The organism is Serratia sp. CY74737, from assembly GCF_052166775.1.
Classification (GTDB): domain Bacteria; phylum Pseudomonadota; class Gammaproteobacteria; order Enterobacterales; family Enterobacteriaceae; genus Serratia; species Serratia ureilytica.
The window spans coordinates 1-57,147 of record NZ_JBJNOF010000019.1 but is presented as its reverse complement, the minus strand read 5'-3'; the positions used below and the strand labels follow the sequence as shown (position 1 = coordinate 57,147).

Genomic DNA, 57,147 nt, shown 5'->3' with positions numbered 1-57,147 from the left:
GCCCTGGACGATTACAAAAACCGCATCGCTGCCTACCTGCCGGCCTATGAGCACGAGCAGCAGATCAGCCGACAGCTCGGTGAACGCGCGCATGAGATCGGCACGCTGGTGAACGCCTTTATGCAGGACGAACTGGCGCAGACGCGCAGCAACATCAACCTGGCGCAGCTGCAGATGGGCATCACTACCCTGATCGCGATTATCGCCGGAGTGCTTATCGCCTGGCGCATCACGCTGCAGATCACCCGTCCGCTGCAAAGCACGCTGGCGATGGCGGAACGCATCGCCGGCGGCGATCTGCGCCAGGCGCAGACCAGCACCCGCCGCGATGAGTTGGGGCAGTTGCTGAACGCGGTGGCGGCGATGAGCCAAAATCTGCGCACCATGATTGAGAAGATCCAGATGGGGGTCAGCCAGGTCTCCACCGCTTCCGCGGAAATCGCCGCTGGCAACACCGATCTCTCTTCCCGCACCGAGCAGCAGGCGGCGGCGGTCGAGGAAACCGCCGCCAGCATGGAACAGCTGACCGCCACAGTGAAACAGAACGCCGACAACGCCCATCACGCCAATCAGCTGGCCACCGACGCCTCGCAGACCGCGCAGCAGGGCGGCAAGCTGGTGGAGAACGTGGTCAGCACCATGCGCGATATTTCCAGCAGTTCGCAGCGTATCGCCGAAATTACCACCCTGATCAACGGTATTGCCTTCCAGACCAACATCCTGGCGCTCAACGCCGCGGTGGAAGCGGCGCGCGCCGGCGAACAGGGACGCGGCTTCTCGGTGGTCGCCAGCGAAGTGCGCAGCCTGGCGAGCCGCAGCGCCCAGGCGGCGAAGGAGATCGAAGGGCTGATCGCCGAATCGGTCAGCCGGGTGAAAACCGGCACCGAACTGGTGGAAAGCACCGGCAATACCATGGAGCAGATCGTCCGCTCGGTTACCCACGTGCGCGACATCATGGCCGAGATCGCCGCCGCCTCCGATGAACAGACGCGCGGCATCGCCCAGATTGGCCAGGCGATCGTCGAAATGGACCATACCACTCAGCAAAACGCCGCGCTGGTGGAAGAGTCCGCCGCCGCCGCCGATTCGCTGGAAGAGCAGGCCGACATGCTGTTGCAGAGCGTTTCGGTGTTCCGTTTGGCGGAGCAGACCGAACCCGCCGCAGTGAAAGCCGCTGCGCCGAAAGCGCCGGCCGTAAAACCCGCGGCCGCCAACGCCGCAGCGGAAGAGAACTGGACCACCTTCTGACGCCCTCAGGCGAGGAATATCCGTTCCTCGCCCTATCTTTGTGGCAACAGGTGGGTCGCGACTCCCCAATTCAACAAGTTAAAACCAGAGGCGGTCGCATCAAGCATTGCGTAGCCGCAATTGCGATGACCGTATCTGCGGAGGTCCTCCTGCGGGTCGGCCCCTTTAAGCCACCAAATCAGTGCCTGCAGAGCATGGCCGTGCGTAACAACACCAAGCGTTTGATTTTGTCCATCGACAGCCAGATCGGACAGACAAGCCATCAGGCGCCAGGCAACCTCATAAGCATTCTCCCCTCCCGGAGCCGACGCCTCTGCCTTACCGGCAAAGAGGCACTGCGTCGCTTCTGGATAATCGCGCATGGCCTGCGCATAAGATAATCCTTCCAGTCGGCCAAAATCTTGCTCCTGCAAACGCTCATCCATTTGCACAGTGCAGCCACATCTCTCAGCCAACGTCTCCGCTGTCGTAAAAGCCCGACCAGCCGGTGAACTGATCAACAAAGTGACCGATAACATTTGCAAGCGAGCGCCAAGCCCAGCGATTTGACGTCGCCCCTCTTCTGTCAGCGGACTGTCACTTCGCCCCTGAATAATCCCCGAGCGGTTCCATTCTGACTCCGCATGCCTCAATACAATGAAACGCATGGTTTTTTCTCGACGATAAAAGCCTAAATATAGACAGGAAAAACACATCCTTCCGTACAGGTAAATGCCGGGTAGTGTACGAGAACAACTCAGGCTATGCTGAGCCCTCAACGCGAGACACGGAGGCGCACATGCATCACCCAGACGTTTACATCGGCAGCATCCAACCCTATGAAGGCGGGCGCCCCAGCGCCATCGCCAAACGCCAGGTGGATGGCGCCATCCGGCTCACGCCGCTCGGCCTGGAAGGCGACGAACAGGCCGAAAAAAGCTACCACGGCGGGCCGGACCGCGCGCTGTGCCACTACCCGCGCGAGCATTATGCCCACTGGCGCGAGCAGTTTCCGGCGCAGGCCGAGCAATTTTGCGCCCCGGCCTTCGGCGAGAATATCTCCACCGAAGGGCTGACCGAACACAATGTGTTTATGGGCGACATCTTCCGCTGGGGCGAGGCGCTGATCCAGGTCACCCAGCCGCGCTCGCCGTGCTTCAAGCTCAATTATCACTTCGCCATCGAGGACATTTCGGTGCTGATGCAGCAAAGCGGCCGCTGCGGCTGGCTGTATCGGGTGGTGTCGCCGGGCGCGGTCAGCGGCGATCGTCCGCTGGCGCTGGCGGCGCGCAACAGCGATGTGTCGGTGGCCGAAGCCATCGCCATCGCCTGGCACATGCCGTTCGATGCGGAACAGTATCGCCGCCTGTTGGCGGTGGCCGGCCTCTCCGCCAGCTGGAGCAAGACCATGCTCACTCGGCTCGCCGAAGGGCGCCTTGAGGATTTCAACCGCCGCCTGCTCGGCCATTGAAAGCGCGGGCGGAAAAATGAAAAACGTGCGGCGAATGCCGCGTTAACCCTTTTCTTCCGCCTATACTGTAGCCGCACGTTTTTTCAGCCAGGAGCCAGGTATATGACCACCCCGACCCATTCGATTCATCACGCCGCCGCCGAGGGCTATCAGGCCAATGCCGATCGCTATGTGAAAGGCCGGCCGGATTACCCGCCGGAAATCGCCGCCTGGCTGCGTGACGTCATCGGCCTGCACGCCGGCATGACGGTCATCGATCTCGGCGCCGGCACCGGCAAGTTCACCCCGCGCCTGCTGGAAACCGGCGCGCAGGTGATCGCCGTCGAACCGGTGCCGCAAATGCTGGAAAAACTGTCGGCGGCGCTGCCGCAGGTGAAAACGCTGGCGGGCACCGCCGACGCGATCCCGCTACCGGACGAGTCGGTGGATGCCGTGGTGTGCGCCCAGTCCTTCCACTGGTTCGCCACGCCGCAGGCGCTGGCGGAAATCCAGCGCATTCTCAAGCCCGGCGGCAAACTCGGCCTGGTGTGGAACATGCGCGATGCGCGCGTCGGTTGGGTGCGTAAACTGAATCAGATCGTCGATAGCCACGAAGGCGATGCGCCGCGTTTCTATACCGGCGAATGGCGCAAACTCTTCCCGTTCAAAGGCTTTGAACCGCTGCAGGAGCAGGTGTTTATGCTCGGCCACCGCGGCGCGGTGGAGGACGTGATCTACAACCGCGTGCGTTCAACCAGCTTTATCGCCGCGCTGCCGCAGCCGCAACAGGAGCAGGTTATCGATCGGTTGCGCCAACTGGTGGAGGAAGAAGAGGAACTGCGGGGCAAGGACACGGTCACCGTGCCCTATCAGACCAAGGCGTATTTCACCACCAAGGTCTGACGCCCGGGGATTCAGAACGCTTTCTTGGCGTAGCCGGTGACCGCTTTCAGGCCCATCTCGCGGCCCAGCGCGGTCATCGGGTGCACCACAATCAGCCCGCGCGCGCTTTTCTTCAGCGCGCCCATATCGGCCTGCTCTTTCTTGGTGATCTCGCGGCTGAACGGCAGCTGGCTCAGCTTCTGCGCTTCGGCGCTCAGCTTCTCGCCGCGCACGTTTTTCAGGCGCTCGATCTCCGTCGCCAGCTTCTCTTTCTCTTTGGTGTGCTGCGCGATCAACTCAGGGTTGCCCTGTTGGATCACGGTGGCGTCTTTGTGGTTCAAGGCGTCCAGCAGGTCGCTCAGGCGCTTGATCTCTGCCTTTTCTTTCTCTTTCATGGTCTATTGCCCGTTGTGCCCAAAATGGCACGCTAATCAATGATACCGGCATTGTAGCAAAAGGCGCGCGCCGTTACCCGTCCTGTGCAATGCCGGGCGGCAGGCCGCTCATCTCGCAGGCCCTGGCGCCGAGCCGAGCCAGCGCCTGGGTGTAGCGCGCGTTGAACGGGTAGCAGCAGGAGAGCCGCAGCGCGTTGCGGTAGCGCCCGCTCGGGGAATACAGGGTGCCCGGCGTCAAACAGATCTGCTCCTCCAGCAGCTGATGGAACAGCGCCACGCTGTCCACGCCGGGGGGGAATTCGACCCAGAACACGAAGCCGCCCGCCGGCTGCGTGGCCAGCGTGCCGCGCGGGAAATGCCGGGCGATCAGCGCCCTCGCCTCGTCGACCTGCGCCGCATAGCGCTTGCGCAGGTTGCGCAAATGGTGATCGTAGCCGCCGCTCTCCAGGAAGGTCGCCAGCGTTTCCGACAGCAGCTGCGACTCGGACATCGACGACACCGCCTTCAGCTTGCGCAACGCCTCGTGAAAACGGCCGCCGCAGATCCAGCCGACGCGAAAATCCGGCGCCAGCGTTTTGGTGAAGCTGGAGCAAAACAGCACCCAGCCGTCGCGATCGAACGCCTTCACCGCCGGCGACAGCGCGCCGCCGAACTGGATCTCGGCATACAGCCCATCTTCAATCAACGGCACCTGATGATCGTTCATCAGCCGCGCCAGCCGCTTTTTCGCCGCCAGCGGCATGGTGCAACCCAGCGGGTTTTGCACCGTCGGCATGGCGATCACCGCATTCAGCCGCTTCTCGTTCAGCAGCAGCTCCAGCGCGTCCAGCGACAGCCCCAGCTGGGGATCGGTAGGGATTTCCAGCGCTTTCAGCCCCAGGCTGGCCAGCAGCGGCAGCAGATAAAAGTAGGTCGGCGACTCCAGCCCGACGCAGTCGCCCGGTTTGGTGGTGACGCGCAGCGCCAGCTGCAGCGCCTCCATGCAGCCGTGGGTCAACACCACGTCGCCCGGCTCCAACAGCATGCCGAGCGTCATTGAGCGGCGGGCGATCTGCTGACGCAGCCGCAGGCTGCCGGGCGGCAACGGATATTGTCCGATCAGACCCGGCTGGCGGCGCAGTTGGGAAGACAGCATGCGCCCCAGTTTGCCGCCGGGATAGAAATCGCTGGTCTGCGGGCAGGCCAGCGCAATGTTGGTGAAGGCCGGATTCTGCTGGGCGGCGAACACCGTATCGATCAACGCCAGCACGTCGTCCGCCGGCGGCTCGATGCGGCCGCTGGGCGCCGAGGCCATCTTCAGCGCCGGCAGCGTGCTGCGGACATAAAACCCCGACTGCGGCCGCGCTTCGATCAGCCCGCGATCCTCCAGCGTGCGGTAAGCCGACACCACGGTATTGATGCTGACGCGATGGGTTTGCGCACAGCGCCGCACCGAAGGCAAGCGGTCGCCGGGCTGCAGCGTGCCGCGGCGAATGGCTTCGGCCAGCGTATCCGCCAGCTGCAGGTAACGGGTATCCGGGGTTTCATCGAGCAAGGTCACAGTTTCTCTCCAGGCAATGGGTACAGTTTACATTTCATACAACTGTAACCATGACAATATCCGATTTTTGATTCTGTCACCATCCCATCGCAGCGATTATGCTGATCCTCTCGTTATTACCGTCATTTTCACGTTCAAGGAACCTGCCATGCTGGACTCCGCCTTTGTCAGCTACGTCACCGTCATGTCGATCACCCCCGGCCCCAACAACCTGCTGCTGGCCTCGTCGGGCGTTAACTTCGGCCTGCGCCGCACCCTGCCGATGCTGTTCGGCATCTGCGTCGGTTGTGCGGTACAGCTGGCGATCATTATCCCGCTGCTGGCGCTGGCGCTGAGCTGGGCCGGCGTCATCCGCCTGCCGCTGGCGGCGATCGGCTGCGCCTATCTGCTGTGGCTGTCATGGAAGCTGTTTCAGGCGGCCTCGCCGGACGCCAAAGAACAGGCGCAGCCGATGAGCCTGCTCAGCGGCGCGCTGTTTCAGGCGGTCAACCCAAAGGCCTGGCTGATGGTGATCAACGTGGCGATCCTGTTCACCCCGCGCGAAGGCGCCACTTTCGTCCATACGCTGTCTATCATCGCCGGTTTCGCGCTGCTGAACTTGCCGTGCGTGCTGCTGTGGGCGGTGTTGGGCGACCGGTTGCGCAACGCGCTGCGGGTCACCTGGAAACTGCGCGCCTTCAACGGCGTGATGTCCGGGCTGATGGCCGCCACCGCACTGTGGTTGCTGTTCGACGAATGGCGCGCGGCCTTCGCTTAGCCGCGGCCGAGAGGAGAAAGTCGGGAAGGTTGTTTGGCGCCGATGCCGGCGATCAGGTCGGTAATGGACAACACCATGGTGGAGCGCACCATCTGCTGATAGCGCTGGCGCTGCATGGCGATCAGCGCTTCATCCGCCTCGCCCGGCTGCAGGAAGGTCGGCACCGGCGGCAGCGCGGCCACGCAGTGCAGCTCGCCGAACGGCCCGAGGATTTCGTCGTCGACGAAGCGGTATTCCGAACCGTCGTGGTTCAGCTCTTCGCGCATCGCCATCAGCAGCTCGGCATCTTCATATTCGTGGCGGGAAATCACCCCCAGCCCGTACATCAGCTTCAGGCGCACCGACAGCTCCCCTAGCGGGCCGCTGCCGGACAATAGCGGTTCGACGGCGTATTTCACCGCGTAGTCGTCCTTGCGGAATACCTGCACCACCAGCACGTTGAGCGCTTCCGCCAGCAGCTCTACCGCCGCGATCAGGAAGCTGCGCACCGTTTTGCCCGCGTTCAGCTTTTCCAGAACCTGGTTTTCAAATGCCTGTGCTTCTTCCATCGTCGCTTTTCGAAAGGCGTGGGGAGGGCCGTCGATGCCGAACTCGGGTTCCAGGAGCGCAGCAAGCTGCGCTCGGGTGTTCATCATCACGATTCTACTTGTGCATGGCGTTATACACAGCAACGGCCTCTTCTACAACCTCGCTTTCCGCCGGCAGGCCGGAAATTTGCGCCAGCGCGGCTTTCGGCCCGAGCGTGTTCAGCAGTTCCGCCAGTTCCTGCGCCTGCGGATCCTGTTCGCTGCGGTAGCTCATGGCGGCGGCGATGCCCTGGATCAGGTTGGCATGCGGCAGGCCGTATTCCAGCGTGCCCAGCAGCGGTTTGATCAGGCGATCGCCGGCGCTCAGTTTGCGCAGCGGCTGGCGCCCTACGCGCTCGACGTCGTCGTGCAGATACGGATTTTCAAAGCGGCCGAGGATTTTGTTGATGTAGGCGGCATGCTTGTCGGCGTCGAAGCCGTAACGCTTGATCAGCACCGCGCCGCTCTCTTCCATCGCCCCTTTCACCACGCGGCGGATCGCCGGCTCGAGAATGGCGTCGCGAATGGTTTGCAGCCCGGCCCGTTGGCCGAGGTAGGCGGTGATGGCGTGGCCGGTGTTAAGGGTGAACAGCTTGCGCTCGACGAACGCCATCAGGTTGTCGGTCAGTTCCATGCCGGCGATCGCCGGAGGCTGGCCTTTAAACTGCGTCTGATCGACGATCCATTCGCTGAAGGTTTCCACCGTCACTTCCAGCGGATCGCTGCTGTCCGCCGGCGGCACAATGCGGTCGACCGCCGAATCGACGAAGCCGACGTGCTGTTCAACCCATGCCTGCTCGTCCTGCGGCAGCGCGGCGAACACGTGCTGCTTCAGCTGGCTGGTGCCGCGCACCATGTTCTCGCAGGCGATGATGTTCAGCGGCTGCACATTGCCCTGCTGATGGCGCAGCACCAGCCCTTTGGCGATCGTGCCGGCGATTTTGGCGAGAATTTGCGGACCAACGGCGGTGGTCACCAGATCCGCCTCGGCGATCAGCGCCGCCGCAGCCTCGCTGCCGCTGTTGACGGCGCTGACGTTGTTGACGCGCTCCACGCGCTCTTGCTCGCCCACCACGTGCACCGAGTAGCTTTTTCGGCTGTTCAGCAGATCCAGCACCGTTTGATTGACGTCGGCGAAGGTCACCTCAATCCCCGCGTCCGCCAGCAGCTTGCCGATAAAACCACGGCCGATATTCCCTGCGCCAAAATGTAATGCTTTCATAACTCTACCTTCTTAATGTCGAAGGGTGCAGCAAGCTGCACCCTTTAAAATGATTCCGTTATCCGGCTTTTTTGCCGCCGAGCAGGTCCAGCACTTCCTGAACGCTGGTGGTATTCGCCAGCCGCTCGATCACGCTCTCGTCATCCAGCGCGTTGGTCAGGCTGGTGATCACCTGAATATGCTCGTTGTTGCGCGCGGCGATGCCGATCACCAGACGGGCCACTTCATCCTCTTCATCGCCGAAGCGCACGCCCTGCGGGTACTGACAGAACACCACGCCGGTGCGCAGCACCCGGTCTTTGGCCTCGATGGTGCCGTGCGGCACGGCGATCGATTCGCCCAGGTAGGTGGAGGTGAGCTTTTCGCGCTCCAGCATCGCCGGCACGTATTCCGCCTCGACGTAGCCGCCCTTCACCAACTGCTCGCCGGCGAAGCGGATCGCCTGCTCTTTGTCGCTGGCCTGCAGGTTGAGGAACACGTTGCTCTCGCTCAGCTTGAACAGGTTCGGTTCCCCGGCTTCAAAGCTGTCGTCCAGCGCGCCCAGTACCTTCTGCTGGTTGTCGGTGGTTTTGTTGACCGCCACCAAACGCTCAACCAGATCGCTGTACAGCTTGCTGTCGAGGAAGTTGGTCAGCGAGATGTGCTGGGCCTGCGGCGCGTGACGCATCGCGCGCTCGGTCAGATCGCGGTGGGTGATCACCAGATCCACGTCGTCCGGCAGGCTGTTGATGGCGCTGTTGGTCACCGAGATGTTCTTCAGCCCAGCATCGGCCACTTTCTTGCGCAGCACCCCGGCGCCCATGGCGCTGGAACCCATGCCCGCATCGCAGGCGACGATGATTTTGCGCACGGTGCTCAAATCGCCGTCGACCGATGCCGCCGCCGCCGCGCCGCCTTTGGACTGCGATTTCATCTCTTGCATGCGACGGGTCGCGGCTTCCAGATCGTCATCCTCTTTCACCTTGGAGGTTTTCAGCAGGAAAGCGGATACCACGAAGGAGACGGCGAAGGCTGCGCATACCGCCGCAATGTTGGCGAAGTAAGCGCCTTTCGGCGTCATCGCCAGCACCGCCAAAATCGAACCCGGGGAAGCCGGAGAAACCAGGCCGCCGTTCAGCATCGTCAGGGTAAAGACGCCGGTCATGCCGCCCAGGATCACCGCCAGCAGCAAGCGTGGGTTCATCAGCACGTAAGGGAAGTAGATTTCGTGGATGCCGCCCAGGAAGTGAATGATTGCCGCACCGCCGGCGGATTGCTTGGCGCTGCCGCGGCCGAAGAACATGTAGGCCATCAGTACGCCCATGCCCGGGCCTGGGTTGGCTTCAATCAGGAAGAACACCGACTTGCCGGCTTCCGTAGCCTGCTGGATACCCAGCGGCGAGAAGATGCCGTGGTTGATGGCGTTATTGAGGAACAGGATTTTCGCCGGTTCAACGAAGATGGACGCCAATGGCAGCAGGTTGTTCGTCACCATCACGTGCACGCCCGCGGCCAACAGTTTGGAGAGCACCTCCACCAGCGGCCCGATGCCGAGGAAGGCCAGGATCGCCAGCAGCATGCCGATGATGCCGGCGGAGAAGTTGTTCACCAGCATTTCAAAGCCGCTTTTGATCTTGCCGTCCACCCAGCGATCGAAATGCTTGATGGCCCAACCGCCCAGCGGGCCGGCGATCATCGCGCCGAGGAACATCGGCATGTCGGCGCCGACGATGACGCCCATGGTGGTGATGGCGCCGACCACGCCGCCGCGATCGCCGCCCACCAGCCGCCCGCCGGTGTAGCCGATCAGCAGCGGCAGCAGGTAGGTGATCATCGGGCCGACCAGCTTGGCCAAGGTCTCATTCGGCAGCCAGCCGGTTGGAATGAATAGCGCGGTGATAATCCCCCAGGCGATAAAGGCGCCGATGTTGGGCATCACCATGTTGCTCAGGAAGCGGCCAAAGTTTTGCACTTTAACCTTGATGTCTGGTGAAAACATAAAACACACCCCTATTGTTACGCGCTGACAATAGAGCGCGTGATTATTGTTGTGACGATCCAGCCGTGTTGCCGCTGTATGCGAAACGGACTCTATCACGCTGTTTTTGTCACGCGAACTTCACGGATTTTTTGTGATACAAATCACACACAACACCACAACAAACCACCCTTTATAGTGACTAAGATCACATTTATGGCGTGTAAAAAAAGCACAGTGAGAAAAAAGTCGCCACAAAACCCCCAATAAAGTGACTATGATCACATTTTTTAATTGGCGTTTTGTTTTTGAATTGTGACATTAGTCACAATTTATTTTTAGCTGCAGCGCCGATCGCAACGCTCTGTTTGATCTTCCCTGTGAGCACTCATCCCGCTGGGAACTAGCGAAGTGATGAATGAAAGAAAACTACATTGCCTAATGAATGGATTAATTGAAGTGTAGTACAGAAGCCTGCGCAATAAGCCAGCAAGCGATTGGAAACGCTGAGGGGAAATAAAACAGGCCGGCAATGCCGGCCTGTTTCGCGCCTGGACGCGTTATTATTGCGTCACGCTTTGAATGGTTTTCTGCGCATTCATCAGGTTCTGCTGCTTAGCCACCAGATTCGACATCATGGTGTTGTATTGCGCCACCTGCTGCGCAGTGCGGAACTGCACGCCGTTGTTGTTGAAGCTGACCTGATTGCCCTGGCTCTGCAAGAAGTCGCCGACCTGCACCAGATCCTGCACAAAGCTGGCGGTAGTCGGGATCGCCGGCATCAAGGCGTTGGCCGGGGCGGTGACTATCTTGTCATAGGCCTGGTTGTACACCGCCTTCAGATCGTCAGGCTGCTTCAGCGCCGCGTGGGCAGTATCCGCCTGCGATTTGGCCGACTGGATCTGCTGGCCCAACAGGTTCAACGCCCCGACCGATTGCTGCAGCGCGTCGCGTTTGTTCAGGTAGTCCTGCGCGGTACGGATCTGGTTAATCTGATCCAGCGCCGGGGTCAGGCTGGCGCCGACCGACTTGGACAACTGCTGCGAAAAGCCGACCAATATCGCGTAATCACCGGCATAGTTGCCGAACTTCTGTTTCTGGTCTTCGCTCAGCGTGGGGATATTCGCCCCGCTGCGCATCACGGTATTCTGTAAGTAATCGATAAATGCTTTGCGCTGTTCCGGCTCTTTATCGCCGCAGGCGGTCAATTGCATGACCACCAACAATGCCAATACCGGTGCCAACCAACGCGCGAAACCTCTGCTCTGGATCCCTACCGCCATGTGACATAACTCCTGTTATAAACCTGCTTTTTCATTGGACTCCGCCCCTTTTTCCGCACTCCGTGCGCCTATAAGAATAGATCAACTGGCGGCGTTCCGATACGCGATTCCGCTTGCGGTGAACATTGGCTCGGCCGGAGGCGGTTGAAAACGGCGTACTGCACGTGCCACGCACGCATGGTACACTTTTCCAACGTTTATCGTCGGGCCAACTTGCTCATGTCCTCTTATCAGCCACCGTTGACCATCACGCCCTCCATTCTGCATCTGGCGACAGACGTCGGCGCCGCATTGGCCCGTTTGACGATACAAGCGGAACAAGAGCATGCATTGCGGCTAAGGCGCATCAATCGGATCCGCACTATTCAAGGTTCGTTGGCGATCGAAGGCAATACCCTGAGCGAAGAGCAGATCACCGCTATCATCGCAGGTAAGCGCGTCATCGCCCCTCCGCGTGACGTTCAGGAAGCGATGAATGCCATCCATTGCTATACCAACCTGAATCATTGGCATCCCGAAAATGAACGCGATCTGCTTGCCGCACATGGGATGTTGATGAACAGCTTACTGCCTGATGCTGGCCGCTATCGTCAAAGCGGCGTCGGCGTGATGAACGGCAATGTTGTGATCCATATGGCTCCACCGGCGGAACGCGTACCGTTGCTAATCCGTCAATTGCTCATCTGGCTGCAACAAACCGACCTGCCACCGCTGATCGGCAGCTGTGTATTTCACTATGAATTCGAATTTATCCATCCCTTTGCCGATGGAAACGGCCGTATGGGACGGTTGTGGCAAACGCTGATTTTGTCACGCTGGGATCCGTTGTTCGCCAACGTGCCGGTTGAGAGCCTGGTACATGATAACCAACCCGGATATTACCAGGCGCTGAATACCAGCAACCAAAAGACCGATTGCTCACCCTTCGTTGAATTCATGCTGGAAATGATTCTAAAAGCGCTTGAGTTGAGCATTACCCCCCAAGTCACCCCCCAAGTCACCCCCCAAGTCGCTGACTTGCTAGCGGCGCTGCAAGGGGAGATGTCGCGAGAAGCGCTCCAGAATGTTCTACAGTTGCAAGATCGAAAATCTTTCCGCGAGCGCTATCTACAGCCGGCCTTGAATGCGGGTTGGATTGAAATGACGCTACCGGATAAACCCAAGAGCCGTTTACAACGCTATCGCTTGACCGCTGCCGGTATCAGACTGTTACGCCAACCATAAAAAAGGCGCCCGCAGGCGCCTTTTCACAGCAAAGAATCGCTTACTGCAGCACGGAGATATCCGCCACCTGCAGGAACAGCTCACGCAGTTTGCTCAGCAGCGTCAGACGGTTAACGCGCACTTCCGCATCGTCCGCCATCACCATCACGTTGTCGAAGAACGCATCCACCGGCTCACGCAGCGCGGCCAGTTCCACCAGCGCTTCCTGGTAGTTGCCCGCCGCGAAGTACGGCTGCAGCTTGTCGCGCAGCACCACCAGGTGGGTCGCCAGCTGGATCTCCGCCGCATCCTTCAGCACCGATGCGCGCACGCTGTCGTTCAGCGTTTCGCTAGACTTGGCCAGAATGTTGGAGACGCGTTTATTGGCCGCAGCCAATGCCGCCGCCTCGTCCAGCGTGCGGAAATGGGATACCGCCTTGACGCGCGCGTCGAAGTCGGCCGGTTTGGTCGGACGGCGCGCCAGCACCGCCTGAATGGTATCGACCGCGTGGCCTTCTTCCTGATACCAGGCGCGGAAACGACCCAGCATGAATTCCACCACGTCGTCGACCACCTTGGCGTTGGTCAACTTGCTGCCGTACAGGCGCACGGCCTCTTCGGTCAGAGTCTGCAGATCCAGCGGCAGGTTTTTCTCGACGATGATGCGCAACACGCCCAGCGCGGCGCGGCGCAGCGCGAACGGGTCTTTATCGCCCTTCGGATGCTGCCCGATGCCGAAGATGCCGGCCAGGGTGTCCATCTTGTCGGCGATCGCCAGCGAGCAGGCCACCAGCGACTGCGGCAGCGCATCACCGGCGTAGCGCGGCTGATACTGCTCGTTCAGCGCAACGGCGACGTCTTCCGCCTCACCGTCGTGGCGCGCATAGTGCATGCCCATCACACCCTGGGTGTCGGTGAATTCGAACACCATGTTGGTCATCAGGTCACACTTCGACAACAGGCCAGCGCGGGTGGCGTGGTTGACGTCGGCGCCAATCTGGCCGGCAACCCAGCCCGCCAGCGCCTGGATGCGATCGGTTTTGTCGCGCAGGGTGCCCAGCTGCTGTTGGAACAGCACGGTTTCCAGGCGCGGCAGGTTGTCTTCCAGACGTTTTTTGCGGTCGGTGTTGAAGAAGAACTCGGCGTCGGCCAAACGCGGACGCACCACCTTCTCGTTGCCGGAGATGATCTGCTGCGGGTCTTTCGACTCGATGTTGGCCACGAAGATAAAGTTAGGCAGCAGTTTGCCTGCGGCGTCGTACACCGGGAAATACTTCTGGTCGCCCTTCATGGTGTACACCAGCGCTTCCGCCGGCACCGCCAGGAATTTCTCTTCGAATTTGGCGGTCAGCACCACCGGCCATTCCACCAGCGAGGCCACTTCTTCCAGCAGGCTGTCGCTCAGATCGGCCTTGCCGCCGATCTTCTGCGCCGCCAGTTCGGCGTCGCGTTTGATAAGGGCTTTGCGCGCTTCGTAGTCAGCGACCACTTTGCCGCGCTCCAGCAGGATCTGCGGATATTGGTCGGCATTGTCGAGGGTGAACTCGGCTTCGCCCATGAAGCGGTGGCCGCGCACGGTGCGCGCGGATTCGATGCCCAGCACGGTGCCCGGGATCAGATCGGCGCCCAGCAGCATCGTGACGGTGTGCACCGGACGCACGAACTGCACGTCGGAATCGCCCCAGCGCATCAGTTTCGGGATCGGCAGCTTGCCGAGCGCGGTGCTGACCATGCCGGCCAGCAGTTGTTGCGCCGACTGGCCTTTGACATGGGCGCGGTACATCAACCACTCGCCCTTGTCGGTCACCAGGCGCTCCGCCTGATCGACGGTGATGCCGCAGCCGCGCGCCCAGCCTTCGGCCGCTTTGCTCGGTTTGCCTTCGGCGTCGAACGCCTGAGCGATCGCCGGGCCGCGTTTTTCAATTTCGCGATCGGCCTGCGCCGCGCTCAGGTTGGCCACTTTCAGCGCCAGGCGGCGCGGTGCGGCGAACCAGCTCACGTCACCGTGTTCCAGGCCGGCGTTGTCCAGCTCGGCGGTGAAGTTGGCGGCGAAAGATTCCGCCAGGGAACGAAGAGCCTTCGGCGGCAGCTCTTCCGTGCCGATTTCCACCAGGAAAGTCTGTTGAGTCATGGCTGCCTCTTAGTTCTCGTTCTTCTTGTTGCACATCGGGAAGCCCAGCGCTTCGCGGGAAGCGTAGTAGGCTTCGGCAACGGCTTTGGTCAGCGTGCGGATGCGCAGAATGTAGCGTTGACGCTCGGTCACCGAAATCGCCTTGCGCGCGTCCAGCAGGTTGAAGGTATGGCCCGCCTTCAGGATGCGTTCGTAGGCCGGCAGCGGCAGCGGTTTTTCCAGCGCCAGCAGCGATTGGGCTTCTTTCTCGTACTGCTCGAAGCAGGAGAACAGGAAGTCGACGTCGGCGTATTCGAAGTTGTAGGTGGACTGCTCCACTTCGTTCTGATGGAACACGTCGCCGTAGGTGGTGACGCCCAGCGGGCCGTTGCTCCACACCAGATCGTACACGCTGTCCACGCCCTGGATGTACATCGCCAGACGCTCCAGGCCATAGGTGATCTCGCCGGTCACCGGCTTGCACTCCAGGCCGCCGACCTGCTGGAAGTAGGTGAACTGCGTCACTTCCATGCCGTTCAGCCACACTTCCCACCCCAGGCCCCAGGCGCCGAGCGTCGGGTTTTCCCAGTTGTCTTCCACGAAGCGGATGTCGTGGATGGTCGGATCCAGACCCAGCTCTTTCAGCGAGCCCAGGTAGAGTTCCTGAATGTTGTCCGGCGATGGCTTAATCACCACCTGGAACTGATAGTAGTGCTGCAGACGGTTCGGGTTTTCGCCGTAGCGGCCGTCGGTCGGGCGACGGGATGGCTGCACATAAGCGGCGGCCATCGGCTCCGGCCCCAGTGCGCGCAGGCACGTCATCGGGTGTGAGGTTCCCGCGCCGACTTCCATGTCCAATGGTTGAACGATGGTGCAGCCCTGGCGCGCCCAATAATCCTGCAGTGTCAGGATCAGGCCCTGGAAGGTCTTGGTATCAAACTTTTGCATGTTGAATTCGCACGCGATACAAGTGGATTTATATGGAATGCGCCAGTATACCCTTTGACCGTAAGATATACAGCCAGAATCCGGCAACAAGTGCGAATCGGGGCGAGAAGCGCTGGATTTTCACCCGTCGGCCAAGAAAACCGTCGGCGACATCGGCGCCGCAGAGGGCGAGGTAACCGCACCGCTTTCGCAGGCTCGGGTATCGGCTGGCTTTAGAGAAACGCCGATTCATCCCCCGCATGCTTCCACTACCGGCAGCTTGAGGCTTCTTCGACAAACAACAGGCGTGTTGAACAATATTCAAATAAGTGAATGGAATGAAAAAAAACATAACTCAGTGTTATATATTTACTTTATTCTCACCAACGCGGCATCGACTGAAATTTACTTGCCATAGTGACTCTGGTAGTATAACAAGAACAAATAACAGCCGCAGCTAAAAAGCCATTTAAGTCGCTTAGGAAAAAGATTGAAAATGATAGAGCTCTTTGACGTAGACTATAATTTGCTGCCAGATAACAGATCGAAAGAACTATTCTCTTTAAGAAAAAAAACGTTTAAAGACCGTTTAGACTGGCTCGTTAATTGCGAAAATAACATGGAGTTTGACGAATACGACAACCGTCACGCCACCTATATTTTCGGCACCTACCAAGATCACGTCATTTGCAGCTTGCGATTTATCGAAACGAAATACCCAAACATGATCAGCGATGGCGTATTCGACAATTACTTTAACGGTATAAAACTCCCCGGAGGGAATTACGTTGAAGCCAGCAGATTATTTATAGACAAGGCGCGCATTCAAGCACTTCAACTCCATCAAGCGCCAATTAGCACCATGCTTTTCCTGTCGATGATAAACTATGCAAGAAGCTGCGGCTACGAAGGCATATACGCCATTATCAGTCACCCGATGCGCATTATTTTCCAACGCTCCGGCTGGCATATCTCGGTGGTAAAAACCGGATGCTCCGAAAAGAATAAAAATATTTATCTGATCTATCTGCCGATAGACGATGCCAACCGGAACAGATTGCTGGCGCGCATCAACCAACACGCCACAAAGTGGGATAACCCGTTGGATTCCTGGCCATTATCCTTCCGAGTCAGCGAGAAGCGGCCGGATGAGCTGCAGCTCCACACCTAACCTGATGGCATGTTTGGCATTGGTGACGCCAAGCTTTTTGACGGCGTTGCCGATGTGATATTTTACGGTGGTGAGTTTTATTCCCAGGATAAGGGCAATTTCTTGATAGGATTTACCTAAGCTCGCCCAGTAGATGATCTCATTTTCACGCTTGGAGAAAAACTCCCGCTGGTTCATTTTTTCAAAGTCAGCAGGCGTGCTCATTTCCTGGTAGAGCGCCGTCATTTTTCCGTGCATGGTAATCAGTAGCATTTGAATTTCGGCCTTATTATTGTCAATCTGCTGTTCAACATCCGCATCACAATGCTTATCCAACATAATGGATAACACCACCAGATTATGATGATGATCGTGCAAGACGAAAGTATACCCATTAATAATATTGTAGTTCTTGGCCATATCAAAAATCTTTGGCAATTTTAATCCTGCGCCAATTTCCAAATCTTTATCCCAGGTAAACGGGGTGATTCTATGCGATGCGGTAATCAAAACGGGATCAATAAACTGATAGTTGTTTTTGATATAAAACTCGAACCACTCCGTTCTATTGGAAATGATTGAAAAGCTAGTCGGATTTCTTTTATTCATTATAGCATAGGCATATTTTATATTATTGTATTTGCTCAGCCCGCGTTCCAACTCTTCTTTTATAGAGGCATTAATGGTTTCATTATTGAAAAAAAAGTTAGACACTCACCAATCCTCTTCAAGAAATAACATCACTATAAAATTGAGAAGAGTATAACCCGGTTGCGCCGCCAAGTAAATTAAACCGACAGGCATAATAGGAAGCGTTAATAATCAACAGGCGTTTTAAAGAGTCAATTAAAATAATTTCGGAGGGGAAATTAATTTAATCGAGAAATAAGCGCGTCGCTGAAAAAGGGGCGGCAGGGGGCGTTATCCGGCAAAGAAACACAAAGAAAACAAAATCATAACAACTCGGCATCATGACATGCATCTGACAAAAGCGTTCTGTCGCGTTGAAGATGAGAGGGGGCCAGACAGGCAGGCGAAAACGCCCCGCATCCGATGATGAAGGGAAAAAGCCATTGACAGTGAAGATTTGGATATACAATAATAACCAAAATTTTCCCTGGTGTTGGCCAAGTGGCTACCTGATCCTTTATAGGATCAGTTTTTTTTTGTAGCGCTGTATTTTATCGTTATGCAATAACGATAAGAACTTTCAGCGATAAATGATAGTTGTACTAAAGTACAGTCTCATCCGCCCACATCGCCTCGCCATCTCGCCGTCACAGGCTCCATCCTCTCCCGAGAGTTCTCAGAAGCGCGCGCTGACGCCGACGTTATACATAAACTGCTCGCCGCTGCTCAGGCCGCCGGTTTGCGAGACGGTGGCGAAGGCCGACACTCTGTCCGTCAACGGCATGTTGGCCCCCAGCGTGACATCCACCCAGTTTTTGTCCTGACCCGCACTGTCGCGAGTAAATGAGGTTTGCGTCGATTTCAGGCCGCCGCCGGCGCGGTAGACGTCATCGCCGAACTGATGCTGATAACTCACTTCCGCATAGGGGTTAAACACGCCGAATTGCGTATCCAACCGCCAGCCCAACGCGCCGATCTGCGAATGATAGGTTTGATCGTTGAAGCGCATGGCGGTGCTGTCATCACCGTCTTCGCTGTAGCCGGAAACATGGCTGTAATCCCAGGCGAACTGCGCCACCGGCCCGGTGGTGAGGTAAGCAGCGATAGGGAAGTCGTAGCCGGCGGTCACGCGCGCGCCCCACTGCTTGCCGGAGGTCGAACCGGTTTCGGTGCGCGTCAGCGGCCCCAACCGCATGCTGCGACGGATGTCGTCATAATCCATCGTCGCATAGTGCAGATCGGCATTGACCCACCCCTGCTCGAATATGGCCAGCGAACTGAAGGCCGACAGCAGCACCCCACGCGCCTTGTAGTCATAGCGGCTGGAAGGATGCTGATCGTCGTTGGAACCGGCGATCAACGCACCGATCAACCAGCTGTCGGTCAGCTGATAGTCCACGCCGACGGTCAGGTTGTGGGTGGTGGCGTTGCCATCCCCCGCCGCCCGGTTATCGGCATAGTCATAGTGTTGGCCTGCGTAGCCGCCGAACACGCCCAGCGAGCCCTGCGGATTGTCGCCGTTGCGCAGCTGCTGGAAACGGCTGTCGAGCGTGGCGCGGCTGTCACGCGCCATCGCCGCCGTCGCCTGATTCAGCGCCACCACCTGCGCCGGGCCATCCAACACCGCCTGGATATAATCCGCAATCAGCAGGTGCGCCTGCGGGCTGGGGTGGAAATGGTCGGAGAACAGATAGGACTGGCCGGCGTCGAAGCCGGGCATGTCGGAACGGCAAACCGCCGAGGAAACGCCCGCCGGACAAGCCATGCCGGCCGTGTTGGCGAAGCCGAACTGCGCCGGATTGGCGATCGCTTCGGCGAACAGCTTGTTCACGTCCACCCGCACGATATTGCCGCCCCCCTGCGCCAGCAAACGGTCTTCGCTTTGATTATAGAAATCGGTCAGCTGAGCGGCCTGCGCGCTCAGGCTGTCATACGCCGCCACAAGCTGGGCGGCGATCGCCTGCTGCACCTGAGGGATCGCGCTGCCCTGCTTCGCCGCGGCGGCCAACGCCGCGTGGATCGCCTGCGTTCGCGAAGCGTTGTCCGGGGTTGCCACCGAATTGAGCGTGGCATAGGCCGCCTGAATCGCCGCCCCCTGTACCGGCGGCAGCGCCTGCTGAATAATCAGCTCCATCAGCTGCGGCGTGGAGCCGATGTTCGGCACCGTCGGCACGATCACCGTGCCGGCGCCGGCGTTCAGCAGCGAATGCACCTGCGCGGCGGCGGCCGCGGCGCTGTTATAGGCCACGCCGGGCGCGGTAGCGGCGTTCAGCGCCGCCGCCGCCAAATCGTTACCGCCGATCCAGTGAATATACAAACCGTCGCCATCGGCCTGGCCGTTAACCCGATTCAGGTAGCGCTGCACCTGATCCTGAGTGTTGTCGACCGGGTTCAGGCCCGGCACCGCCACGGCGCCGCCGGCGGCGTAGTTTTCACCGCCGTTGTCCGAGGCCACCAGCGCCGCGCCGATGCGTTGCGCCAACGCTTCGTCGTACAGCAGGTGCTGACTGCCGTCATAGGTGAACCGGCCGTTGTTGCCGGTATCACTCAGGCTGTCGCCAAAGACGTAGAGTTGGTCATACGCCTGAACCGGAAGGGTCACACTGCAAAGTAACGCCACTGCAAGCGCCGCCGGGCGGGGCATGCATGTTATTTTTAGAGGCATGAATCGACTCCTGAGAGCCTGCAAATGAAGGCAATGTCGTTTTTATCGTTGGCCGGTTTTCCACCGGCCATGTAGTAACTATTGTCGGCTTTTTCGTCACGTCAAGCGGGGCTGCGGACAAAACAATCAGAGGCTTGCCAAGTTCACCGCTTCGAGCGATGATTACTGTTCATAAATACAGCACAAGGACATTCAGGATGGCAGAAGAACGTTGCGGTTGGGTGACGGCCGATCCGTTGTATCTCGAGTATCACGACAAGGAATGGGGCACGCCCACCACCGACGCGCGCGAGCTGTTTGAAATGCTGTGTCTGGAGGGACAACAGGCCGGTCTTTCCTGGATCACCGTGCTGAAAAAGCGCGAGAACTACCGCCGCGCCTTCCATGATTTCGATCCGCAGCGGGTCGCCGCCATGACCGAACAAGACGTGGAAAGGCTGCTGCAAGACAGCGGCATCATCCGTCACCGCGGCAAGATAGAAGCCATCATCACCAACGCCAAAGCCTATCTGGCGATGGAGGCGGCCGGCGAGAATTTCGTCACCTTCATATGGGACTTCGTCGGCGGCCGGCCACAGCTCAACCGCTGGCAGGCGCTGAACCAGGTTCCGGCCAAAACTGAGCAGTCCGACGCCATGTCCAAGGCGTTGAAAAAGCGCGGCTTCAAGTTTATCGGCTCCACCATCTGTTACGCCTTCATGCAGGCCAGCGGGCTGGTGAACGATCATCTCACGGGGTGCATGTGCTACCCAAAGCCACGGTGATCCGCCCCTGTGGCCCGGCGGATATCGATCGGCTGATGGCGCTGTGGCTGCCCAGCACCATCGCCGCCCATCCGTTCGTGGCGGAAAAATACTGGCGTGAAAGCGCCGCACTGGTGCGGGAAAATTACCTGCCGCGCGCGCAGAGCTGGGCCTGCTGGCATGAAAACGAGATCGTCGGCTTTATCAGCGTGCTGGACGAACAGTTCATCGGCGCGCTGTTTGTCGATCGGGCGTATCACGGCCGCGGCGTAGCCCGGGCGCTGATGACGCACGTGCAGCAGCGCTACCGCCGGCTCAGCCTGGAGGTTTATCAGCAAAACCTGCGCGCCTGCGCGTTTTACCACAAGCACGGTTTTCAGGTGACACAGCGCCTGTTTAACGACGAAACCCAGGCCTATACGCTGATCATGAACTGGCCGGCAATCGAGAATTCAACCGGTTACGGTTAAAAAAGGCGCATTCGCACCCTGGCGGCGCGCAATTAGGAATCCGCTGCATGGCGCCGCCCGGCGTTTTGTCGCATAACTCCCCCAGCACTTACCCGCGCTCATCATTTGTCACGTTTTTCTCCGGAACTGCCGGCGAGCCAACGCGTCATAGTAGCGCGGTGATGCGGGCCCCACCTGCGTCGCCTACTTTTTTGCGCCCCCGTGTTGGGCCGGCGCGTACAGATATTGATGCCATTAAGGACAAGAACATGAAAAAACGCATTGCAATTATTGCCGGCGCAGTGAGCGTCGCGCTCACGCTGTCGGCCTGTACCACCAACCCTTACACCGGCGAATCCGAAGTCGGCAAGTCCGGCATCGGCGCGGGCCTCGGGGCCGCACTGGGCGCCGGCGTCGGCGTACTGTCCTCTTCCAAGAAAGATCGCGGCAAGGGCGCGCTGATCGGCGCGGCGGCCGGTGCGGCGCTCGGCGGCGGCGCTGGCTATTACATGGACGTGCAGGAAGCCAAACTGCGCGACAAGATGAAAGGCACCGGCGTCAGCGTCACCCGTCAGGGCGACAACATCGTGCTGAACATGCCGAACAACGTGACCTTCGACAGCAGCAGCGCCACGCTGAAACCGGCGGGCGCCAACACCCTGACCGGCGTCGCTATGGTGCTGAAAGAGTATCCGAAAACCGCAGTCAACGTCATCGGCTACACCGACAGCACCGGTTCCCGTTCGCTCAACATGAACCTGTCGCAGCAGCGCGCCGATGGCGTAGCCAGCGCGCTGATCACCCAGGGCGTGGCGGCGAACCGTATCCGCACCGCCGGTGCCGGCCCGGACAACCCGATCGCGTCCAACAGCACCGCGGAAGGCAAGGCGCAAAACCGCCGCGTCGAGATCACCCTCAGCCCGCTGCAATAATCCCGCGCGGGGCGCCACCGGCGCCCCGCCGCTTCCCTGCGATTTTCTCCTTATCCTTCAACATTCCCGCCCGCACGCCGGGTATGGTAGTCTCCTTGACAATTAACCGCAGGAGGGATCGGCTGTGAGCACTGTCAAGGCAACGCGCGCCTCAGGACGCGCCACCATCAGCGATGTAGCGAGCATCGCCAAAACCGGCAAGACCAGCGTGTCACGCTATCTGAATGGTGAACAGCACCTGCTTTCCGACGATCTCAAACAGCGCATCGAACAGGCGATCCAGCAGCTCGACTACCGCCCAAGCCAGATGGCGCGCAGCCTGAAGGGCGGCCAAACGCGCCTGATCGGCCTGATCCTCGCCGATATCACCAACCCCTATTCGGTGGACGTGATGCGCGGCATCGAGGCCGCCTGCCGCCAACACGGCTTTACCCTGCTGGTGTGCAACACCAACAACGAAGTCAATCAGGAACAGCACTACCTGCAGCTGCTCAGCAGTTACCGGGTGGAAGGCATCGTGGTCAACGCGGTCGGCATGCGCGAGGAAGCGTTATCCACGCTGCAACAGTCGATGCTGCCGATGGTGCTGATCGACCGCAAAATCCCCGACTTCGCCTGCGACGTAGTGGGCCTGAACAACCGTGAAGCCGCCACCGTCGCCACCGAGCACCTGCTGCAACAAGGCTTCGAAGCGATCCTGTTCCTCAGCGAACCGCTCGGTACGGTCAATACCCGCCTGGAACGCCTGCACGCCTTCAGGCATACCATGGCGCAGCACCCTGCGCTGCTGGCGGAGCAGGCCGAAACGCCGCTCAACGATCGGCAAAAACTGGAACAGGTGCTGAGCGATTTCAGCGGCCGTCATCGCGGCATGCGCAAGGCGGTGATCTCCGCCAACGGCGCCCTGACGCTGCAGGTGGCGCGCGCCATGCGCCGGCTCGGCATCCAATGGGGCAACGACATCGGCCTGCTGGGCTTCGACGAGCTGGAGTGGGCGGAACTGGCGGGCGTCGGCATCACCACGCTGAAACAACCCACCTACCAAATGGGGCACGCGGCGCTGGAGCGGCTGGTGCAGCGTATTCAGGGTCTGGCCGCCCCCAGCGGCGAGCAGATGTTCTCCGGCGAGCTGATCGTCCGCGGCTCCACCACCCGCTAACCCGCCTTCTCCGGGGCCTTAACCGCCCCGCCTTCATCGGCTGTTTTTTGCTCAGCTTCGTGATTGCGATCATATTTTTACACTCTGTCGCTTTCTACTGGAACCGGTTCCATTTAACGTACCGGTAACAGCAGCGGCGGCGACAATGCCGCCTCAGGAGTCAAAATGAAAACAGAAATCATCGTGGTCACCGGCGCCTACGGCGCCGATACCGTCAAACAACAGGGCGGCCAGCGCGCGCTGTTGCCCATCATCACCGGCGCGGGCGCCGACGGGGTGGAGATCCGCCGCGAACTGTTCGCCGCCGGCGAACTGGACAGCCTGCCTGCGCTGGCCCAGGAGATAGAACGCCAGCAGCTGTTCACCGTCTATTCCGCCCCTGAGGCGCTGTTCACTCCGCAACATACGCTGAATCCCAACCTGCCGGCGCTGCTGGCGGAAGCGCAGGCGCTGAACGCGCGCCAGCTGAAGCTCTCCCTCGGCCATTTCCGCCCCGGCTTCGATTTTACCGAGCTGAAAGTGGCGCTGGAGCAACATCCGGTCAAACTGGTGGTCGAGAACGACCAAACGCCGGACTGCGGCATTTTGTCGATGCTGAACGCCTTTTTCCATGCAGCGGAAGATAGCCACCTGCCGGTCAGCATGACCTTCGATATGGCCAACTGGCTGTGGGTGGGGCAAGACGCCTTCGCCGCCGCCGAGCGCCTGGCCCGCCACGTCGGTTACGTGCACGTCAAGGCCGCGACGCAAGGCCCGCGCGGCTGGCGCGCCATTGCGCTGGACGATACCGACGGCAGCTGGCGCGATCTGCTGGCCCGCCTGCCGCACGATGCGCCGCGCGGCATCGAATTCCCGTTGCAGGGTGATGACCTGGAAGCCGTCACCCGCCATTACGTCAATATTTTGCGTGCGGAGTAACCCCATGATGACAACGTTAACGGCAACGACGGCGCAGCAGGCGCCCCTGGATGTGGTCACGCTGGGTGAAGCCATGGCGATGTTCGTGGCGGCGCAGACCGGCGATTTGGCGGAGGTGGAAACCTTCACCAAACGCATCGCCGGCGCCGAACTGAACGTGGCGATCGGCCTGGCCCGTCTGGGCATGAACGTCGGCTGGGTCAGCCGCGTCGGCAACGACTCGTTTGGCCGCTTCACCCTGCAGCAGCTGAAAAAAGAAGGCATCAACTACCGGCAGGTGACGGTCGACGGCCACTATCCGACCGGTTTTCAGGTGAAATCCAAGACTACCGATGGTACCGATCCCAGCGTGGAATATTTCCGTAAAGGCTCGGCGGCCAGCCGCCTGTCAGTCGCCGATTTCAACCGCGAGTATTTCGGTTCCGCGCGCCACCTGCACCTGAGCGGCGTGGCGGCGGCGCTGTCCGGCGAATCGCTGGCGCTGTGCCACCATGCGGCGCGCGAGATGCGCGCCATGGGCAAAACCATTTCGTTCGATCCCAATCTGCGCCCGGTGCTGTGGCCCAGTCGCGAGGTGATGATCGAGCAGCTGAACCAGCTGGCGTTCGCCGCCGACTGGGTGCTGCCGGGGTTGAAAGAGGGACAGATCCTCACCGGCCAGTCGACGCCGGAAGGCATCGCCGATTTCTATCTGGAGCGCGGCGTGCAGGCGGTGATCATCAAAACCGGCCCGGACGGCGCCTGGTTTAAAACCGCCGCCGGCGATAAAGCGGCGGTGGCCGCGGTCAAGGTCGACAACGTGGTGGATACCGTAGGGGCGGGTGACGGCTTTGCCGTCGGCACCCTCAGCGCCCTGCTGGAAGGCAAAACGCTGGTACAGGCGGTGCAACGCGGCAACAAAATCGGCTCGCTGGCGATCCAGGCCATCGGCGACAGCGAAGGCCTGCCGACCCGCGCGGCGCTGGCCGAATAACAATAAAAAACGACTTCTCCGCATGACGTCAGCCTCTGGCCCTACAACCGGGACGCGTCGGGAGAGCATCTGCCCCTTCGTCTTTCATGCCCAACGGGCTGGGCGAAGGGGATGCAACACCACTGAAGGATACTGAACATGAACAAAGCGACTGTCGCGGCCAAACGCTGGTGGTACATCATGCCCATCGTGTTTATCACCTACAGCCTGGCCTATCTCGATCGCGCCAACTTCAGCTTCGCCTCCGCCGCCGGCATCAATGAGGATCTCGGCATCACCAAGGGCATGGCCTCGCTGCTGGGCGCGCTGTTTTTCCTCGGTTATTTCTTCTTCCAAATTCCCGGCGCCATCTACGCCGAGCGCCGCAGCGTCAAAAAACTGATCTTCTGGTGCCTGATCCTGTGGGGCGGCTGCGCCTCGCTGACCGGCGTGGTGAGCAATATCCCGATGCTGGCCGCCATCCGCTTTATCCTCGGCGTGGTGGAAGCGGCGGTGATGCCGGCAATGCTGATCTACATCAGCAACTGGTTCACCAAATCGGAGCGTTCACGCGCCAATACCTTCCTGATCCTCGGCAACCCGGTGACGGTGCTGTGGATGTCGGTGGTGTCCGGTTACCTGATCCACGCCTTCGGCTGGCGCGAAATGTTCATCATCGAGGGCATTCCGGCGGTCATCTGGGCGTTCTGCTGGTGGGTGCTGGCGAAAGACAAACCGGCGCAGGCCGGCTGGTTGAGTGCCGATGAGAAACAGGCGCTGCAACAGCAGCTGGACGAAGAACAGAAAGGCATCAAGGCCGTGCGCAACTACGGCGAAGCCTTCCGTTCGCGCAACGTGATACTGCTGTGCGTGCAGTACTTCGCCTGGAGCATCGGCGTATACGGCTTCGTGCTGTGGCTGCCTTCCATCCTGCGCAGCGGCATGCAGATGGGCATGGTGGAAGCGGGCTGGCTGTCGGCGGTACCTTACCTGGCGGCGACCATCGCCATGATCGTGGTCTCCTGGGCGTCGGACAAAATGCAAAACCGCAAGCTGTTTGTCTGGCCGCTGCTGCTGATCGGCGCGCTGGCGTTCTTCGGCTCTTACGCCGTCGGCACCAACCATTTCTGGATCTCTTACGGCCTGCTGGTGGTCGCCGGCGCCGCGATGTACGCCCCTTATGGGCCGTTCTTCGCCATCATTCCGGAAATGCTGCCGAAAAACGTCGCCGGCGGCGCCATGGCGCTGATCAACAGCATGGGCGCGCTGGGTTCGTTCTTCGGTTCCTGGTTCGTCGGTTACCTGAACGGCGCCACCGGCAGCCCGGCGGCTTCCTACATGTTTATGGCTATCGCACTGGTGGTGGCGGTGGTGTTGACGCTGATCGTCAAGCCCGCCCGCAACGAGATCCAGCCGCAGATGGCTTGATCCGGTTATACTTTTTCTCTGTCAATCAACCCGAGGGGGCGCCAGGCCCCCTTTGGCCCAGCTGGAGTTCGTGATGAAACCTTCTATCGTATTGTACAAAAGCCTGCCCGCCGACCTGCGTGAACGTCTGGAACAACACTTCACCGTACACGCGTTCAACGGCCTGCAGCCGGAGAACCGCGAGGAACTGCGCCAGGCGTTGCAGCAGGCCGAAGGGATCATCGGTTCCGGCGGCAAAATTGACGAAGCCTTCCTGCAGCAGGCGCCCAAACTGCGCGCGGCTTCGACCGTTTCCGTCGGCTACGACAACTTCGACGTCGAGGCGCTCAACGCCCATAACGTGCTGTTGATGCACACCCCGACGGTGCTGACCGAAACCGTCGCCGACACCATCATGAGCCTGGTGCTGGCGACGGCGCGCCGGGTGGTGGAAGTGGCGGAACGGGTCAAGGCCGGCGAATGGCGCGGCAGCATCGGGCCGGACTGGTTCGGCGTCGACGTGCACCACAAAACCATCGGCATCCTCGGCATGGGCCGCATCGGCCTGGCGCTGGCGCAGCGCGCGCACTTCGGCTTCGGCATGCCGGTGCTGTACAACGCCCGCCGCACGCACGAAGAGGCGGAGCAACGCTTCAACGCCCGCCGCTGCGATCTGGATACCCTGCTGGCCGAGTCGGATTTCGTTTGCATCACGCTGCCGCTGACCGAACAAACTTTCCATCTGATCGGCCGCGATCAGCTGGCGAAGATGAAGAAAAGCGGCATTCTGATCAACGCCGGCCGCGGGCCGGTGGTGGATGAGCAGGCGCTGATCGAAGCGCTGCAAAACGGCGTGATCCACGCCGCGGGGTTGGATGTGTTCGAGAAGGAACCGCTGCCGGCCGACTCGCCGCTGCTCAGCATGCCGAACGTAGTGGCGTTGCCGCACATCGGCTCCGCCACCCATGAAACGCGCTACGGCATGGCCGCCTGCGCGGTGGATAACTTGATCGCGGCATTGACCGGCACGGTGAAAGAAAACTGCGTCAACCCGCAGCTGTTGCAGAAATAACTCAGCGCGGCCGGCGATCTGCGGATCGCCGGCCTCGCCGCTTTTTGCGGCTGTCGACGGAGTATTTTCACTCCGTCAAACTCACGGGCTTCCCCCTTATCTTGCTGACGACAAATTTGCCCACGTCGTCATTGGCGATCAGCATGACCAGCAGCAGCATCACCAACACCGCCAGTTTCATATGGCTGTAGGCTATCGACGGGTCAAAAGCCTCCAGCAACAGCGTAATGCAGGGTGAAACATTCACAATAATGTTGGTGGTCAAGGCGCTGGTGAGTTCAATACCCTTTTGCAGCATCCATAGCGGCAATATATTCCCTAATATGACGATGATCGGCAGGTACATCCAGAAGCTGGATTGCGTCGTTGCCAATACGCCTTCGCTCGGCAACATCAGCGCGCAAACGCCAATGAGCAAGGGAAATCTGAACGACTGAATATTGACGGCGTTAAACGCTTGTTTGGACAATGATTTTGCAATATAGGTGCCGACAGCCATACAGGTTGAGGTGACGAGACACACTAAGCCAAGCGCCAGAACAAATAGGGTGTTTGAATCGAAGGGGTTAAAACGCTGCCCTTTCACGGCCAATATCATCAGCACGGCGACAATAAAAGCCAGCATCACGGCTATAACGATGTTTTTTACCCCCACCGAGTTTCGATTATAAATCTCAATGAAAACAGAAATGATCGGGCTCAGTCCAAAAAGCATGGCCACCAGAATGGAGGGCTCCGTCCATTTCAACCCAACGAAAAGCCCAACCCAAGCTCCCAGCGTAGAGATATTCAATAATAGAATTAACTTCCAGGCGTTGAGGCAAGCTCGCAGCTTGACGGGGAAAAACAGCACGGAGATCACAAAGAAACCGAGCCAGGTCAAGGTGAAAGTCCAAAACAATAATACGAACAGATCGATGCTCTGCAACAAACCTGAGAGAAAAACATCTATGGCCGCACCCAGGATGCAATATCCAAGAATGTACGTTGGGCCGGACGCCTTGATTTTACTGTTCATAGACTTCAAACATGCCCTTACTTTCAAGGCCAACGATATATTGATAGTCGGCATTGAGCTGATCGGCGCAACGGTGGCTTAACGCAATCCAGCCCGGAGAGCTGTAAACGTCCGTCGTGAGTTTTATTTCCTGATCAACATCCGGCAGATTTGATTTCTTGTAGGATGGCAAACCGGCGATGGTATCGACATGCTTAACGGCCTTGATAGTGCCAGCGCTAAAAGATATCAGCTCTTTAATTTTTAAATAGTTTAACGGTTTATATTCCTCTGCGACCGCTTCCAGGAATGCCTCGGTTGAACACACGCTCAGTACCAGTTCGTCAATCTGCGTGCGCTTCAACGCCAGGGATGACAACGCCGGAAAACCCGCGCCGTGCGGTCTGGCCCCGGTTTCAATTAGCGTCCAACCGTCTTTGGTTAAAAACAGTTCCGAGTGCGCTGCGCCAAACGTGATCCCTAAAGCATCCAGACAGCTAAAGATGTAATCTTTGAGCTGAGCGTGATTCTGCGCATCGAAGGAGGTCAGTTCGGTGAACTCACAGATGGAATCGGCCCCGTTGTAACTGCCCTTGCCCATCTTCCATATCGCACAGATCTTGTGACGGCCTTGATAACTGACAGTATCGACGACGTACTCTTCCCCCTCAATAAAAGGCTGCAGAATAATGACTTCATTTTTTAAATTGAGCTGATTGCTTTTTTTGAACAAATCACCCGAATGAGCTTCAACTTCTTCAACCGTTTTGCAAACAAAAACGGAGTCCGTGCCTGCGCTGTCAACGGGTTTTAGCACCAGCTTCCGGTATTTTTTAAACAGCTCGGTCGCATATTGCGTGGCGTCTTTAAGGGTAGTTAATCGGAGCGTGGGGATATGATTGATCGCGCTATTTTTCAGGCACTCCTGCATCAGGTATTTATTCCTGCGAGAACGGCTCGTGCCGGTATCGTTACCGGGCAGGTCCAGAAGCTCAGCCAGATGATCTGCGAGTTCAATGCCTGTTTCACAGCCTGCAATCACCGCGATAACATCATACTCTTGCAATTGATTGAGGATCTCATCCCCTGTGTATTGCAAACTGATAAAGAAATCATCCCCTCTGTAGCTATTCAGCAGCTTCGCCGGGATATCTTCTCGACTTTGAATGTGCGCGCACCCGTATCCTTCTTTATTGAATTCCGGTGCCACATCATTTCCGGATGAGTAGGCGTCAACGAGGATGACGATTTTTTTCGTGTCTTTGATGTCCATGCAGCGGGTTACTCCGTACTATAATCAGGGCCGAATATTAACGTTCGATTGTCTTGGCGTCGAATTTACGCTCGACGCCCTTTTACTTTATGAAGGGAACGTGTCAGCAAATTTGTGAGAAGTCGGTGCGTTCAATACTTTTAGCCAAGCTTGTCATTTCGCGATATTTATCAGATTTATCACCACCCGGCTGATAGATTCTATACCGCCAATAACGCCAAAGAGATGTCAGGATGGCGGCGTATTCCGTATAGGTTTTCAACACCTTAATTTCGCGCGCTTCAAGCATTCTTATAGAATTATAACCCGCGATGATATGCTTCGCTTTTTCCGGCGACAGCGTCCCATTGATGCCGCAGGTGCCGACAATCGCCATGGCGATATCGAAAACGGAGTGATAAATACAGGTCAACTCAAAATCTATCATGCCGACGAACTGCTCGCCTTCAAACAGCATATTGTCGTAGAAAAGATCGGAGTGGATGACAGAGGTAGGCAAGCCGCTGATGCGTTCTACGGCAAGATGCCTGAGTCTGTCTTTGGCCCAGCGCTCATAATCCTGATCGATATTGGCATCGAGGGCATCCATGAACTTTTTCTGCTCATAGAAGACTGAGTCTGTTAAGAAATTAGGGACGGGGATCGTATGCAGTTTCGCCATGGCAACGCCGAGCTGCCTGAGCATATGTTCGTTGAAATCCCGGCGGACGGCGCCATCCATATAGGTTCTTAATAGAGAGTGCTTACCCCTTAATATAATTGAATAGCTTTCTTGCCCTTTGGGTTTGACCAGCAAGGAGGTCTCATAATCATGTGCTTCCAGCCATACCAGCGTCTTTGCCATGATCTCAACGTCATCACGGCTTTGCTCTTCAATAATGCTGAAAACACAGCGGCCGATATCCGTTTCGAGGCAGTAATTGGTATTGCCGGATCCCATCCCCAAGAAGGCGCTGCTTTTTACCGTCAGCCCATAAAGAGATTCTATGCGGTGAACTTCATCACTATTCAACGTTGAGCCTGTTTGCATTTCTAATTCCATATCATTCACTTGAGCGCTTGATGCAAATCTTCATACAAGTCATTAACGTCTTCGATGCCGACTGACATTCGTATTAATTGCCTCGTAATCCCTGATTTTTTCTGCTCCTGCTCGCTAAGACTTCTGAACGACGATGAGGCCTGATAAGGCGAGTTCAGCGTGGTCTCCAAATCCCCCAAACTGTTGGAAGGGACGATGAGATTTAACTTCTTCTGAAAACTTGTCGCGTCAAACCGCGGGGCGATTTCAAAGCTGACCATGCCGCCGAACCCCCGCATCTGTTCGCGGGCAACGCTATGATTATGATGACTCGGCAACCCCGGATAGAACACGTTCGTCACATTAGGGTGCTCATTTAAACGGCTGGCCAGTTCCATCGCGTTGCGGTTAATGGCATTCATTCGAATGGCCAACGTGCGCAAGCTTCGCTCAAGCAGATGACATGACTGCGCGTTCAGACACCCGCCAAAGTCATTCATATATTCGGCCATTGCAGCAATGGACTCTTCACTGCCGACAGCCACGCCGCCTGACACATCGCCGTGGCCGCCCAAAAACTTGGTGGCGCTGTGCAATACCAAATCGACGCCATATTCCAGAGGGTTTTGGTTGATCGGCGTCGCCACGGTGTTATCAATAATGGTGAACACCCCCCGACTCTTGGCGAATCGGGTCAATAGCTCAATGTTCAGAATTTTAAGCAATGGATTAGTCGGTGTTTCGATATATATCATTCGCGTATTCGAATGGACTAATGCGATGATGCTCTCTACTTCACAACTCTCCGAAACGCTGTATGTGATGCCTAATTTTGCAAAATGATTCTGTACAAACTTGAGCGCACCTGAATACACGCCGTTTTGTAAAACAATATGGTCACCGGCTTTTAAATGCGAAAGCATCGCCGTCGCGAAAGCCGCCATACCGGAACTGAATACCAGAGCGGCCTCACCACCGCTTTCCAATGCGCACATCTTCTCGGCAACGGCGCGCTGATTGGGCAAGTTACCATGTCTTGGATAGACATCTTCTGTCATATCAAGATGCTTGTGAGAACTCGCGGAGAATAGCGGAGAAAGAATGCCACCATGCATTTCGTCGATAATGGTCCCGCTGTGAACGGCAAGAGTTTCTTTTGCTAACACGGTTACTGCCTATTTTCGAGTATCAGGAAGTGGGGGGCATGCCTTGAATAAAGGATCCCCCCGTTCATGTGAGTCTTTATTACGATGGGTTATTTGGCACCGCGAACATCGGGGTGAAATCGATTAATATGACATCGCGGAAGCCCACCTTACCGTGCCCATCCACATGAACCGGTTTCACCTGGTGCCAGACTAGATCATCAACGATGCCGATGGAGTCCAGCGGTTTGAGCATCGCCTCATTACACAGGATGTTCGTCTTGGTGTTATCTGTAATGATGTTCTCACCGCCAGAAACACCATCACGATTGATCAAATGTATCCAGGTGCAAGGCTCGCCATCCTTATGAAGTCGATTCGGTACGGAAATCCCCGGCGCATCAACCGTCGCTTTCATTCTGATGAAGTGAATGCCGACCTCCATGGGAATCGTGGAAGCATACTCATGTAACGGGGAGTTTTTAAAATCATGCAGGACAAGCGACGTGATCAGATTATTTGACAAAATTTCGTTTGGGACAGGCTGAAACTTCCTTGCCTCCTCAACGACTTCATCATTAAATCCGACATCTTGTTTGTAACTATAGGCGTGTTCGGAAGATTGAGGAATCAAGAGATTAAAGCAAGGTAAAAGCACATATTTACTGTGCTGCCGATAGCGCCCCGCATTTTCACCGTAGGGATCCAGAGCAAGCGTATCGAAATGCCGCTGAATAATACTTAAGTCTGATTTTTGCGCATCGGTAAGGTTAAAGTCATCCGAAGCCAATTTGCAATACCCTACATCTGTCATCATGGGGTATGCGCTCACACGGCACTCAAGTGTGTTCTCAAACTCTTTAATGTTACCACGAATCATCGTGCAATCTTCCTTTTTACTCTGATTGGAATAACGACATATTGATGTTCACCGCAATGCTCATGAACATTGAACAGCAAATGCTTCCCTGTTTTTCAAGTGAAGTAATTCATCTCACAAATAAAAGAGCTTGATTATTTATTCTTTAAACTTCCTGCACGCTAAAAAGTGCGAAAGAGAATTTTATAGATTTCTTTTCCACTTATTTATCGAAACCAGACTTGCGCTGTTTTTCATTGCTACCTGACCTCATCTCACTTATGCGCGGTGAGCGAAAGTCTACGCTGCATACGGGTTTTCAAATGACGCCAGGTGAATCGGCGCGAAACCTTTATCCTCCAACCCTACCCACCTAATGGGCTGCGAGGCCTGGCGATGCGCATCTGCCGGACACAGAGCGCCCTACCCTGGCGTTACGCCGCTGAATGCTATTTGCGGCTCCCTCGCGGGCAGTATGATTAGTATTTTTTATACAAAATAGCCAATTCTCAGCAACGGCAACGTACATGCCCCATGCCGGCCAGCAGGAGACACCGCTCATCAAACCGATTACTCTGTAGAGAGACAGGGACGAAACTGGCAATCAACCTATGGTCAGGCAAGTAAAATCGCCTTGAGAGCCGTGCCTTTGGCATGCTTCACCCACGCTACCGCACTACTCATCCCTTTCCGAGCATTAGTTTAGACAATCTTTATTGTTAAGCCAAATTTAACAGATGCGGAAGTTACTCGATATGGTTATAAATTGCCATAGTGTTAATGAAATGCAGCGAAAAAGTGTGATCTGGGTCGGGGCCGCAAAACCTGTGCCAACCCTAAGATCGCGTGGCTGAAAGGTTGAGGCGATAATGGCGTGGGCCGGCGAACGGTCACAATAATCCAGCGTAATATGCTGCTAATCGAACGCAGGGCAAAACTTGTGCCCAACGGTCGATTTGTCAGCCGCATTGCAGCGGGGTTTATCTGGCGGTATGGTGGGTAATTACCTGCTAAAAAACAGTACTGCTGCACCTATGACTTTCTCACTTTTCGGCGAAAAATTTACCCGTTATGCGGGCATTACCCGTTTGATGGACGACCTGAACGAAGGCCTGCGCACCCCCGGCGCCATCATGCTCGGCGGCGGCAACCCCGCACAGATCCCAGAGATGGAAGCGTATTTCAAACAGCTGTGCCAGGAGATGCTCGACCAGGGCAAACTGACCGAAGCGCTGTGCAACTACGACGGCCCGCAAGGCAAGGACGCGCTGCTGAAAGCGCTGGCCAATCTGCTGCGCGATGAGCTCGGCTGGGAGATCTCTGAGCAGAATATTGCTCTGACTAATGGCAGCCAAAGCGCATTTTTCTACTTGTTCAACCTGTTCGCCGGCCGCTATGCCGACGGCTCGCGCCGCCGCGTGTTGTTCCCACTGGCGCCGGAATATATCGGCTATGCCGACGCCGGGCTGGATGAAGGGCTGTTCGTCTCCGCCAAACCGAACATCGAGCTGCTGCCGGACGGCCAGTTTAAGTATCACGTCGATTTCGAACATCTCACCATCGGCGATGACATCGGCATGATCTGCGTTTCACGGCCGACCAACCCGACCGGCAACGTGATCACCGACGAAGAGCTGATGAAGCTCGATCTGCTGGCGCAACAGCGCGATATTCCGCTGGTCATCGACAACGCCTACGGCGTGCCGTTCCCCGGCATCATCTTCAGCGACGCCACGCCGCTGTGGAACCCGAACACCATCCTGTGCATGAGCCTGTCCAAGCTCGGCCTGCCCGGCTCGCGCTGCGGCATCGTGATCGCCGACGAGAAGGTGATCACCGCGTTGACCAACATGAACGGCATCATCAGCCTGTCTCCAGGCAGCATGGGGCCGGCGATGGCGACGGAAATGATCGCGCGCGGCGATCTGCTGCGCCTGTCGAACGAGGTGATTCGCCCGTTCTACAAACAGCGCGTCGAGCACACCATCGAGATCATTCGCCGCTACCTGTCGCCGGAACGCTGCCTGATCCACAAACCGGAAGGGGCCATCTTCCTCTGGCTGTGGTTCAAGGATCTGCCGATCACCACCGAAGTGCTGTATCAGCGCCTGAAAAAGCGCGGCGTGCTGATGGTGCCGGGCCACTACTTCTTCCCGGGGCTGGAGCACGACTGGCCACACACTCACCAGTGCATGCGCATGAACTACGTGCCCGATCCGGAGAAAATCGAGCGCGGCGTGGCTATTCTGGCGGAAGAGATCGAGCGCGCACATCAGGAAGGCTAACGCCGACTGATTGAAAATCGACCGACAAAGATATACGATGCATATATCGTATATCTTTTTTTGGAGGGCCAACGATGACTCGCATCGTGATCGATTTACCTGAAGAAGACCTGCGGCAGCTCGATAATCTGAAAAATATCCGCCACGTTCCCCGGGCCGAGATCATTCGTCAAGCAGTCTCTCGCTATCTGACGGAGAACCACGTGGAAGATCCCAGCAACGCTTTCGGGCTCTGGTCCGGGGCGATGGGAGATGGCGTGGAGTACGAAAACCGTCAGCGCGAGGAGTGGGAATAATGGTGGCTCAACGGGCGTTATTCGACACCAATATCCTGATCGATTATCTCAACGGCATTCCTCAAGCCAGGGACGTTCTGGTCGAGTATCACATCAATCCGGCCATCAGCGCCATCACCTGGATGGAAGTGATGGTAGGTGCTAAAAAACAGGGTCCGGCACTGGAGCTGAAAACACGTCAGTTTTTAGGGCAATTTCTGCTGCTGCCTATTACCGATGAAGTCGCCGAACGCGCCGTAGAACTGCGCCACTCACAGCATGTGAAACTGCCAGACGCCATTATCTGGGCCACAGCGCAGGTGGGATTCCGGATGCTCATCTCCCGCAACCCCAAAGATTTCGGCACTGACAATGGCGTGTTGATGCCTTATCGGCTGTAGACGATCCGCACTACAACGTCCAGAACAGCACCGCCAGCAGCTGCGGCGACATGATGCGCAGGAACATCGCCAACGGATATACGGTGGCATAAGACAGCGCGGCGGCGCCGCTGGTGGAATGCAGGCCGTTGGCGAACGCCAGCGCCGGCGGATCGGTCATCGACCCCGCCAACATGCCGGACAGCGTCAGGTAATTCATTTTGCCCACCGTGCGCGCCAGAATGCCGACGCTCAGCAGAGGAATGGCGGTGATTAACGCGCCATAACCAATCCATGTCAGCCCCTCGCCGTGCAGCAACGTATCGATAAAATTGCCGCCCGACTTCAATCCGACCACCGCCAGAAACAGCACGATGCCCAGTTCGCGCAGCGCCAGGTTGGCGCTCGGCGGCATAAACCAGTACAGCTTGCCGATACTGCCGATGCGCCCCAGGATCAGCGCCGCCACCAACGGCCCGCCGGCCAGCCCCAGCCGCAATGCCGCCGGGAAGCCGGGCACAAACAGCGGAATGGAGCCCAGCAGCACCCCGAGGCCGATGCCGATAAAGACCGGCAGCATCTGCACCTGCTGCAGCTTTTGTTGGGCGTTGCCGACGATTGCCGTCACCGCGTCGATGGCCTCCGGCCGGCCGACCAGGTTGAGAATATCGCCAAACTGCAGCGTCACGTTGCTGCCGGCCACCAGCTCCACGCCGGCGCGGTTGAGGCGTGAAATCACCACGTCATATTTCTGCTTCAGGTTCAGATCGCGGATTTTTTTCCCCAGCACCTGCTCGTTGGTCACCGCCGCCCTCACTACCTGCAGCGCAGTGCCGCGCGTGGACAGCGAAGCGTCAACCTCTTCGCCGATCACCAGCCGGGCGTTCTCCAGATCTTCGCGTTTGCCCACCAGGTGCAGATAGTCGCCGAGCTCCAGCCGCTCATGCGGCGCCGGCACCATCAACATCTCGCCGCGTTTGAGGCGCGAACAGACGATCGCTTCACCGTTGAGCAGCGGCACGCTTTTGATCGCCATGCCCTGCAGATTGGGGTTACGCACCGCCACGTTCATGGCGTGCAACAGCTCGCGCTGATTGCCCAGGCTGCTTTCAAACGCCTGCGCCTCGCGCTCGATGTTGATGCGAAAAACCAATCGGATCAGCCACATCACCAGCAGGATGCCGCAAATGCCGAACGGATAGGCCATGGCGTAACCCATGCCCATGCCGTCCACCAATGCCGGATCGGAACCGAGATCGGTCAGGATTTGCTGACCGGCGCCCAGCGCCGGCGTGTTGGTGACCGCGCCGGAGAACACGCCGAGGATGATCGGCAGCGGCACGTCGAACAGCTTGTGCACCGCCGCCGCCACTGCGCCGCCGGTCAGCACCAGCAGCACCGCGAAGGCGTTGAGCCGCAGACCGGAGACGCGCAGCGAAGAGAAGAAGCCGGGGCCAACCTGAATGCCGATGGTGTAAACGAACAGGATCAGGCCAAACTCCTGGATGAAGTGCAGCATGTCCCCGTTCAGGCTGATTTGCCCGCTCTGGGCGAAGTGGCCGACCAGGATGCCGCCGAACAGCACGCCGCCAATCCCCAGCCCGACACCGTACAGCTTCCAGTTCCCCATCCACAGCCCAATGACGGCCGCCAACGCCAACATGCTGACGGTCAGGGCGATATCGCTCATAGGTCACATCCTTGCCAAAGTTGAATAGGGGATTTGCGGACATAGACACACAATTAACAAGGATTATGGCATCGGGCAGACGGGGGGACTGTGGCGTGCGCCACATAACGCAACGGGGGAGATCCGTCTGGATCTCCCCCGCATGATGATGACCGTTTTTCAGTCGGTTATTTGGCTTCCAGCTCCGGCGTCGCGCCGATGGCGATGCGCTGAGGCTGCAAGGCTTCCGGAACCTGACGCACCAGATCGATGTGCAACAGGCCATTTTCAAATTTGGCCTCGGACACCTGCAGGTGTTCCGCCAGAGTGAAGGTCAGCTGGAACTCTTTGCACACCAGCCCCTGATGCAGATACTCGACCTGTTTTTCCGGCGGCGTGGGTTTACCGCTGACGGTCAGCCGCGGCCCTTCCACTTCGATATTCAGTTCGCTCTGCCGGAAACCGGCCAGCGCCAGAGAAATGCGGTAGTGATTGTCATCGCTTTTCTCGATGTTATACGGCGGGAACCCCTGGGGTTCCTGGCCCCCCATGGAACTGGCCAGTTTATCAAAACCAATCCATTGACGCAGAAGCGGGGATAGATCGTAATTACGCATAGGAACAACTCCTTTCATTAAGCGAGATGTGTTTATTCAGCCCCCTGACGGCAGGCGGATTATTACTGCATATTTGCCGACAGCGTTCCTGCCGGCGAAAACGGAATTATTTAATTTCGATACGGCGCGGTTTTAATGTTTCCGGCACGATGCGCTGCATATCGATATACAGCAGACCGTTTTCCAGTTTGGCGCCTTTAATTTGAATATGTTCGGCCAGCTGGAATTTACGCTCGAAATTACGCTCAGCGATGCCCTGATATAAATAGGTTTTTTCTGCCGGTTCGTTATTGTGCGCACCGCGCACGATCAGCAGATTATCTTGCGTGGTGATCTCTAGCTCCTGCTCGGCAAACCCGGCTACCGCAATGGCGATGCGATAATGATTTTCGTCCACCAGCTCGACATTATAAGGGGGATAACCGCCGTTGCCCTGGCTCTGGCCGGCCTCCAGCGCGTTGAACAGGCGATCGAAACCAATGGCGGAACGGTATAGCGGAGAAAGATCGAAATTACGCATAAAACAGCCTCCTAAGGCACTTCAGCGAGGTTGAAATAAATACGCCTTCCATTCTGGACAGGCTAATTAAGCCAGAATTCCCTTACGGCAAATTCTCAATCCGGCTCTGATGATAAAATGGGGGTTGATTTCATCAATTCAACGGGCGAGGATCAAAAAAAGCGCTTTTCGGTTAGGTGAAAGTTTTTTTACCACTTACACTAAAGTGAGAGAGCCGCCACAGAGCGGGATTTTGCTTCTTTTAAAGCAGCAACAGGATGTTATAAATCAGCTTAATTTAGGGGCACAGCAACCCTGCAGGATGGATTAATGACGACGATGAAAGCGATAGCGACGGGCTGCATGTTGTTGGCGACCAGCGGTTGCTCCAGCGTGATGAGCCATACCGGCCCGAATCAGGGTTACTATCCCGGCACCCGCGCCAGCGTGGACATGCTGAAGGACGACAACACCAGCTGGGCGATGATGCCGCTGGTGGCGCTGGATCTGCCGTTCTCCGCAGTGATGGATACCGTGCTGCTGCCTTACGACTATCTGCGTTCAGGCAATGACGCCACCGCAGACTCGCCAAAAGCGCGCATCCTGCGCAGCGAGCAGCAGAATCTGGCGGCAACCGGCAACCCCGGCGAGGGCAACGACAGCACTGTCACACACTAATCACGCACGCAGCGGGCCATCAGGCCCGCCTTACGCCTCAACCACAAAGATCTGGTTGAATCCGGCAATCTCGCGCATAAACGCCACTTTCTTGCCATCCGGCGAAAACACCACGGCATCCCCCGACGGCGGCTGCACGCTGCGCTGCGTTAAACGCTGCAGGCGGCCGCTGGCGACCTCACACAGCATCACACTGTTGTCACACACCAGGGCTATCGTCCCGCCCTGCGGGTGCCAGCTGAACGCCGACTGGATGTCATGCTCGCTGCGGCTGACCTGGCGCGGCTCACCGCCGTTCGGCGACACCGTCCACAGTTGCACCACGCCGCCGTCATCCTTCATCAGAAAAGCTATCTGGCTGCCGTCCGGCGAGCTGCGCAGCCAATGGCGCGGCGCACCGACCACGCCCGGAAAACGGCGTTCACCGGTAAAGGTCACCCGCCGCTGCCTGACGCCAAGCGGCGGCGCCGGCAGCTCGCTTTCCGTCCCCTGCAGCGGCACCGCGCCGGCCCTGGCGTAGTCGGCGTCGTTCTCCGGCAGATCGACGATAAACACCTCCGGCAGTTTCTCGCCGGCGGCGGACAGCGTATCGCCGATGAACGCCAGCGCCCAACGCTGCCGACTGCCGTCGGCCTTACGGTAGCCTTCGCGGCCAATCCAGCCTTCTTCGTAGGCGCGATTGATCTGATCGCTGCCCGGCTGCGGCTGCGGCACGGTCTCGCTAACCAGCACGCAATAGTGGCTGCCGTCATATTCACGGGGATGCTGTTTCGGCGGATTGACCCCGTGCAGCGGCACGGCCACGCCGACGTTGCGCAGATCGCGCGCCGGATCGCATTCATGCATCACGTGATCGTTGTAGGTAAAGCTGAGGCGGCTGCCGTCCGGGCTGAAAACGTGCACATGGCTGCCGCCGCGCAGCGCGCCGGGCGTGTAGGGCGCCGTGATATCCAGCGCGTCGAGGGTAATGGCCAACTCGCGATCCGGTTCGCTGACGATCACCCCGCGGCGGTGATGAAAATCATACTGCCAGGCGCTGTCCGGGTGTTCCGGGCCGTGGATGAAGACGTAACGCGCCGGCGCATCGGGGCTGACCGTAACCACGCCGACGTGTGCGCCCTGCTGGGCGCGATAAACCACTTCCACCGCGCCGCTGGCGACGTTAACCCGCTCGATGCTCAGGCCGGTGAAAGAGGCGCCGCGCGGGCGCACGTCATAAACCAGCCATTGGCTGTCCGGCGTCCAGACGTTGATATTGGTTAACTGATGCCCGCGTGGGTCGAAAGTCAGTTGTTTTTCCCGATGGCTCATGGCGGCTCTCCTGCGCATGCTGGCACTGAACGGCCATCTTACCGGATCGGCAGCCGCGTTTCATATGGCCGGCGAGGACGAGCCGGGGGCTTTCCCGCGTCGAAATTTCCATGAGACTTATCCGTTAAGCCTATCGACGACGCCGGCAGGAAATAAACGCCCGGCAAGCCGGCCCCATTCCTGATGAGGAAACTCAACGACGCCCAAACGGTATAAGTAAAGGAAGCGAGCATTATTTTATTGATTATCCTTCTCCTCATTAAATACGCCCGCAGCGACACCTTACTTAACGCAAATAAATAAAAAATTGTGCCGCTAAACGCCCGGTAATGTTTATTTTCACCGCATACGCGATGCGTACCCCCGGCCATTTCCGCTTTCTGGCCGGGTTGCCCGACGGGGTTTACAATCCATACAAAAAAGTACAAACTGGATTTTAAGTCTAAAAAATCCGGAGCCGGTATGAACCCCCTTTTCGATGCCATTGTTTCTGCCCATCAGCAACTGCGCCCTCAGGTGCGAGTCACGCCATTGGAGCGCAGCGTGCTGCTTTCTCAGCAATTGGGTTGCGAGCTGTATTTGAAATGCGATCACCTGCAGCACACCGGTTCCTTTAAATTTCGCGGCGCCAGCAACAAGCTGCGGCTGCTGGATAGCGCGCAACGCCGGCGCGGCGTGATCGCCGCCTCTACCGGCAACCACGGTCAGGCCGTCGCTTTGGCGGGGCAACTGATGGGCGTTGGCGTCACGGTTTATGCGCCGGAGACGGCGGCGAGCATCAAGCTCGACACCATTCGCGCGTTGGGCGGCACCGTGGAATTGGTGCCGGGCGATGCGCTGAACGCCGAACTGGCGGGGGAACAGGCCGCACGCGAACAGGGGAAAACCTATATCTCGCCGTATAACGACGAGCAGGTGATCGCCGGCCAGGGCACCTGCGGCATGGAGCTGGTTGAACAGCTCACCGATCTGGACGCGGTGTTCGTGGCGGTCGGCGGCGGGGGTTATATCGCCGGCATCGGCACCGTTCTGCGGCAACTGTCGCCGAACACGCAGCTTATCGCCTGCTGGCCGGAAAACGCCACCAGCCTGTACAGCGCGCTGGAAGCGGGCCATATCTTCCCGGTGGAAGAGCAAGAAACCCTGTCCGACGGCACCGCCGGCGGCGTCGAGCCGGGCGCCGTGACCTTTCCGCTGTGCCAACAGCTGATCGACCGCAAAGTGCTGGTCAGCGAGGCGGAGATTAAACACGCGATGCGCCGGATAGCCGCCAGCGATCGCTGGATTATCGAAGGCGCGGCCGGCGTGGCGCTGGCGGCGGCGATCAAACTGGCGCCGGAATACCAGGGTAAAAAGGTGGCGGTGGTGCTGTGCGGCAAGAACATCGTGCTGGAGAAATACCTCAAGGCCATCAACGATGCACATCCTTAATCGGCAGCAAATCCTCGCCGCGTTCGACGCCGAGACCATAACGCCGCTGCTGAAGCAGGGTTTTATCGCCTACTCGCAACAGCGGGTGCAACAGCCGCCGGTGCAGCATTTCCTGTTCGAGCGGGCCGACGGCGACTGCTGCATCAAGTCCGCCTGGTTGGAAGGTGATGAACTGTTCGTGGTCAAGATCTCTACCGGTTTCTATCGCAATGCCGAACACGGCCTGCCGAGCAATCAGGGGCTGATGATGGCGTTCTCCGCCCAGACCGGTGAGCCGCAGGCGCTGCTGCAAGATGAAGGTTGGCTGACCGCGCTGCGCACCGCCCTGGCCGGCCGCATCGTCGCCGAGCTGTGCGCGCCGCCGCATATTCAGGCGATCGGCATTATCGGCACGGGCCTGCAGGCGCGGCTGCAGCTGCAATGCCTGAAACCGGTGACCGATTGCCGCGAGGTATGGGTGTGGGGGCGAGACGAACAGGCGCTGGCGGCGTATCGGCGCGATGCCGAAGCCGAGGGTTTTCGGGTGCGGGTTACGCAGAATGCGGCGGAACTGGCGGCGCACTGTCAGCTGATCGTGACCACCACGCCCAGCCGCGAACCGATATTGCAGGCGGCGGATATTCGGCCCGGTACGCACATCACCGCCGTGGGCGCCGACACGCCCGGCAAGCAGGAACTGGCGACCGAGCTGGTGGCCCGCGCGGACGCGCTGCTGGTTGATGCGCTGGCGCAGTGTGCGGACTATGGCGAGATCGCGACGGCTTATCGGCAAAATAGGCTGATTTCAACGCCAATCGTCGAAATTGGCGCCGTCTTGGCGCAGGGAGGGCGGGTACGACGCGAGCCGCAGCACATCACCATCGCCGATCTCACCGGCTTGGCAATTCAGGATCTGCAGATCGCCAAAGGGGTGTTGGCGAAGGTATAAAAAGGGCGCCGCAGCGCCCCGCTTGATCATGCGTTGAGCACGAACTTCTCGATAGCGCGCGCCACGCCGTCTTCGGTATTGGTGCTGGTGACAAACTGCGCCACCGCTTTCAGCTCGGGAATGGCATTGCCCATCGCCACGCCGACGCCGGCATATTCGATCATCGCCGTATCGTTGGCCTGATCCCCCAGCGTCATGATGTTCTCCCGCGCCACGCCGAGATGCTCGGCCAGCATTCTCACCCCGGCGCCTTTATCGACGTTTTTGTGCAAGATCTCAAGGTAGTAAGGCGCGCTTTTCAGGATGGTGTAACGCGCGCGCGTTTCTTCCGGGATGCGCGCGATAGCGCTGTCCAGGAGCTCCGGCTCGTCGATCATCATCACTTTAGGGAAACGCATCTGGCGATCCATCTCTTCCACGCTGCGGTATTTAAGCGGAATGCCGGTCATTTCCGCCTCGTGTATGGTGTACTTGCCGATGTCCTTGTTCGGGGTATACAGGGTATCGAAATCAAACGCCTGGAAGTGAACGCCGAACTCGCGCGCCATCTGCTCGAAATGCAGATAATCCTCAAAGCCCAGCGTTTCTTGCAGAATGCAGGCGCCGTCGACCGCACGCAGCACCAGCGCGCCGTTATAGGTGATACAGAAATCGCCGGGGCCTTGAATGTCCAACTGGCGCAGATAATCCTGCACGCCGACATAAGGCCGCCCGGTGGCCAGCACCACGTGCACCCCTTTGCGCCGCGCCGCCGCGATAGCCTGCTTTACCGCCGGCGTGATTTGATGCTGCGGATCCAGCAACGTGCCGTCCATGTCGATCGCAATCAGTTCAATAGCCATTCAACGCTTCTCCCAGTGGTTTTTATTCATGCTAACGCGTTTCAGCCTCGGCTGTCAGCGCCAAAAAAGGTCAAAAAAAATCCGCGCGGGTCGCCCGGCGCGGATTTTCACGGCCATTAACGCATCAGATATCGATGTTCGCCGCTTTCAGGGCGTTTTCTTCGATAAAGGCGCGACGCGGTTCAACCGCATCGCCCATCAGCGTGGTGAACAGCTGATCGGCAGCGATGGCATCCTTGACGGTCACGCGCAGCATGCGGCGGCTTTCCGGATCCATGGTGGTTTCCCACAGCTGCTCCGGGTTCATCTCGCCCAGACCTTTATAACGCTGCACCGACAGGCCGCGGCGCGACTCTTTCACCAGCCACTCCAGCGCCTGTTCGAAGCTGTCTACCGGCTGACGGCGTTCGCCGCGCTCGATGAACGCGCCCTCTTCGATCAGCCCGCGCAGTTGCTCGCCCAGCTGGCAGATCTTGCGGTATTCACCGCCGTGGATGAAATCGAAGTCCAGCTTATAGTCGGTATCCACGCCGTGGGTACGGATGCGCAACGCCGGCTCGAACATCTGGCGCTCGCGGTTCTCGAAGATCACGAAGTCATAGCTGCTGCCGTGCTGCTCTTTGTCGTTCAGCGCCTGCACCAGCGACGCGATCCAGGTTTTCACCTTGGCTTCATCGCTGAGATCGCCTTCGTTCAGCGTCGGCTGGTAGATCAGGCTGTTCAGCAGCGCGCGCGGGTAGCGGCGCTCCATGCGGCCAATCAGCTTCTGCACGCCGTAGTGCTCGGCCACCAGTTTCTCCAACTGCTCGCCGCCGAGCGCCGGTGCGCTGGCATTGGTGTGCAGCGTAGCGCCGTCCATCGCGATGGCGATCTGGTACTGATCCATCGCCTCATCATCTTTGATGTACTGCTCCTGCTTGCCTTTCTTCACCTTGTACAGCGGCGGCTGTGCGATGAACACGTGGCCACGCTCGATGATTTCCGGCATCTGGCGGTAGAAGAAGGTCAACAGCAGCGTACGGATGTGCGAACCGTCGACGTCGGCATCGGTCATGATGATGATGCTGTGGTAACGCAGCTTGTCCGGGCTGTACTCGTCGCGGCCGATGCCGCAACCCAGCGCGGTGATCAGCGTCGCCACTTCCTGCGAAGAGAGCATTTTGTCGAAACGCGCTTTCTCGACGTTGAGGATTTTCCCCTTCAGCGGCAAGATAGCCTGATTCTTGCGGTTGCGCCCCTGCTTGGCAGAGCCGCCCGCGGAGTCCCCTTCCACCAGGTACAGTTCGGACAGCGCCGGATCGCGTTCCTGGCAGTCCGCCAGCTTGCCCGGCAGGCCGGCCAGATCCAGCGCGCCTTTGCGGCGGGTCATCTCACGCGCTTTACGCGCCGCTTCGCGCGCGCGCGCCGCGTCGATGATTTTGCCGACCACGATTTTCGCGTCGCCCGGATTCTCCATCAGGTAATCCACCAGCTTCTCGTTCATCAGCGTTTCAACCGCGGTTTTCACCTCGGAAGAGACCAGCTTGTCCTTGGTCTGAGAAGAGAACTTCGGATCCGGCACCTTCACCGACACCACGGCGATCAGGCCTTCACGCGCGTCATCGCCGGTGGCGCTGACCTTGGCCTTCTTGCTGTAGCCTTCCTTCTCCATGTAGCTGTTCAGCGTACGGGTCATCGCGGTACGGAAACCGACCAGGTGCGTGCCGCCGTCGCGCTGCGGAATGTTGTTGGTGAAGCAGTAGATGTTTTCCTGGAAACCGTCGTTCCACTGCAGCGCCACTTCCACGCCGATGTCGTCTTTCACGGTGGAGAAGTAGAACACGTTCGGGTGGATCGGGGTTTTGTTCTTGTTCAGGTACTCGACAAACGCCTTGATGCCGCCTTCGTAATGGAAGTGGTCTTCACGGTCGGTGCGCTTGTCCTTCAGGCGAATAGACACGCCGGAGTTGAGGAAGGACAGCTCGCGCAGACGCTTGGCCAGAATGTCGTACTCGAATTCGGTCACATTGGTGAAGGTCTGGTGACTCGGCCAGAAGCGCACCATGGTGCCGGTCTGCTCGGTTTCGCCCACCACGTTCAGCGGCGCCTGCGGCTCGCCGTGGCTGTAAGTTTGTTCGTGCACTTTGCCTTCGCGGCGGATCACCAGCTCCAGTTTCTCCGACAGGGCGTTAACCACCGAGACGCCCACGCCGTGCAGGCCGCCGGAAACTTTATAGGAGTTGTCGTCGAATTTACCGCCGGCGTGCAGCACGGTCATGATGACCTCTGCGGCTGAAACCCCTTCTTCCGGGTGAATGCCGGTCGGAATGCCGCGGCCGTCATCCTGCACCGATACCGAGTTGTCGGCATGGATGGTGACCTGAATGTCACTACAGTGGCCCGCGAGCGCTTCGTCGATAGCGTTGTCCACAACCTCGAATACCATGTGGTGCAGACCGGTGCCGTCATCGGTATCGCCGATATACATGCCCGGGCGCTTGCGCACCGCATCCAGCCCTTTTAATACCTTGATACTTGAGGAGTCATAAGAATTCGACATCAACGTTTCTCGCTCATTTTAGTCCTGTGGTTGAACCTCTATTTTACCCTGTTCCACGCGGAACATCTTGCCCTTTTCACCGGCCATGTCGGTCACTTGTTCAGCGCTGACCGCGCTGACAAAAACCTGGGCCTGGGTGGCTTTCAGGCGATCGGCCAGCAACCGGCGACGGCCGGTGTCCAGCTCGGAGGCAAAATCATCAATCAGATACAGGCAACGCCGCCCGCTCTGCCGGGTGAGAAACTCACCCTGCGCCAAGCGCAACGCGCACATCAGCAGCTTAAGCTGACCGCGCGATAACAAATCCTCTACCGGCGTGCCGTCGGCACGAATGCGAAAGTCCGCTTTATGCGGCCCCACCGCGGTATAGGTCAACGCCCTGTCGCGCTCAAACTGGCGCTCCAGCAGCTCGCCGTAGTCGCTCTCTTTGTCCCAGCCGCGCTGGAAGGAGAAGCTCAGGGCGAATTCAGGCAGAAACTGCGCGCAGGTCGCGGTGATATCCGCGGCGATCGCGTCGCTGTATTCCGCCCGCCATTCGCTGATGCGCTCCGCGAGCGGGATCAGTTCCTGATCCCAGGCGCGGATCTGCGCATAGCGACTCACCTGGCGCAGCGCGGCATTGCGCTGCTTCAGTAACCGTTTCAGGTTGCTCCAGGCGGTGAAAAAACCGGGTTCGTTATGAAAACAGCCCCAGTCCAGGAAAGCGCGCCGGAATTTCGGCCCGCCGTTCAGCAGGGTAAAACCTTCGGGGGTGATCAGCTGCATGGGCAGCAGCTGCGCCAGCTCGGCCACCTTGTGGCCGTCGCTGCCATCGATGCGTACTTTGCTGTCACCCTGACGGCTCTTGCTCAATCCTACCGACAGCTCGCGCTCCGCGCCTTCGATGCGGCCATGCAGCACGAACTCCGGTTGGTCGTGGCGGATCACCCGACCGGCCTGCAGACTGCGAAAGGCGCGGCCATGGCCGAGCGTATACACCGCCTCCAGCACGCTGGTCTTGCCGCTGCCGTTAGCGCCGACCAGGAAGTTGAATCCCGGCGCCAGCGCCAAATCCGCCGCCTCGATATTGCGGAAATCTTTAATCAATAAACGCGTCAGAGCCATGCAATCTCTTTACCGATGACGGTGCTGTAATTCAAGGTAACGAGACTACAACCGCATTGGCATGACAACGTAGGCCGCCGCCTGGCTGGCGCCGTCTTCGATCTGCACGCTGGAGACCGAGTCGGTCAACAGCAGGCGCACGTCTTCACACTTGAGCGCGTTCAACACGTCCAGCACGTAGCTGACGTTGAAGCCGATCTCCATCTCAGCGCCGTCGTAGCTGACGTCGAGGATCTCTTCCGCCTCTTCCTGTTCCGGGTTGTTGGCGGTGATCTTCAGCTGATTCTGGCTGACGTACAGCCGCACGCCGCGGAATTTCTCGTTCGAGAGAATGGCCGCGCGGGCGAACGCCTGCTTGAGCAGATCGCAGCCGGCTTCCAGCGTTTTGTCCGGGTTCTTCGGCAAGACGCGGCGATAGTCCGGGAAACGGCCGTCAACCAGCTTGGACGTGAAGATGAAATCGCCGACGTGGGCGCGAATGTTGTTGCTGCCGATCTGCAGCTGCAGCAGCGAATCGCCGCCGTCCAGCAAGCGCACCAGCTCCATCACCCCTTTACGCGGCACGATCACCGAATGCGACGGCAGCTGCTGGCCGATCGGCATCGAGCACACCGCCAGGCGATGGCCGTCTGTCGCGACAGTGCGCAGCTCTTCGCCTTCGGTTTCAAACAGCATGCCGTTCAGGTAGTAACGCACGTCCTGATGGGCCATCGAGAACTGGGTGGCTTCAATCAGGCGCTTCAGCGTCGCCTGCGGCAAGGTGAATTCCACCTCGCTCTGCCAGTCGTCCAGGTTCGGGAAGTCCGCCGCGGGCAGCGTGGACAGCGAGAAACGGCTGCGGCCGGATCGCACCAGCATGCGCTCGCTCTCCAGCGTGACGGCGATCTCCGCCCCTTCCGGCAGGCCACGGCAGATATCAAAGAATTTGCGCGCGGGCACGGTGGTCGCGCCCGGCTCGTGCGGCTGGGACAGGGCGACGCGCGCCACCATCTCCATCTCCAGATCGGTGCCGGTCAGCAGCAGGGAGCCTTCCGTCACCTGCAACAGCAGGTTGCCCAGGATCGGCAAGGTCGGGCGGCCGCCCAGCGGGCTGCTCACCTGTTGCAGCGGTTTTAGCAGATGCTCACGTTCAACGATAAATTTCATAGCGCTATGAAGATAATGTTCTGATTAAATTGGAGAAATCTTCTTTGATGTCGTGACTTTCCTCACGCAGCTGCTCGATCTTCCGGCAGGCGTGCAACACCGTGGTATGGTCGCGGCCACCAAACGCATCGCCGATTTCCGGCAGGCTGTGGTTGGTGAGTTCCTTCGCCAGCGCCATCGCCATCTGGCGCGGGCGGGCAACGGATCGCGAACGCCGCTTGGACAGCAAATCCGCGACTTTAATCTTGTAATACTCCGCCACCGTCTTTTGGATATTGTCGATGGTGACCAGCTTTTCCTGCAGCGCCAACAGATCGCGCAGCGCTTCGCGCACGAAATCGATGGTGATGGCCCGGCCGGTAAAGTTGGCGTTGGCGATCACGCGGTTCAGCGCCCCTTCGAGCTCACGCACGTTGGAACGCAGGCGCTTGGCGATGAAGAACGCCACTTCGCCCGGCAGGCGAATGTCGTTTTCGTCGGCCTTTTTCATCAGGATCGCCACGCGGGTTTCCAGCTCCGGCGGCTCGATCGCCACCGTCAGCCCCCAGCCGAAGCGGGACTTCAGACGATCTTCCACTCCGTTGATCTCTTTAGGGTAGCGATCCGAAGTCAGGATGATCTGCTGATTGCCTTCCAACAGGGCGTTAAAGGTATGGAAGAACTCTTCCTGCGAACGCTCCTTGTTGGCGAAGAATTGGATGTCATCGATCAGCAACGCGTCGACCGAACGGTAGTAGCGCTTAAACTCTTCGATGGCATTGTTCTGCAACGCTTTGACCATGTCTTGTACGAAGCGTTCCGAGTGCATGTAGACCACTTTGGCGTTGGCCTTGCGCGCCATGATGCCGTTGCCGACCGCGTGCAGCAGGTGAGTTTTACCCAGGCCGGTGCCGCCATACAGGAACAAAGGGTTGTAGGCGCCGCCCGGATTGTCCGCCACCTGGCGAGCCGCCGCGCGCGCCAGCTGGTTTGACTTACCCTCGACGAAGTTGTCGAAGGTGTGTTTGGGGTTGACGTTGGAGCGGTAAGAGAGCTCGGGCTGCGCCGCCGCGTTGTCCCAGCTCGGGCGCGAAGGCGCGGCCGTGCGCGCCGTCGGGGCCGCAGGGGCGCTGCTGACGCTGGCGGTCACGGTCTGGCTGATCACCTGCGTGATCGGCTTGCTGCCGACTTCAAAACGCAGCAAAGGCGCATCCGTGCCGCAGAAATCATTCAGCAGACCATTGATATTGTTTAAGTACTTATCGCGAACCCAATCCAGCACAAAACGGTTAGGCGCGTACAGCGCCAGGGTGTTGTCACTCAGTTCCGCCTGCAATGGGCGAATCCACATACTAAATTCTGTGGCAGGTAACTCATCCTGCAATCGGGCAAGACACTGCTGCCAAAGCGAAAGTGACACGGCGGACTCCACTCGAACAAGATCAATAAAGAAAAGAAACGGGCAACTTTTTTATAACTCATGATTTTTGACACATACCCGGCATCGGCTGTTTGCCTGTGGGGGATGCGAACCGCCTTTCACGGTTTGTGTCCCTCACGATCCCGGCATGAGGGATCGCGATCGGAATGACGGATCATAGCGCAATCCGCGCAAGAGATCCTCCCCTTCCTCACAGATTAGATCCATTTTATCCACAGGCCGCGGCCGGCGGCGATCTTTTCGCCGCCAGCGCCGAATGACCGCGCAGATCCCGGCCTCTGCGCCGCGTTTTTTACATTGTCAACCGGTTATACCCTGTTATCCACGTCGGATCCTGGGATCGCGCGCAAAGGATCTCACGGGGATCCTTGCGATTTCACCCCGAGTCCGTATAATCTTCGCCCTACGTGTGATACCTGGTTCCTTATGGTGCGTCATTAGCCAGACAGGATTCTGCGGTGACCACGGGCCAAGACCGGATTTTGTGCCGTTATTGGCAGACAACCAGGTAGGCTGGCGCGATGCGAATTGACTCAGGACTGTACAATTATTACAATCCCGCTTCTTTATGTATTGCGATTGAGGCGTCGGTCATCTTCACGCCGAGTAGCCAAACGCGTTTACTGATCAGTAATTATTTTAAGTTTAGGTAGAAATCGCTATGAAACGCACTTTCCAACCGTCCGTATTGAAGCGCAACCGTAGCCACGGTTTCCGTGCTCGTATGGCCACCAAAAATGGTCGTCAAGTTCTGGCCCGCCGTCGTGCGAAAGGCCGTGCTCGTCTGACTGTTTCTAAGTAATAAAGCTAACCCGCTGAGTGGTTAAGCTCGCTTTTCCCAGGGAGTTACGTTTGTTAACTCCCACTCATTTCACTTTCGTCTTCCAGCAGCCACAACGGGCTGGCACGCCGCAAATCACCATCCTCGGCCGCCTGAACCAGCTGGGGCATCCCCGCATCGGTCTTACCGTCGCCAAAAAACACGTCAAACGCGCGCACGAGCGTAATCGGATCAAACGCCTAACCCGCGAAAGCTTCCGCCTGCGCCAGCACGAATTACCGGCGATGGATTTTGTCGTGGTGGCCAAAAAGGGGATAGCGGATTTGGATAACCGCGCGCTGACGGAAGCTTTGGATAAATTATGGCGTCGCCACTGTCGCCAGGCTCCCGCATCCTGATCGGGCTGGTGCGAGCCTATCAGCTCGTCATCAGTCCGCTGCTAGGGCCTCGTTGTCGCTTCCAGCCGACATGCTCTCATTACGCAATTGAGGCATTAAGCAGGTTTGGCATGATAAAAGGCAGTTGGTTAGCATTGAAACGCGTATTAAAATGCCACCCTTTGAACCCAGGTGGCGATGATCCGGTGCCGCCAAAAACCGACGATAACAGAGAACACTAACGATGGATTCGCAACGCAATCTTCTCCTCATCGCTCTGCTGTTCGTGTCTTTCATGATCTGGCAGGCATGGCAAACGGACAACGCTCCGCAGCCGGCCGCACAGACCACGCAACAGACTTCGAACGCAGTAGCCGGTGATGCCGCCAGCCAGGCCGTGCCAGCCAGTGGTCAGGGTAAGCTGATTACCGTGAACACCGACGTGCTGTCACTGACCATCAACACCCGTGGTGGCGATATCGAGCAGGCTAAACTGTTGGCCTACCCGGAAACTCTGGGTTCATCGACTCCGTTCCAACTGCTGGAAACCACTCCGTCGTTCGTCTATCAGGCGCAAAGCGGCCTGACCGGTAAAAACGGCCCGGACAACCCGGCCAACGGCGAACGCCCGCTGTACCAAGCGGCGCAGGACAGCTACACCCTGCCGGAAGGCCAGGACGAGCTGCGCATCCCGCTGACCTACACCGATAAAGACGGCGCGGTCTACACCAAGACCTTCGTGCTCAAACGCAACCACTATGCGGTCGGCGTGGATTACAGCATCGACAACAAAGGCGCGGCGCCGCTGGAGCTGACCCTGTTCGGCCAGCTGAAGCAGACCACCGAATTGCCTAAGCACCGCGATACCGGCAGCAGCAACTTCGCGCTGCACACCTTCCGCGGCGCGGCGTACTCGTCCAGCGAGGACAAGTACCAGAAATACGCGTTCGACAAAGACGAAAACCTGAGCGTCACCACCAAAGACGGTTGGGTCGCCATGCTGCAGCAGTACTTCGCCACCGCGTGGGTGCCGGCGACCAAGGGTGACAACACCTTCTACACCGCCAAACCGGGTGACAACCTGTCCACCATCGGCTTCAAATCTACCCCGGTCGTGGTGCAGCCGGGCGCTCAGCAGCAGCTGAACGCGACCCTGTGGGTCGGCCCGGAGCTGCAGGACCAGATGGCCCAGCTGGCGCCGCACCTGGACCTGACCGTGGATTACGGCTGGCTGTGGTTCATCTCCCAGCCGCTGTTCAAACTGCTGAAGTTCATCCACGGCTTTATCGGCAACTGGGGCTTCTCCATCATCATCATCACCTTCATCGTGCGCGGCATCATGTACCCGCTGACTAAGGCGCAGTACACCTCGATGGCGAAAATGCGCATGCTGCAGCCGAAGCTGCAGGCGATGCGCGAACGCATCGGCGATGACAAGCAGCGCATGAGCCAAGAGATGATGGCGCTGTACAAGGCGGAGAAAGTGAACCCGCTCGGCGGCTGCCTGCCGCTGATCATTCAGATGCCGATCTTCCTGGCGCTGTACTACATGCTGATGGGTTCGGTCGAGCTGCGCCACGCGCCGTTCGCCCTGTGGATCCATGACCTGTCGGCGCAAGACCCGTACTACATCCTGCCAATCCTGATGGGCGTGACGATGTTCTTCATCCAGAAGATGTCGCCAACCACCGTGACTGACCCGATGCAGCAGAAAATCATGACCTTCATGCCGGTGATCTTCACAGTGTTCTTCCTGTGGTTCCCGTCCGGTCTGGTGCTGTACTACATCGTCAGCAACCTGGTGACCATCCTGCAGCAGCAGCTGATTTACCGTGGTCTGGAAAAACGCGGTCTGCACAGCCGCGACAAGAAAAAAAGCTAAGCGTATTGTAGGGGTTCGGCGCGCCGACCCTTGCAGTCACCCCAAAGGCGGTCATTAGACCGCCTTTTTGCATCTTAATCGTCAGAGAGAACCGTTATGAGCACCACCGATACCATCGTAGCCCAAGCCACCCCGCCGGGACGCGGCGGCGTCGGCATTCTGCGCATTTCCGGAAGCAAGGCCAAAGACGTCGCCCTGGCGTTGCTCGGCAAGCTGCCGAAGCCGCGCTACGCTGACTATCTGCCGTTCCGCGATGCCACGGGCGCCACCCTCGATCAGGGCATCGCGCTGTGGTTCCCGGGGCCGAACTCCTTTACCGGCGAAGACGTGCTGGAACTGCAGGGCCACGGCGGGCCGGTGATCCTCGATCTGCTGCTCAAGCGCGTGCTGGCGCTGCCCGATGTGCGCATCGCGCGGCCGGGCGAGTTCTCCGAGCGTGCGTTTCTCAACGACAAACTCGATCTGGCGCAGGCCGAAGCGATTGCCGATCTGATCGACGCCAGCTCCGAGCAGGCGGCGCGTTCGGCGATGAACTCGCTGCAAGGCGCGTTCTCCACCCGCATCCACCAGCTCGTGGAAGCGCTCACTCACCTGCGAATCTATGTGGAAGCGGCGATCGACTTCCCGGACGAGGAAATCGATTTCCTGTCCGACGGTAAAATCGAGGCGCAGCTCAACGACGTGATGGCGGATCTGGACAACGTGCGCGGTGAAGCGCGCCAGGGCAGCCTGCTGCGCGAAGGGATGAAGGTGGTGATCGCCGGGCGCCCCAATGCCGGCAAATCGAGCCTGCTCAATGCGCTGGCAGGACGCGAGGCGGCGATCGTCACCGATATCGCCGGCACCACCCGCGACGTTCTGCGCGAACACATCCATATCGACGGCATGCCGCTGCACATCATCGACACCGCCGGCCTGCGCGACGCCAGCGACGAAGTGGAACGCATCGGCATCGAACGTGCATGGAAAGAGATCGAACAGGCCGACAGAGTGCTGTTTATGGTTGACGGCACCACCACCGCCGCCACCGAGCCGGCGGAGATCTGGCCGGAATTTATGGCGCGCCTGCCGGACACGCTGCCGATCACCGTGGTGCGCAACAAAGCCGACATCACCGGTGAAACGCTGGGTATGACGGAAGTGAATAACCACTCACTTATTCGCCTGTCGGCCCGCACCGGCGAAGGCGTCGATGTGCTGCGCGATCATCTTAAACAGAGCATGGGCTTCACCAGCAACATGGAAGGCGGCTTCCTGGCGCGCCGTCGCCACCTGCAGGCGCTGGAACTGGCGGCGCAGCATCTGGTACAGGGCAAAGAACAGTTAGTGAGCGCTTACGCGGGGGAGCTGCTGGCCGAGGAACTGCGCCAGGCGCAGCTGGCCCTGAGCGAAATCACCGGCGAATTCACCTCCGACGATCTGCTGGGCCGCATTTTCTCCAGCTTCTGTATCGGCAAGTAACACCGCCAGACGCCTTCACGGCCGGGACAAGCCCTTGTTCCGGCCGTTTTTCTTTTCCGCTCTCGCTCTGCGCGCCGGCTCACAGAGCCGCCGCAGCGTCCCGCGCTATACTGGCCAGTCAGGAATCTCTCTCAGGAACGAGTCAACATGGCATTGACCCTCAGGGTACTGCTGGAAAACCGCCGCGCCGCCGGCGCCAACCCGCTATTGCAGGCCAAGGCCGGGTTAAGCCTGCTGATTGAGGATGATACGACCTCCATACTGTTCGATACCGGCCCCGACGACAGCTTTCTGCGCAATGCGGCGCTGATGGGTGTCGATCTCTCCCGTATCACCGCGACGGTGCTCTCCCACGGCCACTATGACCACTGCGGCGGCGTCGCCTGGCTGCCAGACAACAGCCGTATCATCTGCCACCCGCAGGTCGGCGATGAGCGCTATGCGGCGCTGAAGGTGCTGGGCCACACTCGGAAAATCAAAAAGCTCTCTTTGGATATCGACTACTCGCGCCACCGCATGCAATACAGCCGCGAACCGCTGGCGATCGGCGATCGCTTTATGTGGTCAGGCGAAATCGCGGTGCCCGCACCCCGCGCCTACGGGGTGATCGCCGGGGAGAACGCAGCGGTAGATTACGTTATTGACGAAGGGGTGCTGATTTACAAATCGGATCGCGGTCTGGTGATCGTGACCGGCTGCGGGCACCGCGGGATCGTCAATATCGTGCGCCATTGCCAGCAAATCACCGGGATCGATCGGATCCACGCCTTGATCGGCGGTTTTCATCTGCGCTGCGCTTCCCCGCGCACGCTCTGGCGCGTCCGCCGTTTTTTGCGCCAGCATCAGCCGGAAAAGATTATGGGCTGCCACTGTACCGGCGCCTGGGGCCGGCTATGGCTGCCGGAAGGGATCGCGCCGGCCACCGGCGACAGCTGGATCCTGGAATAACGCCTGCGCCGCTCATCACTGAAACCGGCAACAAATCGGATAAAACGCATAGTGTTTTTTGATGATAAATCCTCAACTTAGTCTTAATCTAACACCCCTGCGTTCTTAGCGACCCTCTGTCATGGAGTGAACAATGGCGTGTCATTTTGCCCGATGGACCCCGGCCTCCGCTGTCCTGGATACCCAGAGACTCTCCGACGAAGTGATAGCCGCCACCCGCACCTTTTCCGTTAAGCGCCGCACGCGTTACCTGCAAGGGCGCATTCTGCTCGCCGAAATGATGTTTTACCTGTACGGCCTGCCGACGCTTCCCCCTATAGCCACCACCCCGACCGGCCGCCCCTGCTTCGCCGATCATCAGCTGCCCGATTTTAGCCTCGCCTACGCCAGCAACACCGTGGGCGTGCTGCTCAGCGACGAAGGCAAAGTCGGACTGGATATCGAAGTGATGCGGGCGCGCGGCACCCGGCAAAGCGCGCTGCAACACGCGCATCAGACGCCGGCGGAAAGTGCCTGGATCGGCGCGCAGGACGATCGGCTGGAGGCGGAAACTCAGCTGTGGAGCATCCGGCAAAGCGTGCTGAAAATTTCCGGCCTGGGCAACAGCGGCCAGTCTACGCTGCGTCTGCATCCGTTCTCCGGGCACCTGCGCTCCAGCGCCACGCCGGACGTTCAGGTGATGAGCGACGCCGATGAATACCTGAGCTGGGCCTGCGCCGGCAGCCCCGGGCTGGATCGCCTGCTGTGCTGGCGCTACGAAGAGCGCCGCGGCCTGCACAAAGACGGGGAAATCTCGCCCCGCAGCCCGGCGGCGTCCTCGCGATTCGTCAAACTGACGGGCCTGAAGACGCCCGGTTAACGTGGCGCAAGGCGGATAAAGCCGTTTTTACCGCACGAATTTCTGCCGTAATTTGTAAAAACAGCTAAATGTTGAGCAATCGCCTATTCTCGACCCGAGCTTTAGCCTACTATTCGCCCATGTTGTCCGCTGAATCTGCTCATTCGAAAGGGAGAATCATCATGTCAGACCAAGCCTTAAAAATCGTCACTCTGCTCGGCAGCCTGCGCAAAGGCTCCTACAACGCCATGGTGGCCCGCGCCCTGCCAGGCCTGGCTCCGCAGGGCGTCACCATTGAAGCGCTGCCTTCCATCCGCGATATCCCGCTGTACGACGCCGACATGCAACAGGGTGAGGGTTTCCCTGCCGCGGTCGAAGCGATAGCAGAGCAGATCCGCCAGGCCGACGGCGTGATCATCGTCACCCCCGAATACAACTATTCCGTGCCCGGCGGGTTGAAAAACGCCATCGACTGGTTGTCTCGCTTGCCGAATCAACCGCTGGCCGGCAAGCCGGTGGCCATTCAAACCAGCTCGATGGGGCCGATCGGCGGCGCGCGCTGCCAGTACCACCTGCGCCAGATCCTGGTGTTCCTGGATGCGATGGTGATGAACAAGCCCGAGTTTATGGGCGGCGTGATCCAGAACAAGGTCGATGAACAGGCCGGTGAACTGAGCGATCAGGGAACGTTGGATTTCCTGACCGGCCAGCTGTCCGCGTTCAGCGATTTCATTCGCCGCGTGGAATGACGGTCTCGGGGGGGGGGGGGGGGGGGGGGGGGGGGGGGGGGGGGGGGGGGGGGGGGGGGGGGGGGGGGGGGGGGGGGGGGGGGGGGGGGGGCTTTC

The 57,147-nt window shown here is 58.6% G+C and carries 53 protein-coding genes (1 of these 53 only partly in view); 28 read left to right on the top strand and 25 right to left on the bottom strand.

Annotated features, from left to right (window positions below):
• A protein-coding gene (locus tag ACJ8PE_RS22685) for a methyl-accepting chemotaxis protein (RefSeq protein ID WP_047025983.1) crosses the window boundary here: on the top strand, positions 1-1,248 show its 3' portion. 681 nt of this gene lie to the left of the window's left edge; only the last 1,248 of its 1,929 coding nucleotides appear in the window; the start codon falls outside the window, past its left edge; the stop codon is at positions 1,246-1,248.
• A 32-nt stretch (positions 1,249-1,280) separates the two neighbouring features.
• Here ACJ8PE_RS22685 and ACJ8PE_RS22680 read toward each other — a convergent pair whose 3' ends face one another.
• Positions 1,281-1,895, bottom strand: coding sequence for a histidine phosphatase family protein (locus tag ACJ8PE_RS22680; protein WP_031299772.1), 615 nt, complete (start codon positions 1,893-1,895; stop codon positions 1,281-1,283).
• Between the two features lie 131 nt (positions 1,896-2,026).
• On the opposite strand from ACJ8PE_RS22680, the gene yiiM reads away from it, so the two are divergent.
• Together yiiM and ACJ8PE_RS22670 are read left to right on the top strand one after the other, a co-directional pair.
• On the top strand, positions 2,027-2,698 hold the full coding sequence (gene yiiM / locus ACJ8PE_RS22675) for a 6-hydroxyaminopurine reductase (protein WP_033645117.1): 672 nt from the start codon (positions 2,027-2,029) through the stop codon (positions 2,696-2,698).
• 102 nt (positions 2,699-2,800) lie between these two features.
• Positions 2,801-3,580, top strand: coding sequence for a class I SAM-dependent methyltransferase (locus ACJ8PE_RS22670; RefSeq protein ID WP_047025984.1), 780 nt, complete (start codon positions 2,801-2,803; stop codon positions 3,578-3,580).
• Between the two features lie 11 nt (positions 3,581-3,591).
• Here ACJ8PE_RS22670 and ACJ8PE_RS22665 read toward each other — a convergent pair whose 3' ends face one another.
• Positions 3,592-3,954: a YibL family ribosome-associated protein gene (locus ACJ8PE_RS22665; RefSeq protein WP_021504152.1), complete on the bottom strand. Its 363-nt coding sequence runs from the start codon at positions 3,952-3,954 to the stop codon at positions 3,592-3,594.
• A gap of 73 nt (positions 3,955-4,027) precedes the next feature.
• Complete coding sequence (locus tag ACJ8PE_RS22660) at positions 4,028-5,494, bottom strand: aminotransferase-like domain-containing protein (RefSeq protein WP_033652304.1); 1,467 nt, start codon at positions 5,492-5,494, stop codon at positions 4,028-4,030.
• 148 nt (positions 5,495-5,642) lie between these two features.
• On the opposite strand from ACJ8PE_RS22660, the gene ACJ8PE_RS22655 reads away from it, so the two are divergent.
• Positions 5,643-6,251, top strand: coding sequence for a LysE family translocator (locus ACJ8PE_RS22655; protein WP_096242701.1), 609 nt, complete (start codon positions 5,643-5,645; stop codon positions 6,249-6,251).
• On the opposite strand, the gene ACJ8PE_RS22650 is transcribed toward ACJ8PE_RS22655, so the two are convergent.
• The 4 genes from ACJ8PE_RS22650 to ACJ8PE_RS22635 form a co-directional block, all read right to left on the bottom strand.
• Positions 6,248-6,799 carry an MltR family transcriptional regulator gene (locus tag ACJ8PE_RS22650; protein ID WP_016929575.1) on the bottom strand — a complete coding sequence of 184 codons (552 nt, stop codon included), beginning with the start codon at positions 6,797-6,799 and terminating at the stop codon, positions 6,248-6,250. The genes ACJ8PE_RS22655 and ACJ8PE_RS22650 overlap by 4 nt on opposite strands.
• 94 nt (positions 6,800-6,893) lie before the next feature.
• The gene (locus ACJ8PE_RS22645) at positions 6,894-8,039 is read right to left on the bottom strand and encodes a mannitol-1-phosphate 5-dehydrogenase (RefSeq protein WP_099782492.1); all 1,146 of its coding nucleotides are present in this window, start codon (positions 8,037-8,039) and stop codon (positions 6,894-6,896) included.
• Between the two features lie 58 nt (positions 8,040-8,097).
• Complete coding sequence (locus ACJ8PE_RS22640; RefSeq protein WP_108680012.1) at positions 8,098-10,017, bottom strand: PTS mannitol transporter subunit IICBA; 1,920 nt, start codon at positions 10,015-10,017, stop codon at positions 8,098-8,100.
• Between the two features lie 542 nt (positions 10,018-10,559).
• Positions 10,560-11,279 carry a DUF3053 domain-containing protein gene (locus ACJ8PE_RS22635; protein WP_025304780.1) on the bottom strand — a complete coding sequence of 240 codons (720 nt, stop codon included), beginning with the start codon at positions 11,277-11,279 and terminating at the stop codon, positions 10,560-10,562.
• Positions 11,280-11,498: 219 nt separating this feature from the next.
• Here ACJ8PE_RS22635 and ACJ8PE_RS22630 point away from each other — a divergent pair, with 219 nt between their 5' ends.
• Positions 11,499-12,503, top strand: a complete 1,005-nt coding sequence (locus ACJ8PE_RS22630) for a Fic family protein (RefSeq protein ID WP_197760401.1) — start codon at positions 11,499-11,501, stop codon at positions 12,501-12,503.
• Between the two features lie 40 nt (positions 12,504-12,543).
• On the opposite strand, the gene glyS is transcribed toward ACJ8PE_RS22630, so the two are convergent.
• Both glyS and glyQ read right to left on the bottom strand, forming a co-directional pair.
• Positions 12,544-14,613 carry a glycine--tRNA ligase subunit beta gene (glyS, locus tag ACJ8PE_RS22625; protein WP_042783397.1) on the bottom strand — a complete coding sequence of 690 codons (2,070 nt, stop codon included), beginning with the start codon at positions 14,611-14,613 and terminating at the stop codon, positions 12,544-12,546.
• A gap of 9 nt (positions 14,614-14,622) precedes the next feature.
• Complete coding sequence (glyQ, locus tag ACJ8PE_RS22620; RefSeq protein ID WP_004933966.1) at positions 14,623-15,540, bottom strand: glycine--tRNA ligase subunit alpha; 918 nt, start codon at positions 15,538-15,540, stop codon at positions 14,623-14,625.
• 475 nt (positions 15,541-16,015) lie between these two features.
• Between glyQ and ACJ8PE_RS22615 the strand changes: the two genes are divergently transcribed.
• On the top strand, positions 16,016-16,690 hold the full coding sequence (locus ACJ8PE_RS22615; RefSeq protein ID WP_197792999.1) for an acyl-homoserine-lactone synthase: 675 nt from the start codon (positions 16,016-16,018) through the stop codon (positions 16,688-16,690).
• On the opposite strand, the gene ACJ8PE_RS22610 is transcribed toward ACJ8PE_RS22615, so the two are convergent.
• On the bottom strand, positions 16,637-17,383 hold the full coding sequence (locus ACJ8PE_RS22610; RefSeq protein ID WP_033645125.1) for a helix-turn-helix transcriptional regulator: 747 nt from the start codon (positions 17,381-17,383) through the stop codon (positions 16,637-16,639). The genes ACJ8PE_RS22615 and ACJ8PE_RS22610 overlap by 54 nt on opposite strands.
• Positions 17,384-17,975: 592 nt before the next feature.
• Positions 17,976-19,964, bottom strand: a complete 1,989-nt coding sequence (locus ACJ8PE_RS22605; RefSeq protein WP_033645126.1) for an autotransporter domain-containing esterase — start codon at positions 19,962-19,964, stop codon at positions 17,976-17,978.
• Between the two features lie 197 nt (positions 19,965-20,161).
• Between ACJ8PE_RS22605 and ACJ8PE_RS22600 the strand changes: the two genes are divergently transcribed.
• The 8 genes from ACJ8PE_RS22600 (at position 20,162) to ghrB (ending at position 27,596) form a co-directional block, all read left to right on the top strand.
• Positions 20,162-20,728, top strand: a complete 567-nt coding sequence (locus ACJ8PE_RS22600; RefSeq protein WP_033652312.1) for a DNA-3-methyladenine glycosylase I — start codon at positions 20,162-20,164, stop codon at positions 20,726-20,728.
• Entirely contained in the window at positions 20,725-21,177 is a 453-nt protein-coding gene (locus ACJ8PE_RS22595) for an N-acetyltransferase (RefSeq protein WP_033645128.1), read from the top strand. The genes ACJ8PE_RS22600 and ACJ8PE_RS22595 overlap by 4 nt, the downstream gene beginning before the upstream one ends.
• Positions 21,178-21,425: 248 nt before the next feature.
• Positions 21,426-22,088 carry an OmpA family lipoprotein gene (locus tag ACJ8PE_RS22590; protein WP_033645129.1) on the top strand — a complete coding sequence of 221 codons (663 nt, stop codon included), beginning with the start codon at positions 21,426-21,428 and terminating at the stop codon, positions 22,086-22,088.
• Positions 22,089-22,212: 124 nt separating this feature from the next.
• Positions 22,213-23,247: a LacI family DNA-binding transcriptional regulator gene (locus ACJ8PE_RS22585; RefSeq protein ID WP_004933951.1), complete on the top strand. Its 1,035-nt coding sequence runs from the start codon at positions 22,213-22,215 to the stop codon at positions 23,245-23,247.
• Positions 23,248-23,412: 165 nt separating this feature from the next.
• The gene (locus tag ACJ8PE_RS22580) at positions 23,413-24,165 is read left to right on the top strand and encodes a sugar phosphate isomerase/epimerase family protein (protein ID WP_197793919.1); all 753 of its coding nucleotides are present in this window, start codon (positions 23,413-23,415) and stop codon (positions 24,163-24,165) included.
• Positions 24,166-24,172: 7 nt separating this feature from the next.
• Positions 24,173-25,138 carry a sugar kinase gene (locus ACJ8PE_RS22575; protein WP_046688560.1) on the top strand — a complete coding sequence of 322 codons (966 nt, stop codon included), beginning with the start codon at positions 24,173-24,175 and terminating at the stop codon, positions 25,136-25,138.
• Positions 25,139-25,276: 138 nt separating this feature from the next.
• The gene (locus tag ACJ8PE_RS22570) at positions 25,277-26,545 is read left to right on the top strand and encodes an MFS transporter (RefSeq protein WP_033645131.1); all 1,269 of its coding nucleotides are present in this window, start codon (positions 25,277-25,279) and stop codon (positions 26,543-26,545) included.
• A gap of 73 nt (positions 26,546-26,618) precedes the next feature.
• Complete coding sequence (gene ghrB, locus ACJ8PE_RS22565; protein WP_033645132.1) at positions 26,619-27,596, top strand: glyoxylate/hydroxypyruvate reductase GhrB; 978 nt, start codon at positions 26,619-26,621, stop codon at positions 27,594-27,596.
• Positions 27,597-27,663: 67 nt separating this feature from the next.
• Here ghrB and ACJ8PE_RS22560 read toward each other — a convergent pair whose 3' ends face one another.
• The 5 genes from ACJ8PE_RS22560 to ACJ8PE_RS22540 form a co-directional block, all read right to left on the bottom strand.
• Positions 27,664-28,614 (bottom strand): hypothetical protein, encoded by a 951-nt coding sequence (locus ACJ8PE_RS22560; RefSeq protein ID WP_096242698.1) that lies wholly within the window; start codon positions 28,612-28,614, stop codon positions 27,664-27,666.
• Positions 28,604-29,866 (bottom strand): ATP-grasp domain-containing protein, encoded by a 1,263-nt coding sequence (locus tag ACJ8PE_RS22555; protein WP_197793670.1) that lies wholly within the window; start codon positions 29,864-29,866, stop codon positions 28,604-28,606. Before ACJ8PE_RS22555 ends, ACJ8PE_RS22560 begins: the two co-directional genes overlap by 11 nt.
• Before the next feature lie 103 nt (positions 29,867-29,969).
• On the bottom strand, positions 29,970-30,908 hold the full coding sequence (locus tag ACJ8PE_RS22550) for a phosphotransferase (protein ID WP_080273428.1): 939 nt from the start codon (positions 30,906-30,908) through the stop codon (positions 29,970-29,972).
• Between the two features lie 5 nt (positions 30,909-30,913).
• Positions 30,914-32,053: a trans-sulfuration enzyme family protein gene (locus ACJ8PE_RS22545; protein WP_033645136.1), complete on the bottom strand. Its 1,140-nt coding sequence runs from the start codon at positions 32,051-32,053 to the stop codon at positions 30,914-30,916.
• A 79-nt stretch (positions 32,054-32,132) separates the two neighbouring features.
• Positions 32,133-32,912: a 2OG-Fe dioxygenase family protein gene (locus tag ACJ8PE_RS22540; protein ID WP_033645137.1), complete on the bottom strand. Its 780-nt coding sequence runs from the start codon at positions 32,910-32,912 to the stop codon at positions 32,133-32,135.
• 1,013 nt (positions 32,913-33,925) lie between these two features.
• On the opposite strand from ACJ8PE_RS22540, the gene ACJ8PE_RS22535 reads away from it, so the two are divergent.
• From ACJ8PE_RS22535 to ACJ8PE_RS22525, 3 genes are all read left to right on the top strand, one after another.
• Positions 33,926-35,176, top strand: coding sequence for a valine--pyruvate transaminase (locus tag ACJ8PE_RS22535; RefSeq protein WP_094141678.1), 1,251 nt, complete (start codon positions 33,926-33,928; stop codon positions 35,174-35,176).
• 74 nt (positions 35,177-35,250) lie between these two features.
• On the top strand, positions 35,251-35,472 hold the full coding sequence (locus tag ACJ8PE_RS22530) for a ribbon-helix-helix domain-containing protein (protein ID WP_025304767.1): 222 nt from the start codon (positions 35,251-35,253) through the stop codon (positions 35,470-35,472).
• Positions 35,472-35,852, top strand: coding sequence for a type II toxin-antitoxin system VapC family toxin (locus ACJ8PE_RS22525; RefSeq protein WP_025304766.1), 381 nt, complete (start codon positions 35,472-35,474; stop codon positions 35,850-35,852). Before ACJ8PE_RS22530 ends, ACJ8PE_RS22525 begins: the two co-directional genes overlap by 1 nt.
• 10 nt (positions 35,853-35,862) lie before the next feature.
• Here the strand turns inward: ACJ8PE_RS22525 and ACJ8PE_RS22520 are convergent, their stop codons facing one another.
• The 3 genes from ACJ8PE_RS22520 to ibpA form a co-directional block, all read right to left on the bottom strand.
• Complete coding sequence (locus tag ACJ8PE_RS22520) at positions 35,863-37,521, bottom strand: putative transporter (protein ID WP_197793671.1); 1,659 nt, start codon at positions 37,519-37,521, stop codon at positions 35,863-35,865.
• Between the two features lie 167 nt (positions 37,522-37,688).
• Positions 37,689-38,117 carry a small heat shock chaperone IbpB gene (ibpB, locus tag ACJ8PE_RS22515; protein WP_004933922.1) on the bottom strand — a complete coding sequence of 143 codons (429 nt, stop codon included), beginning with the start codon at positions 38,115-38,117 and terminating at the stop codon, positions 37,689-37,691.
• 106 nt (positions 38,118-38,223) lie between these two features.
• Positions 38,224-38,637: a small heat shock chaperone IbpA gene (gene ibpA / locus ACJ8PE_RS22510; RefSeq protein ID WP_004933919.1), complete on the bottom strand. Its 414-nt coding sequence runs from the start codon at positions 38,635-38,637 to the stop codon at positions 38,224-38,226.
• A gap of 309 nt (positions 38,638-38,946) precedes the next feature.
• On the opposite strand from ibpA, the gene ACJ8PE_RS22505 reads away from it, so the two are divergent.
• Positions 38,947-39,294 (top strand): YceK/YidQ family lipoprotein, encoded by a 348-nt coding sequence (locus tag ACJ8PE_RS22505; protein ID WP_197760408.1) that lies wholly within the window; start codon positions 38,947-38,949, stop codon positions 39,292-39,294.
• Positions 39,295-39,324: 30 nt separating this feature from the next.
• Here ACJ8PE_RS22505 and ACJ8PE_RS22500 read toward each other — a convergent pair whose 3' ends face one another.
• Positions 39,325-40,605: a DUF3748 domain-containing protein gene (locus tag ACJ8PE_RS22500; protein WP_197793673.1), complete on the bottom strand. Its 1,281-nt coding sequence runs from the start codon at positions 40,603-40,605 to the stop codon at positions 39,325-39,327.
• A 462-nt stretch (positions 40,606-41,067) separates the two neighbouring features.
• Here ACJ8PE_RS22500 and ACJ8PE_RS22495 point away from each other — a divergent pair, with 462 nt between their 5' ends.
• Positions 41,068-42,036 carry a threonine/serine dehydratase gene (locus ACJ8PE_RS22495; protein ID WP_197793674.1) on the top strand — a complete coding sequence of 323 codons (969 nt, stop codon included), beginning with the start codon at positions 41,068-41,070 and terminating at the stop codon, positions 42,034-42,036.
• A complete protein-coding gene (locus ACJ8PE_RS22490) occupies positions 42,023-42,964 on the top strand; it encodes an ornithine cyclodeaminase family protein (protein ID WP_089192387.1) in 942 nt (313 codons plus the stop codon). The genes ACJ8PE_RS22495 and ACJ8PE_RS22490 overlap by 14 nt, the downstream gene beginning before the upstream one ends.
• Before the next feature lie 26 nt (positions 42,965-42,990).
• Here the strand turns inward: ACJ8PE_RS22490 and yidA are convergent, their stop codons facing one another.
• The 5 genes from yidA to dnaA form a co-directional block, all read right to left on the bottom strand.
• On the bottom strand, positions 42,991-43,806 hold the full coding sequence (yidA, locus tag ACJ8PE_RS22485) for a sugar-phosphatase (RefSeq protein ID WP_197760411.1): 816 nt from the start codon (positions 43,804-43,806) through the stop codon (positions 42,991-42,993).
• Positions 43,807-43,930: 124 nt separating this feature from the next.
• On the bottom strand, positions 43,931-46,345 hold the full coding sequence (gyrB, locus tag ACJ8PE_RS22480; protein ID WP_004933898.1) for a DNA topoisomerase (ATP-hydrolyzing) subunit B: 2,415 nt from the start codon (positions 46,343-46,345) through the stop codon (positions 43,931-43,933).
• An 18-nt stretch (positions 46,346-46,363) separates the two neighbouring features.
• Positions 46,364-47,449 carry a DNA replication/repair protein RecF gene (gene recF, locus ACJ8PE_RS22475; protein WP_004933895.1) on the bottom strand — a complete coding sequence of 362 codons (1,086 nt, stop codon included), beginning with the start codon at positions 47,447-47,449 and terminating at the stop codon, positions 46,364-46,366.
• 45 nt (positions 47,450-47,494) lie between these two features.
• Positions 47,495-48,595 carry a DNA polymerase III subunit beta gene (dnaN, locus tag ACJ8PE_RS22470; RefSeq protein WP_004933892.1) on the bottom strand — a complete coding sequence of 367 codons (1,101 nt, stop codon included), beginning with the start codon at positions 48,593-48,595 and terminating at the stop codon, positions 47,495-47,497.
• 4 nt (positions 48,596-48,599) lie between these two features.
• Complete coding sequence (gene dnaA, locus ACJ8PE_RS22465; RefSeq protein WP_102985067.1) at positions 48,600-49,994, bottom strand: chromosomal replication initiator protein DnaA; 1,395 nt, start codon at positions 49,992-49,994, stop codon at positions 48,600-48,602.
• A gap of 682 nt (positions 49,995-50,676) precedes the next feature.
• On the opposite strand from dnaA, the gene rpmH reads away from it, so the two are divergent.
• The 8 genes from rpmH to ACJ8PE_RS22425 all read left to right on the top strand — a co-directional run bounded on the left by rpmH (position 50,677) and on the right by ACJ8PE_RS22425 (position 57,051).
• Positions 50,677-50,817 (top strand): 50S ribosomal protein L34, encoded by a 141-nt coding sequence (rpmH, locus tag ACJ8PE_RS22460; RefSeq protein WP_000831330.1) that lies wholly within the window; start codon positions 50,677-50,679, stop codon positions 50,815-50,817.
• Positions 50,818-50,834: 17 nt separating this feature from the next.
• Entirely contained in the window at positions 50,835-51,194 is a 360-nt protein-coding gene (gene rnpA, locus ACJ8PE_RS22455) for a ribonuclease P protein component (RefSeq protein WP_004933883.1), read from the top strand.
• Positions 51,158-51,415: a membrane protein insertion efficiency factor YidD gene (yidD, locus tag ACJ8PE_RS22450; protein WP_004933881.1), complete on the top strand. Its 258-nt coding sequence runs from the start codon at positions 51,158-51,160 to the stop codon at positions 51,413-51,415. Before rnpA ends, yidD begins: the two co-directional genes overlap by 37 nt.
• A gap of 2 nt (positions 51,416-51,417) precedes the next feature.
• Positions 51,418-53,055: a membrane protein insertase YidC gene (yidC, locus tag ACJ8PE_RS22445; protein WP_033645144.1), complete on the top strand. Its 1,638-nt coding sequence runs from the start codon at positions 51,418-51,420 to the stop codon at positions 53,053-53,055.
• A 96-nt stretch (positions 53,056-53,151) separates the two neighbouring features.
• Positions 53,152-54,516: a tRNA uridine-5-carboxymethylaminomethyl(34) synthesis GTPase MnmE gene (gene mnmE / locus ACJ8PE_RS22440; RefSeq protein WP_197760412.1), complete on the top strand. Its 1,365-nt coding sequence runs from the start codon at positions 53,152-53,154 to the stop codon at positions 54,514-54,516.
• 147 nt (positions 54,517-54,663) lie between these two features.
• A complete protein-coding gene (locus ACJ8PE_RS22435) occupies positions 54,664-55,464 on the top strand; it encodes an MBL fold metallo-hydrolase (protein ID WP_197760413.1) in 801 nt (266 codons plus the stop codon).
• 133 nt (positions 55,465-55,597) lie between these two features.
• The gene (locus ACJ8PE_RS22430; protein WP_033645147.1) at positions 55,598-56,323 is read left to right on the top strand and encodes a 4'-phosphopantetheinyl transferase family protein; all 726 of its coding nucleotides are present in this window, start codon (positions 55,598-55,600) and stop codon (positions 56,321-56,323) included.
• A gap of 161 nt (positions 56,324-56,484) precedes the next feature.
• A complete protein-coding gene (locus ACJ8PE_RS22425; protein WP_033645148.1) occupies positions 56,485-57,051 on the top strand; it encodes an NADPH-dependent FMN reductase in 567 nt (188 codons plus the stop codon).
• The last annotated feature ends 96 nt before the right edge of the window (positions 57,052-57,147 follow it).

Coding starts and splice junctions, on each gene's coding strand:
- ibpA (WP_004933919.1), bottom strand. CDS start 38,637: ATGCGTAATTTCGATCTTTCTCCGCTATACCGTTCCGCCATTGGTTTC.
- ACJ8PE_RS22490 (WP_089192387.1), top strand. CDS start 42,023: ATGCACATCCTTAATCGGCAGCAAATCCTCGCCGCGTTCGACGCCGAG.
- ACJ8PE_RS22665 (WP_021504152.1), bottom strand. CDS start 3,954: ATGAAAGAGAAAGAAAAGGCAGAGATCAAGCGCCTGAGCGACCTGCTG.
- ACJ8PE_RS22505 (WP_197760408.1), top strand. CDS start 38,947: ATGACGACGATGAAAGCGATAGCGACGGGCTGCATGTTGTTGGCGACC.
- ACJ8PE_RS22540 (WP_033645137.1), bottom strand. CDS start 32,912: ATGATTCGTGGTAACATTAAAGAGTTTGAGAACACACTTGAGTGCCGT.
- dnaN (WP_004933892.1), bottom strand. CDS start 48,595: ATGAAATTTATCGTTGAACGTGAGCATCTGCTAAAACCGCTGCAACAG.
- glyQ (WP_004933966.1), bottom strand. CDS start 15,540: ATGCAAAAGTTTGATACCAAGACCTTCCAGGGCCTGATCCTGACACTG.
- ACJ8PE_RS22605 (WP_033645126.1), bottom strand. CDS start 19,964: ATGCCTCTAAAAATAACATGCATGCCCCGCCCGGCGGCGCTTGCAGTG.
- ACJ8PE_RS22670 (WP_047025984.1), top strand. CDS start 2,801: ATGACCACCCCGACCCATTCGATTCATCACGCCGCCGCCGAGGGCTAT.
- yidA (WP_197760411.1), bottom strand. CDS start 43,806: ATGGCTATTGAACTGATTGCGATCGACATGGACGGCACGTTGCTGGAT.
- ibpB (WP_004933922.1), bottom strand. CDS start 38,117: ATGCGTAATTACGATCTATCCCCGCTTCTGCGTCAATGGATTGGTTTT.
- ACJ8PE_RS22550 (WP_080273428.1), bottom strand. CDS start 30,908: ATGGAATTAGAAATGCAAACAGGCTCAACGTTGAATAGTGATGAAGTT.
- ACJ8PE_RS22570 (WP_033645131.1), top strand. CDS start 25,277: ATGAACAAAGCGACTGTCGCGGCCAAACGCTGGTGGTACATCATGCCC.
- ACJ8PE_RS22640 (WP_108680012.1), bottom strand. CDS start 10,017: ATGTTTTCACCAGACATCAAGGTTAAAGTGCAAAACTTTGGCCGCTTC.
- ACJ8PE_RS22520 (WP_197793671.1), bottom strand. CDS start 37,521: ATGAGCGATATCGCCCTGACCGTCAGCATGTTGGCGTTGGCGGCCGTC.
- recF (WP_004933895.1), bottom strand. CDS start 47,449: ATGGCTCTGACGCGTTTATTGATTAAAGATTTCCGCAATATCGAGGCG.
- ACJ8PE_RS22630 (WP_197760401.1), top strand. CDS start 11,499: ATGTCCTCTTATCAGCCACCGTTGACCATCACGCCCTCCATTCTGCAT.
- ACJ8PE_RS22425 (WP_033645148.1), top strand. CDS start 56,485: ATGTCAGACCAAGCCTTAAAAATCGTCACTCTGCTCGGCAGCCTGCGC.
- yidC (WP_033645144.1), top strand. CDS start 51,418: ATGGATTCGCAACGCAATCTTCTCCTCATCGCTCTGCTGTTCGTGTCT.
- mnmE (WP_197760412.1), top strand. CDS start 53,152: ATGAGCACCACCGATACCATCGTAGCCCAAGCCACCCCGCCGGGACGC.
- ACJ8PE_RS22680 (WP_031299772.1), bottom strand. CDS start 1,895: ATGCGTTTCATTGTATTGAGGCATGCGGAGTCAGAATGGAACCGCTCG.
- ACJ8PE_RS22555 (WP_197793670.1), bottom strand. CDS start 29,866: ATGGACATCAAAGACACGAAAAAAATCGTCATCCTCGTTGACGCCTAC.
- ACJ8PE_RS22580 (WP_197793919.1), top strand. CDS start 23,413: ATGAAAACAGAAATCATCGTGGTCACCGGCGCCTACGGCGCCGATACC.
- ACJ8PE_RS22575 (WP_046688560.1), top strand. CDS start 24,173: ATGACAACGTTAACGGCAACGACGGCGCAGCAGGCGCCCCTGGATGTG.
- ghrB (WP_033645132.1), top strand. CDS start 26,619: ATGAAACCTTCTATCGTATTGTACAAAAGCCTGCCCGCCGACCTGCGT.
- glyS (WP_042783397.1), bottom strand. CDS start 14,613: ATGACTCAACAGACTTTCCTGGTGGAAATCGGCACGGAAGAGCTGCCG.
- gyrB (WP_004933898.1), bottom strand. CDS start 46,345: ATGTCGAATTCTTATGACTCCTCAAGTATCAAGGTATTAAAAGGGCTG.
- yidD (WP_004933881.1), top strand. CDS start 51,158: ATGGCGTCGCCACTGTCGCCAGGCTCCCGCATCCTGATCGGGCTGGTG.
- ACJ8PE_RS22430 (WP_033645147.1), top strand. CDS start 55,598: ATGGCGTGTCATTTTGCCCGATGGACCCCGGCCTCCGCTGTCCTGGAT.
- ACJ8PE_RS22650 (WP_016929575.1), bottom strand. CDS start 6,799: ATGGAAGAAGCACAGGCATTTGAAAACCAGGTTCTGGAAAAGCTGAAC.
- ACJ8PE_RS22615 (WP_197792999.1), top strand. CDS start 16,016: ATGATAGAGCTCTTTGACGTAGACTATAATTTGCTGCCAGATAACAGA.
- ACJ8PE_RS22525 (WP_025304766.1), top strand. CDS start 35,472: ATGGTGGCTCAACGGGCGTTATTCGACACCAATATCCTGATCGATTAT.
- ACJ8PE_RS22435 (WP_197760413.1), top strand. CDS start 54,664: ATGGCATTGACCCTCAGGGTACTGCTGGAAAACCGCCGCGCCGCCGGC.
- ACJ8PE_RS22600 (WP_033652312.1), top strand. CDS start 20,162: ATGGCAGAAGAACGTTGCGGTTGGGTGACGGCCGATCCGTTGTATCTC.
- rpmH (WP_000831330.1), top strand. CDS start 50,677: ATGAAACGCACTTTCCAACCGTCCGTATTGAAGCGCAACCGTAGCCAC.
- ACJ8PE_RS22590 (WP_033645129.1), top strand. CDS start 21,426: ATGAAAAAACGCATTGCAATTATTGCCGGCGCAGTGAGCGTCGCGCTC.
- ACJ8PE_RS22655 (WP_096242701.1), top strand. CDS start 5,643: ATGCTGGACTCCGCCTTTGTCAGCTACGTCACCGTCATGTCGATCACC.
- ACJ8PE_RS22535 (WP_094141678.1), top strand. CDS start 33,926: ATGACTTTCTCACTTTTCGGCGAAAAATTTACCCGTTATGCGGGCATT.
- ACJ8PE_RS22500 (WP_197793673.1), bottom strand. CDS start 40,605: ATGAGCCATCGGGAAAAACAACTGACTTTCGACCCACGCGGGCATCAG.
- ACJ8PE_RS22635 (WP_025304780.1), bottom strand. CDS start 11,279: ATGGCGGTAGGGATCCAGAGCAGAGGTTTCGCGCGTTGGTTGGCACCG.
- ACJ8PE_RS22645 (WP_099782492.1), bottom strand. CDS start 8,039: ATGAAAGCATTACATTTTGGCGCAGGGAATATCGGCCGTGGTTTTATC.
- yiiM (WP_033645117.1), top strand. CDS start 2,027: ATGCATCACCCAGACGTTTACATCGGCAGCATCCAACCCTATGAAGGC.
- ACJ8PE_RS22495 (WP_197793674.1), top strand. CDS start 41,068: ATGAACCCCCTTTTCGATGCCATTGTTTCTGCCCATCAGCAACTGCGC.
- ACJ8PE_RS22560 (WP_096242698.1), bottom strand. CDS start 28,614: ATGAACAGTAAAATCAAGGCGTCCGGCCCAACGTACATTCTTGGATAT.
- ACJ8PE_RS22530 (WP_025304767.1), top strand. CDS start 35,251: ATGACTCGCATCGTGATCGATTTACCTGAAGAAGACCTGCGGCAGCTC.